Genomic DNA, 57,671 nt, shown 5'->3' with positions numbered 1-57,671 from the left:
GCTCAACCAACTCTTCCTGCAGCTGCAGGATTTCCTGCAGCACCTTTTGTACCTCACGGCGCTGCTGGGTGATTTCTGCTTCGGTGTAGGGGGATTCCTCTACCTTGGATGCGGCCTTTTGCGTGGTACTTGCCTGGGTTGAGGTGACTACGGACTTTATCGCTGGCTTTTCCACATATTGTGGCAATACCCAGATCACGCCGACCAGCGCCGCGACCATTCCGCCGCCCACTAAATAGGGGATCAAATTTGCCGAAGTGCGCGCGTTGGTGGATCTGGTGTTGCCCAGGCGGTCTGCCTTCGCATTCGCAGGCTTGTCGCTTTGTGGCTCGCCGCCGAAGGAGAAGTCGGCGGGCTTGATAAAGGATTCATCGTCCGATGATGGATCGCGGTATTGCATGATGTTCCGCACCGTTCGCTGTTATTTTCGGGCTGTCGGCAGTGGCCACTGATACATGCCCACTGCCGGCTGAGTGTGTTCAGAGACGTTCCCGGTGGATCAGATGTCGCTCATACCACCGGTTTCTACCTCATAGATTTCCTTCAGCAGTTCGCGCCACTGCTGGTACTGGTTTTCCACCGAGCCGGAAAGAGTCACGGTGCGATCTTCCAGTTCCACGATGCGCGGTTCCACTTCCGCTTCCATGGAGTCGCCCAGTTCCTGCAGGGCTTCAATGTGCATTTTGGCTTCCGCGCGACGGTCGAATCCGCTTTTTACCAGATAGCCGCCGCCCGCTACGGCCACATTGCCCGCCTGGCGCGCGGCGCCGCCCCCGGCGCCGGCAGCGGCAATACCACCGACAATCGCGGCCACGCCCATAATGGTGTTGTTGCGGGCCTTGCGTTTGAGTTCACGCATTTCCTTCACTTCTTCGTAACTCATGGCACGCCATTCCTGGTAGGGCGCTTCCATGGTTTTGACGAAAGTGCCGTAATAGCCCTGCAGGGTGTCCACGAAAAGATAGTCGCGCTCGCGGATCTGGCGCACGCGCATCAGCATCGGGTCATTGTCTGCAGGCAGTGCGGTGAGCTTGTAGATGCCCTTGTCGTCCTGCACCAGATAGCGTTCAAAGGCGGTGGGCGAAAAACTCTGTGCGAACTTGATTTCGGAAATGGTGCGCAATTCCGCGATGTACTGATCGGACAGCCCCTGGCGGTAAACCAGCATGTCGTTGGAGATGCGGTTGTAAATGCCCTGGAATGCATCGCCTTCTGTGGGATGTTTGCGGTCGTAGGCGTAGTGGGAGGCCTGCTCGGTATACTGCTTGCTAAACCATACCTGGCCGCGGGAGTCGGTAACCGTGACATCCACGGTTAAGGTCTCACCATCGGACTGCACGATTTTTCCTGTGACAGTAACGTCGATATTGGTGCGCGCACTGGGAATGACGCGCACAGCGCCCCAGCCCTGGCTGGATTGCACGGCTTCCGCGAGGGTGACGGCGATATAGCGGGATTCCGCGTGGCGCAGTTCCGGGAATACCAGATCGTCCTCTTCCAGTTCTTCCTCTTGGTCGAGGCCCGCATCGAACTGGATGATGCCTACATCCAGCAGGCGGTTTTCCGCGATGGAGGCGTCTTCTACCGTGAGCGGTGTATAGGCGGTGGTGCGCACCTCGGTGGTAGTGCAGCCGGCGAGAACCAGGAGGCCCAGCGTCAGGCTGCACAGGGTGCTGCGTGCGTGCGAGAAAAACATATCACTACTCTCCCTGATGATTCGTCATCTTCATTTCTGAGTCTTTTTATATTTCCGATACTCTTCCCAGAGTTTTTCCCGCAGCTCCGGGTCGGATTCGCGCGTGGCCGCCTCGCGAATCTGGCGTGCAACCACGTCGTCGTCATCGCCGGTGGGGATATCTGCGGGTACAACCGTTGCGGTATTGGTGTGGTCGAACTCGCCCTTGCGGCCCTTGGTGGGCAGACCGGGACCGGTTGCCTGTCCGCTGGAATTATTCTCCTCCGGACCGTCGCCGGGTTGACCGCCGCCAGGGGGCGGCGCAGGGGGTAGCGCACTTTCCGCGTCCGCTATCAGGTCTTCCAGGGATTCGCCGGGAGGCACTTCGTCCTCCGCGGATTCGTCCTCGGCGGAAGCGGGGCGGTTGCGCACGTAGTCCCGCTCGCGCAGGATCATGCCGTCGTACGTGGCCATGGTGGATTCGAAGCGTCCTTCCAGTTCCGCCACGCGCTCGGCGGAACTCATCGGCGCCTCGTTGGGTGCTCCGCCGCCGGCAGGAGGGCTGCCGGCGCTGGATGCACTGGCTGGTGCACCGCCACCGGATTGGCCGCCAGCGGCTGCGGTAGACTGGCCTCCACTCTGGCCGCCGCCCTGGGCACCCGCAGGAGAACTGCTGGATGGCGAGCTGCTGGAAGCACTGCTCGGGGCTCCGCTGGCAGAAGCGCTGCTGGCACTGCTGGACGATGAGCTGCTCGAAGAGCTTGAGGAAGAGCTCGAGGACGAGCTCGAAGAGGAACTGCTGCTTGCGGTCTGCTGCTCCTCTGAGAAATCGACCTCATCCGGCGGTTCACCCTCGCTTTTTGAAGAGGGATCCGGCGGCATGCGGGATTCCTCCGGGCGCTGGTCAGACTCGCTGTACACCGGTGTCGACGGGTTTCTGCTGGCGGTGGGCTCGCCATCACTACTGCTCTGGGAGCGGGACTGCCGTGCGGATTCCTCGCCGTTGCGGGAAGAGGACGTGCTGGACTGCTGGCTGGAACGGTCGCTGGAGTCGATGCTCGGGAACGAGCTATTCGGCTGCGCGCGGCTGCTCGCCGTGGACATGCTCGGGCTGCGACTGCTGCTCGGTGAGCTCGGCGAGGGCATGCTACTGGCCGTAGACGGGCTCGACTGCGACTGGCTGGAAGACGAGCTGGACGACTGCGACTGCGACTGTGATTGCGAAGAGCTGGACGATTGCGATTGAGACTGTTGCGGCTGCGCCGGAGGCTGCTGCTGTGTCTGCTGGTTTTTACAGCCACTGATGACCGCAGCCAGTACCACAACCGAGGCCAGGGTTTGCCAGCGCAGATGCTGCGAATGAATGGATGAATGGTTTAAGCGCTGGGCGATCTTCCGTAATGCCATGGGTCATCTCCTGATGCATTCACGGGCCGCGGCGAAATCGCAGCGGCCCGTTTCCTGTTCTTCGTTCGACAGTTTTTGTCTTTTCAGGTTTGCCCGGCAGAAATCATTTTCTGCCAGTTTTCACTGTACTCGTCAGACTCAAACCAACACCGCTACATCAGTCGAACACGATTGCTTTACTCAAAAACAAATTTCTGCACGATACCGGTGGTTTCCACTGGCTCGCCATTTTCAAACCGCGGGCGGAACTTGGCTTTCTGCAACACATTGCGCACCCGCGAGCGAATGCTGACCTTGTCTTCCGGTTTGGCACTGATGATGCGGATATTGCGCGCCTTGCCAAATGCGGTCACATCGTAGGAAACCGTAACGTAGGAGTTAGCCAACACCTCGCGATCCTCCTCCAGAAATGGCAGGGTCGGCAGCGCCGCTGGGCGCCCGAAAATTTCCTCGATTTCGCGGTTGGTGGCGCCGTTGTCCCACAGTGCCTGGTAGGCCTCGCCGTAGGTTTCGCGGGCGGAGTGCCATTTGTTGAACATCATGTACCAGTCCCCCAGTTCCACCTTGGCCTTGGCAGAGGCCGCCGGCGGTGATGCCGGGTTTTTCTGGTACACATCCATGATCTTGGTGATCGCGGTTTTACCGGAACTGAAGCTGTTCATGCGGTAGTGATCGAGCTGTGCACGCCGGTCCGGGCTGAGGTCGCCACCGCCAAAACTGGTATTGATGACCACGGCTTCCTGCGGCTCGCCATCGTAGGTGGCGAGGTAATAATTGGTGGCTTTGAGGCCGCGCAATGCATCCACAAGCCGCAGGTCATTGGCACCAAAGTTCTGTGAAATGATGTCCACCGCCAGCGCGTAAAGGTTGGTGGCGTTGATCAGGTGCTCGAACAGTGTCGTGCCCTGTTCATCAATGTATGCTTGCAGGTGCCAGCTGCTCAGCTGATTGATGATGGGCAGCATGCGCGGGTCTTTTTCCCCGTAATTTTTTGCATGCAGCCAGAACAGGTATTCCTGATTGTCGTTGGCTTCTTCCCATTGATTCAGGGCGATCTGGCTTTCGATCATGTGCTCGATCATTGGCACCTGATTCAGGGAGTAGAGTCCCTCGTTGACCCGGTTGATCAGCATGGCGCGACGGAACTGGGAAATAGCTTCCTCGTGTGCGCCACTGCGTTGCAGAGCTGTACCCAGCCCAGTCAATTGTTCATCAATACCGGCGCCGTAGGCACCGTATTCGGCTTCCATTTCCTCAATGCGATCGCGGTAATCATCGGCTGCTTTTGACGGACGCAGCTGCCGCTTGGGTTTTTCCAGTGGTTTGGAGGCGGCTTCTATATACGCCGCCGGAGGAGCCTTGGCATTGTTTACGGCAGAGTCGAGAGCGGAGATTTCCTCCGCCGCAACAGGGCCACACAGCAGAGCTGAGGCTGTAAACATCAAGCCGATAGCAATTGAGTTGCTGGTATCTGTCTGTGTCACGGTTGAACCACTTCCATTCCATGTTGTTCCAGACCCGCCGGCATCCGCTGGGCGGATGCGCGGTAAGCGCGAATTCCGTCGAATAGCCGGTGTTTATTCAGACGCAGGGCGTCTGCGGCAACCCCGGTTGCGCGGAACTTCTCTCCCTGAAGTGTGGTTCGTTCACTTTCCTGCCGGTTTCCCGGTGTGTTGTCGATATCGACACTGGGCTTTGGTGCCGAGAGACCTTTTCCGGCTGCACAATCTACAACCTGGCATCGGTTTCTCTTGCATTTGGCGAGCACCGCCCATGTATTTCTGAGTATAGCCAACGAATTTTCGCGCTTTACTTCCCCGCGTAGGGAAGGGCGCCATTGCGCGATAGGCCGGGAATACTTGTATTGCAGGTGGGGTGGCGATCGGTTCAGGGTTCATTGAGTCTGGCAGTCGCGAGGATGCGGGAAGGGCGATCTCACAAAAGCCGATGCCAATAATTTCTCCGGGGATGCAACGGGTGTCAGATGTGGGCGCGCGATTGCGCCGGTCGGGCTAGCTTGTGCGGTGGGCCTGTCTATTGTGATGCTGGGATTTTATCTATCCAGAGCGCTTCCCATCCTATTTTGCGGGTGAAATTGTTCGGGATATTGCTCACTAGCCTGCTTTGGTGGTTGGTGTGTTTGGATTGGCTAGGTTTTAAGGTCATAATTCGCGGGTTAGAGCGAAACTGTGCAATCTTCAGTGGGAGAGCTTTGTGAGCATAAAAATACAACCGGAAGCCATCGCCAGCCTGCGGGGATTTGAAATGCCGGAACGGCTGGGCTTCGGAACCGTTATGGCCCCGGTCATGTTCCGCGCCCGCTATCAGGACGGCCGCTGGAGTGACGGTGAGCTGATACCCTACGGCCCACTGGCGCTGGACCCCGCCGCCAAGGTCCTGCACTACGCGCAGTCCTGCTTTGAGGGGCTGAAGGCCTACCGTTGCGGCAGTGGTGTTGGGCTGTTCCGCCCGGAGCGCAACGCCGCGCGCATGGCGCACTCCGCACAGCGCCTGTGTATGCCACCGGTACCCGAAACGCTGTTTATGGACGCGGTGCGTGTTGTGGTGGCGCACTGTGCCGGCCTGGTGCCCGGCAACAGCGGTGAATCCCTTTATATACGCCCGTTCCTTATGGGGACCCAGCCGGATCTATCGGTCACGGCCAGCCGTGCCTACGAGTTCTACGTCATTGCCAGTCCGTCTGAAGCCTACCATCCCGGCAATATGCGTCTGTGGGTGGAGCGCGAAGACAGCCGCGCCGCGGTCGGCGGCACCGGTGATGCCAAGGTCGGGGGCAATTACGCGGCGTCCCTCCTGAGTATTTCCCAGCTCAGGGCGCGGGGGTACGACCAGTCCCTGTGGCTCAACCCGGGTAACCGCCGCACGGTCGACGAACTCTCGGGGATGAATTTCTTCGCCGTGATGGACGGCGCGTTGCACACCCCGGCGCTCAACGGCTCGATTCTGGAAGGGGTTACCCGGGAATCCCTGCTGACACTGGCTCGGGATCTGGGAATCGAAGTGCACGAACGTGAAATTGATATCGACGACCTGCTGAAGCTGGTGGCATCCGGCACCTGCAGCGAAGCCTTTGCCTGCGGTACCGCGGCCATCGTGAGCCCTATCAGTGAGCTGGGAGACAGCGAGCAGCGCTACCGCCTGGCGCAGGCGCCTGGACCGGTGGCGACACAGTTACGCCAGGCGTTACTGGATATCCAGGAAGGGCGGGCGGAAGACCGTTTCGGCTGGATGCAAATGGTGCAGGTAGCGAGGTTCTGACATTCATCCGCTCTTTTTCCTGTTGTGCGAGAAAAGTCTCGGCGGATTTTTTCCTCCCCCCGCTGATAATCGCGACGCCAAAATATGGTCGAGTGATTAGGTAGCACTCTTTGAAATGCGGTTGTTTCCATGGGAAACGGCCGCATTTTTATTTGGAGCTTTTACACCACCTTCGTTGACTTGCATGACCGAGGTGTTACAACTTTATGGAGCCCGGGAAACTCTGCTCAAAAGACTCGTAAAAGGGTCAATTGCGATGAGGTATTCGGAGCTGGTAGCCGCGCGAATCCGTGCGGAAAACAGTAAGCAGGCGTTTGAAAGCGCATACAAATAATAAACTGGAACTTTGGGAATGGCCTTTGGCGGTATTCCTCACTTTGACAAGTAGTATCCAGATCAATTTGAGACACAGGAGTCGAATCAGGACTGTGGCTCCATAAAAGGCTCTCCCCCACGGCCACAAGCCGTGAGGTTCCTCGCGAGTGAGGAGAATGGGAATGCTGAATCATCTCTACGGCCTGATGGTACAACCCCGCAGGCAATGGCAAGAAATTGCCGGTCTATCTGAAAAGGGACTCAACCGCCAGATCCCTTACGTCATTGTTCTCGCGCTGCTGCCGGCGCTCTGCTGGTATTTCGGCACCACGGAAATCGGCTGGAATATTGGCAGCGGTGGGCAAGTACGCACGCTGACCAGTAATAGCGCGCTGTCTCTGGTGGCGGTGTTCTATGTCACCATGATTCTGGCGGTGATTGCCGTCGGTTACTTTATCCACTGGATGGCAAAAACCTATGGGGCGCAAACCAACCCGATGAAGGGAATGGTCATCGCCGGGTTTACCGCAACACCGATTTTCATCGCCGGTGCCGCCGGTCTCTACCCGGTCCTGTGGCTGGATATCCTGCTGGCAACGTTAGCGGTCGCCTACGCCGTTTACCTGCTGTATGTGGGGATTCCCATCGTGATGAATGTCTCCGAGGAGCGAGGTTTCCTGTTTGCCAGTGCGGTGGTCACCGTATGCCTGGTGATGGCGGTGGTGGTGATGGTATCCACGGTGCTGTTCTGGAGCTTTGTGGCGGCGCCGGTTTTCCAGCACTGAAGCAATCATGCATTCCGCGGCGGACTGGTGAACCGCCGTCGCGATGAGCGCGTAACCCGCGCGGAGTTTGGCTCTGCGCGGGTTTTTATTTAGCCCTGTTACCGCTGAAAAGAACGCACACGAGCTTTTTTTGACTGGATTTGACCTTTGGGTCCGGCTCTCTTTGGTTAAAACGAGACAGAGTTCCGCTTTAGCTGTTGCTGCTTATATGACCATTGGATAGTATCCGGCCAGCGGCAACCGACATTTTTTGCGCCTCAAAACTGGTACATTCGTACCAAATAATACTGCAGGCACAACGATAGTCATGAATTGGCGTTCTAATCAGCGCTGGTTGGGGGCCCGGTTATGCCACGAATCCGGCCGCGGTCTGACCGGATGTGCTCGAAAAATAACTGTAAAAAAACAATCGAATAAGGAAAGCGGGAGAATCCATGAAAGCACCAGTCAAATTGGGTGTTGCGATAATTGCGGCGCTGGCGGCAGCCTGTTCCCAGGACAACGGCCGTAGCAGCGGCGCACCGGAAGCATCCGCGACGTCTGCGGACTTCCAGAAACAACTGCTCAAGCAGCTGATCCAGGCGCAGCCCGGTGACGTGATCGAAATTCCGGAAGGCCACTACCAGCTGAACCGCAGCCTGTCCCTGAATGTGGATGGCGTGACCATTCGCGGCGCCGGCATGGATAAAACCATTCTGTCCTTCAAAGACCAGATTCAGGGCGCAGAAGGCCTGCTGGTAAACGCCAGCGACTTCACCCTCGAGGATCTGGCCATTGAAGACACCATCGGCGATGCGCTGAAGGTGAACGAAGGCAAGAACATCATCATCCGCAATATCCGTGTGGAGTGGACCAACGGCCCGTCTACCGAGAACGGGGCCTACGGTATCTACCCGGTGCAGACCGAAAACACACTGCTTGAGGGCAATGTGGCCATCGGTGCATCCGACGCGGGCATCTATGTGGGCCAGTCGCGGAATGTGATCGTGCGCAACAACCGCGCCGAGTTCAACGTTGCCGGCATCGAGATTGAGAACACCATCGGCGCCGACGTGTATGACAACGTCGCCACCAACAACACTGGCGGTATCCTGGTATTCAACATGCCGAACCTGCCGCAGCCGGGCCATAGCACCCGCGTATACAACAACAAGATCTACAAGAACAACACCGAGAACTTCGGCCATGAGGGTACTCCGGTAGCCGCTGTGCCGGCGGGTTCCGGCGTGGTCATCAACTCCAACGACTACGTAGAAATTTTCAATAACGAAATTTCCGATAACGATACCGCCAACGTGATCGTCAGCAGCTACTTTGCCGCCGGTTACTACAGCGACAAGTCCACCCAGGAAAACTTCGACCCCTACCCGGAAGGTATCTACATCTACGACAACACCTTTACCGGTGGTGGTACCTCGCCCGACCACATGGAGCTGAAGGCACTGAAAATCGCCAAGTTCGGCCTGACCGGCAGCCTGCCTGACGTAATGTGGGATGGCGCAATCGACAGCAAGAAAATGGTCGACGGCAAACTGCCCGACGATCTGAAACTGTGCATCGAAAATGAAGGTGTTGGCATCATCAACGTCGATGTACTGAATAACTTCAAGAACATCACGACTGACATGACCGCACACCAGTGCAGCCTGAAAAAGCTGCCGCAGATCGTGCTCGACTTCGACAACAAACAGGAAGCACCTCAGGAAGAGCAACACGCCGGCAATGAGGTAACTGATGCGTAAGATCTATTGGGGCGCGGTGCTGGCCCTGATACTCGCGGGGTGCGGCGCACCCCGCGAGGCAGTCACCATTCACGAGCGCAACGCCATCCCGGATAACCTGAGCGACTGGCATGTGGTCGAGGCCATCGATGGCCAACTGACACTCAATGACCGGGTTACCCCTTACGACCTGAACACTGCGCTGTTTACCGACTATGCACACAAACTGCGTACTGTGTGGATGCCGGAAGGTTCCAGCGCCGCATACGGCGAGGACGATTTCGACTACCCGGTAGGGACCATCATCAGTAAAACCTTTTACTATCCGCTCGCGGCGGACGGTACTGTGCTGAAGACCGATGACTATTCGCAGGATTTCGCCGGTAGCGGACTCAACCTGAAAAAGGTCAAGCTGATTGAAACCCGCATGCTGGTGAAGCGAGCGGATGGCTGGCAGGCGCTTCCCTATGTGTGGAACGAGGCCCAGACCGATGCGGTACTGGAAATTGCCGGAGATGCAACGCGCCTGCAGTTGGTGAGCGAGGATGGCAGTAGCGAAGGTTTCACCTACGTGGTGCCGGATGCCAACCAATGTTCGGGCTGTCATGCGGATAATCACACCCAGAAGGCCACACGCCCCATTGGTCCCCGTGCCCGCCACCTGAACAAGGACTACGCCTACCAGAGCGGAACGGAAAACCAGTTGCTTTACTGGCAGCAGGTGGGTTACCTGAGCGGGCTGCCGGAGCTGGCGCAGGTTCCGCATAATGCGAACTACAGCGATACATCGGTACCCCTGCAGGAGCGCGCTCGCTCCTACCTGGATATCAACTGTGGTCACTGCCATAACCCCAAAGGGGCGGCGGATACCTCAGGTCTGATGTTGCACGTTGCCGAGCACGACGCGCGCCGCCTCGGCGTGTGCAAGCCGCCAGTGGCGGCGGGTACGGGCTCTGGCGATCGCCTGTTTGCCATTGTTCCCGGCAGTCCGGACAAATCCATCCTGAACTTCCGGGTGGAATCTACCGATCCGGGCGCGATGATGCCAGAGCTCGGTCGCAGCCTGGTACACAAAGAGGGTACCGAACTGCTCAAGGAGTGGATTGCCACTATGCCGGGCAATTGCAGCTGATCTCCTGATTTGTTTAAAGCCTTCGGCGGCGGTTCCCAACCGCCGCCAGCTTTCTCCCCCCAATCTATATTTTTCTATCCGGTTCCGGAAAGTTTCTCGCGTTTACTGCGTCACCGATACCTCGGCTCGGAACACTGCAGGATGGAATCCTGGATACAGTAAGTCGAGCAGACCACTGGTTTCATCCGCATTCCGGCGCTCGTAATCTTCCAGCAGTGCGACATAGGTGCGATAGCGCGCCTGAATCTTACGCACGTAATCGTAAGGTTCCTGCCCGCGGGCGTAGCCGAACCGGGCCTTCTGATAATATTTTTTTTCCGATAGCAGCAACATGGCATTTTCCACGTTGTCGAACCACACCCTGCGATCCCAGCCCTTTTCCTCTGCCAGATCCTGAGCATCGTACACATGCCCCAGCCCGGCGTTGTAGGCGGCGAGGGTAAACCACATCATGTTTTCGGGACTGATGTCCTTGTCTTCAAATTTCCGGTGCAGCCACTCGAGATACTTCATGCCCGCACGGACACTGGTCTCCGGATCGAACAGATTTTTTTCTCCGACCTGTTTACCGGTGTCCGGCATGACCTGCATCAATCCGCGCGCGCCCACCCAGGACTTGGCTTTGGGGTTGAAGGTGCTCTCCTGGAACATCTGCGCGACGACAAGGCGCCAGTCGAAGTCGAATTCCTCGGCGTATTTTTTGACGTGCTTGTCGAATGGAGAAATGGTGCCGTCGGCATTGAGTTCATTGATCTCCGGGCGTGTGCGTTGCGGAGAATCGAAATATTTTGTGTACAGAACCTTTTGCAGTTTCTTGGTGCTTTTGCGGTGGAAGAATTTTTCGATCTCTTTGAGTAGCTCGGGGTTGCTTTCGCGAACCATCCACGCGTAGGCGTTGTCATCCTGTTGCAGGTCTATCAACTCAACGACATTTTTTCGCCAGGCATTTTCCAGCTTGAGTGAAACATCATCGGCAATGGCAAGGTCGTATTCTTTGTCGGCAACCCGGTCAATGATCTGCTGAATGTTGAGTTCTTCTGGCGCCAGCTCTATTTTTACCCCAGGAACCTTCTTTTGGAGTTCCATTGCCACGTCGTAATGACTGCTGGACTTGCGCACGAAAATCGTGCGCCCCGCCAGATCCTCAAGACTCGCGATTTTGTCGTCGTCCCGCCCCACCACAACAACCCTTTCCTTCATATAGGGTGGGCCGAAAGCCATGCCGCTACTGATTCGTCTCTCGGTAATGGAAATAAGGCTTGCGGCAACGTCAGCCTTCCCATCTCTAAGCATGTTGAGAAGGTCCTCATGGGTGGGCGCCACTACGATTTCGAGCCGGAGTTTCAGCTCCTTGGCAAAGGCTTCAGCCAGCTCGAACTCGAAACCCATTATGCGGCCCTTCCACATGTAGTAGGTTCCGGGGTGATTTCTGGTGAGGAATCGGATATAGCCGCGTTCGCGGATTTTATCCAGGTCTCCAACCGACCTTTCGATGGAACGGCTCAATTTGCTGTGGCGGATAAAGTCGTTGACTGCATTGGCAAGCTCTGGGGAGTTCTTGCGCATTGCCCAGGCCATTTCACGCTCTTCCGGAAAGACATAGTTCTTTTGCAGATTGTCTTTGAATTGGGATACGAGATCGTAAATTTGCTGCTCAACCACGGTGAAATCCAGAAGCCCATCGGCTACCGCGATTACCAGTTCCACATAATTTCTTTCGGATACCTTGAATTCAAGGTCGGGGTACCTTTCTGCATACGCCCGTACGAGCGCTTCGTAAGCTGTGCCTTTGGTGACCTCCAGAGTCTTTCCTTTGAGGTCGGCCACGGCCGTGACGGGCTTAAAGTCTTTTCTCGAAACCAGGATGAAGTGTGTTTTTGCCGTCGGAGTCGAAAAATCAACCTGCTCTTTGCGGGATTCAGTTACCACCATGTTGTTGGCGATGATGTCTCCCTTTCCCTCTTTTAGCAGCGGTATGAGCTGGTCGAAGCTATTTGCGTAAAGCACAACGGGCTCCAGCCCCAGGTGCTCGGCCAGTCTCTTGGTCTCTTCCAGCTCTATGTCCTGCTGTGTTGCTTCACGATGCAGGGAGTCAACGTTGGCGATATCCACCAGTATTCGCAGTTTCCCCCGCTTTTTGATCGCGTCCAGGTCGCCAGTTTCTACGTAATTGTTGTAGGCATTAATCGGATATTCACCGCTGGTTTCCGGAGGCCATGCGGCTTCCGGGCGCACGTCGTCATTGTGCGCGGCATGCTGGCCTGCTTCCTCCGAAGTGCTGGTAACGTCCTCGGCGCTCGTACTGGATGAGGTGCCATTAGTGGCGTCAGTCTGCTCTGAGGCGTTTTCCGACGGGTTCACTTGTGTGGATGGTGACTGCGTATCTCGCTGGCAGGCCACGGTGACCGGAAGCAGAATGATTAGGCAACATAGCAGCCTGCGGAGTGCGAGAAAATCCATAGTACGTCTTCAAATACTTCCGATGTAAACCCTTTCAGTTTAGTTGCTCAACGCGCGGCCACAGTTCGGATCTGCGAGCGCAATCGGTGTATTTGCATGCCGTTAACGAAAAACACAGAGCAGGGAAGTTGGATTCAAGCGGATGTGGGGAGGTGAGCGGAGCTATAAAACCGCAATAATGGAGCGTCTAGGGAAGGCGGGGGCGAGAAGTGTTAACGGATATCGGCAATGCAGTCTGATCAATTGACTGCAGTTACCGATATCGCGGTTTCAGTGCACAGCGCAGCTTAGGCCGTTTGCATGTCCACCATTTGTTGTTCCTGGGGGCTTTCTTCCGCCCTGGCGGGAATCAGGCCCTTGATCATCATGGTGACGGCCCGCTCCAGCAGTGGGGACTCGATGGAAACGGCGCCGCAGAGCACCTGGAATTCCAGGTTCAGGATGGTGCCGTGCACGATCTGCGCGGCAGCGGCGGGGTCAGCCATTTGTAGCAGGTCGAAGAACTCCACGATCATGTTTTCCGTGGACTGGCTGGCCATGCGCACTGCGCGGGTCAGCTGTTCGTTGCGCAGCGCCTCATTCTTGAATGCCAGTTCCACCAGGCGATTGTCGCGGTTCGCCGCCTGGGCGCGAATGTGCGAGAGCACAAAGCGAGTCAGTTGCTGGATCAGTTGGCGGCGCCCTTCGGGGGAGGCCAGCTGCTCCGGAGTGAGCTGACGGGCCGCAGCGATACTTTCTTCCTGCAGGCCCCGGGTCTGATCAATATTCTGTTCCACAAAAAATGTGAATGCGTCACTGATCAGGTCGTTCAGATCCTTGAAGTAATAGGTGGTTGCAGCGAGAGGCACCGCGGCCTCCTTGGCAACGGCGCGGTGGCGGATTCCCCGGATGCCATCTTTTACAATGAGGCGCAGGGTGGCTTCGAGAATGGCTTTACGGCGCTGACGACTGTCGGCGCGTTGGGCTTTGCGCCCCTGATAGACCAGTTCAGACTTTCCATTGTCCAAAGTCATGGTGACGGTAGTTCCTTTGCGGCAGTGAGCGGAGTGCTATCGGCGATCAGGTAATACGAAATCCGGATAAAAATAGCGTGGTAATTAGGGTATGGGCGATATTGCCTGTACACAGTGTTCCGCTCTCGGTGGCTTGGGTCTTATATTTGTGGGAAGAGTCTAACGAATGTCGCGGACTCATTGCCATGAATAGATTCGACCGGCAAGCCATTCTGGAACGGCCGCGCTATTTTAGCGATGTGCAGGGCAGTGACCACCGCGGAATTCAGGTTTGTGAGGAAAATCCCATTACATTCCATTACAGCGAGTGATTCATTGAAGGATGCTTCGGAAAACTCTGGATTGGTAGGGCCTGGCGTGAAAATTGGTTTGGATGGCGAGAATTAATTGGTCATGAAAATGCCGGCACATTGGCCGGCATTTTGTGGGCGAAAAATTTAAAAAAATAGACGGAGGTCTAATTACTGAATTTTGCCGGTAGTCCTTACGCGCTTGCTGCCGGTCACTACCGTCGCCTGTGCCTTGCGGCGTTTTTCCGCGTTGGCGTCAATAGCATTTTTTGCCGCAATCAGCAGGCCGGCCACCAGAAACGCACCGGGTGGAAGAACCGCCACCAGAAAGCCGCTGTAATCCTGCCCCAGCACCGGCAGCGTCCAGTTGGCGGCCACCGGGCCGAGCAGCAGATCCATATCGCTGAACAGGGTGCCGCGACCGATTATTTCCCGTATCGCACCGATCACGATCAGCACTGCGCTGAAACCGGCGCCCATCATCAGGCCGTCCAGCAGCGAGGGCAGTACCGGATTTTTACTGGCAAACGCATCGGCGCGGCCGAGGATTGCACAGTTGGTCACGATCAGTGGAATGAATATTCCCAGCACCAGATACAGCTCGTAGGTGAATGCCTTCATCAACAGTTCGGCACAGGTCACGAAGGTGGCGATAATCATCACCGAGGCGGGCAGGCGCACGGTTTCCGGCATTTGATGGCGCAACAGTGATACCGCCAGGTTGGAGCAGGCGAGTACTGCGGTAGTGGCGAGACCGAGGCCGATGGCATTGACCACGGAGCCGGTGACCGCAAGCAGCGGACACAGGCCCAGCAGCTGCACCAGTGCGGGGTTGTTCTTCCACAGGCCGTTGTGGGTGATTTCGGAATAGCTCGGGGTGGCCATCAGTTATTTTCCCCCTCGGGCGCAGTTGGCTGCTCGACTTCCACCGCGCGCTTGGATACCGGCGCGCTGAAAATCACTTGTTGGTTTTCGGCGACAAAATCCAGCACCCTGCGCACCTGGTTCACCACCGCACGCGGGGTAATGGTGGCGCCGGTGAACTGATCGAAGGCGCCGCCGTCTTTCTGTACTTTCCACATATCACGGCTGGGATCCTTGAGGGACTTGCCGTTGAACTGCAGTATCCAGTCACTCTTCTTCACTTCCACCTTGTCGCCGAGGCCGGGGGTCTCGGCGTGGTTGGTGACCCGCACACCGGCGATGCTGCCGTCGCGGTTGACGCCCACCAGCATGCGGATCGGGCCGGAGTAACCATCGGGTGCCACGGTAGGAATGATCACCGCATCGATGGTGCCGTCGGCCTGGCGTGCCAGATTGATATCGCCGCCCTGTTTCAGCCCGAGCAACGCCCAGTACTGTTTGGGGATGGGGTAGGTATCCACCAGCAGGTCGTTACTGTGGCGGTCGATGGGGATGATCTCCAGCAGGGCTTTGGCGGAGGCCTCGCGCACAGCCCGCTCGATGGGCTCTTTGGTGGTGATCTGGGTGATGGCGAGGGTGCCGGCGGTGACCAGAGCGAACAGCGCCAGTACCGCGGCGTTTTTGCCGATGGAGCGTTTCAGCATCACTGCTCCTCCAGGTCGGTGGCCTTGCGTGCGGCCTTGTGGCCATAGGTGCGCGGCAGTGTGTAGTTGTCGATAAACGGCGCGGCAAAGTTCATTAGCAGTACTGCGAACGCCACCGCATCCGGGTAGGCGCCCCAGGCGCGAATCACGAATACCAGCAGGCCGACACCGGCACCAAAAATGAGCCGGCCCTTGTTGCTGGTACAGCCGCTCACCGGGTCGGTGACGATAAAGAACGCGCCGAGCATGGTGGCGCCGGAGAACAGGTGCAGCAGGGGGGAGCCCTCACTCAGGGAGCTGCCGCCGTCATAGAACATGACCGACAGTACCGCCAGGGTGGCGAGCATCGCCACCGGAGCGTGCCAGGTGATCAGGCGGCGGAACCACAGGAACAGGCCGCCGAGCAGGAAGCCGACATTGGCCATCTCCCAGCCGAGCCCCGCCAGGGTGCCTTTGTTGAACACCGGCTCCATCTCGTACAGCTGGGCGAGGATAGTGGACTGGTTGTGACGCACGATTTCCAGCGGTGTGGCACGGGTAAAGCCGTCCACGTTCATGTTGCCGAAGACCAGCGCGAAGGTCTCATCCAGGCCCGGCACACCCTGGATCAGTTCCGCCGGCCCGGCCCAGCGCGTCATTTCCACCGGGAAGCTGATCAGCAGAACCACGTAACCCACCATGGCGGGGTTGAACGGGTTGTAGCCCATGCCGCCATAGAGCTGCTTGGCGAGCACGATGGCGCTGATGCTGCCCACCACCGGAATCCACCAGGGGCAGTAGGGGGGCAGGGCGATACCCAGCAGCACCGCGGTGACCAGTGCACTGTAGTCCTTCAGGTAAAAACCTACCGGGCGATTGCGCAGCTTCATGACCGCCGCCTCGCTCGCCAGCGCGGTGACAATACACAGCGCAATGTTGATCAGTACGCCGGGCCCAAAGTAGATGACCAGCGCCAGGATGCCGGGAACGGTGGCGGCGGCCACCTGCAGCATCACCTTTGAGGTGCTCTGGCCTGAGTGGGCGTGGGGGGATGTGATTTGCATCAGGGACATGGTGTTTCTCTTTCTTCCCTCGCCTCAGTCCTGAGATCCGGCCTGTTGCTGTTTTTCCGCCAGCTTTTCCTGCAGCTTGCCGAGCGCAGTCTCAAACGCGGCGGTGTTGGGATCGTCTTCACTGCGGGCTTTTTGCAGCCGCGCCTCGGCTTTTTCCACCCGCGTTTTAAGCGCGTCGATTTCCGCGGCGAGCTTTTCCTGCGGGCTCATGCTGGCGCGGGCGGCGGCCGCGGCCTTGGCTCTTTCGATCGCGGCACCAGCGGCGGACGATGAGGCGCCGGCCACGGTAAGCTTGTCTTCAGTGATCGAAGGCGTTGGCGCACTTTCTGCCGCGGGATGCTGCTGCGCTGCGGGAGCCGTCGCTGACAGGCTTTCCGCTTCCGCAAGCTTGTCGCGGGCCTCCTTCAGTTTCAGTTCGGCGGTCTTCAGCTGGGCCTCCAGCTGCGCGCGCTGTGACTCATCCGCCTCGGCGACCTTTTGCTGCATCCGCTCCACCCGGTGCTCGGCACTGGTGAGGGTGCGCTGCGCGCGGGCCAGCTGCTGTTCCGGCGAGGCCTGCTTGGCCTTTACCCGTGCCAGCGCCGCGGCCACCACATCGGCCTCCTGTTTTGCCGCCTGCGCCTCCGGGCTACCGGCATTCTGCTCACGCAGCTTGCGGGCTTCCTCGGCGGCTTTCTTGCGCTCCAGGCGCTTGGCTTCCTTCTCCTGCTCCGCTCTTTCCATGCGCAGCTTGCGGTATTCGAAGCGCTCGCGTGCGCGGTCGGCCTTTTCCTTTTCCTGGCGCGCCTCGCGGATATCCCCCTTGGCGGCGCGGTAGTACTGCACCAGCGGAATACTGGAGGGGCACACATAGGAACAGGCGCCGCACTCGATGCAGTCGAACAGGTTGTAGGCCTGCAACTTGTCGCGGTCCTCCGCGCGTGCATACCAGTACAGCTGCTGTGGCAGCAGGCTCGCGGGGCATGCCTCCGCGCACAGGCCGCAGCGGATGCAGGCCTGGGCTGGCGGCGGTGGCGGCAGTTCTTTGTTGGTGGGGGCGAGAATGCAGTTGGTGGTCTTTACCACCGGCGCGGATTCATCCTCGATGGTGTAACCCATCATTGGCCCGCCGATCACAATGCGCTGGAGTTGTTTGCGGTCGATACCGTGGCATTCGAGGATATGGCGGATCGGGGTGCCAATTGGCACCTCGATATTGCGCTGGTGGGCCAGGGATTCCCCCACCACGGTGGTGACCCGGCTGATCAGCGGCTCGCCAAAGTGAATGGCGCGATATACCGCGCGGGCGGTGCCGACGTTCTGGCACACGATGCCCACGTTGGCCGGCAGGCCCTCGTTAGGCACTTCGCGGCCGGTGAGAATCTCGATCAGCTGTTTCTCGCCACCAGAAGGGTACTTGGTGGGAAACACCACCACGTGAAAGCGGGTGCCCTCGGCGGCCCGCTGCATCGCCTTAATTGCTTCCGGCTTGTTGTCCTCGATACCGATCAGTACCCGTTCCGGCTGGTCCAGCAGGTGAGCGAGTATTTCCACACCGGCGATGATCTCGTCGGCGTGCTCGCGCATCAGCATGTCGTCGGCGGTGATATAGGGCTCACACTCGGTGCCGTTGATGATCAGGGTGTCGATGGTCACGCCGCCGCGCGGATTCAGTTTCACCGCGGTGGGGAAGCCGGCGCCGCCCATGCCGGCGATACCGCAGTCGCGAATCTGCTCCAGCAGCTCGTCGGTGTCGCGGTTCCGGTAGTCCGCCAGCGGAGTGCGCGCACACCACTCATCGCGGCCATCGCTGCGGATCTGGATACAGTCCGCCACCATGCCGGAGGGATGCGGCACGGACATGGGCTCAATGGCGACCACCTTGCCGGACGTGGGCGCGTGCACCGGGCAGCTCACCGGGCCGTCGGCTTCGGCAATCTTCTGGCCCTTCAATACCAGGTCGCCCAGCTTCACCAGCGGGATGGCGGTGGCGCCGATGTGCTGGTTAAGGGGGACGATCAGATCTTCCGCCAGCGGAATTCTGCCGATAGGCTCACCGGTGGACTGGTGCTTGTTCTCCGGTGGGTGAACGCCACCGTGAAAGTCGTTGATTTTCAACTCGCGGGACAGGTCGCGGGCCTTTTCGCTTGCGATCAGGTGTGCTTCGCGGGCGGCACGGCGCTCGCTGGCGCTCAGTCGTTCGTCCACCTGGCTCATGCTGCACTCCGGTCATCGGCGTGCAGTTCGGGTCTGTCACTGGCGATCAATTGAATACCGTCTCTGGGTTTGTTCGGGTGCCAGCGCTGCAGGGTCATCTCCAGCGGCACCATATCGATACAGTCCACCGGGCAGGGCTCGACACACAGGTCGCAGCCGGTGCATTCGTCCACGATCACCGTGTGCATCTGCTTGGCGGCGCCAACGATGGCATCCACCGGGCAGGCCTGGATGCACTTGGTGCAGCCGATGCACTCCGCCTCACGGATAAACGCCACCTTTCTCACATCTTCCACCCCGTGCTCTGCGTCCAGCGGAATCGCTTCCACATCCAGCAGGTTGGCGAGCTCGTTGATGGTGGCCTGGCCGCCGGGAGGACACTTGTTGATGGCCTCGCCGTTGGCGATGGCCTCGGCGTAGGGACGGCAGCCCGGGTGGCCGCACTGGCCGCACTGGGTCTGGGGTAGCAGGGCGTCGATCTGGTCGACGATAGGGTCGCCCTCGACCTTGAAGCGCACTGCGGCAAAGCCCAGCAGGGCGCCGAACACCAGCGCCATACCGCCGAGAATCAGCAGCGGCGTGGAAACATCAGATAGCCAATCCATTGTTGCCGCTCCTTATACCAGTCCGCTGAAGCCCATAAACGCCAGGGACATGAGCCCCGCCGTCATCATGCCGATGGCCGCGCCCTTGAACGGCTTGGGGACATCCGCCATCGCCAGCCGCTCGCGCATCGCGGAAAACAGGATCAGTACCAGGGAAAAACCCACCGCGGCGCCGAAGCCGTACAGGGTCGACTGCACGAAATTGTTTGCCTTCAGGGTGTTCTGCAGTGCCACACCCAGCACCGCACAGTTGGTGGTGATAAGAGGCAGGAAGACCCCGAGTACCCGGTACAGCAGTGGGCTGGTCTTCTCGATAAACATGCGCGCAAACTGCACCACCACCGCGATCACCAGAATGAAGGAAATGGTGCGCAGGTATTCCATGCCGAAGGGTTCGAGCAGGTAGGTATTCACCAGATAGGAACAGATGGCCGCCAGAGTCAGCACGAAGGTGGTGGCACCGGCCATGCCGATGGCCGTCTCCAGCTTGTTGGAAACCCCCATAAACGGGCACAGGCCGAGGAACTGCACCAGCACGTAGTTGTTCACCAGGATGGTGGAGAGCAGGATGACGGTGAATTCGGTCATAGACGTTCCGTTCGGGCCACCGCATTGGCCCTGGGTACTGAATTGGCGTAGTACAAAAATTGGGCACCTGTATATGCAAGACTAGCAAGTGGCCGAATTGGGGCCCTAGTCCGTGTTTGGCGACAGGCGGCGCATTGGTTGAAATTGGGCCGGTATTATGGGGGAGCGTCAGGGGGGCTTCAACAACGGGAGGCCGCGGCGACTTTGGAATTCTGCCTGGAAGGGGATGCATCGCCGCGCAGCTGTGAATAATGCTCGGGCGTGTCGTGGCTTAATTTGCAGCAAGCGGTTGTCGCAATGCGTTGATCCACTCAACATGCCACCTGCGTATTACGAGCTACAGCCTGGTGTCCCAAATCTCGCCTCGGTGTAGATAGTGAACGGTGTGCCATTCCCCGTTCATGGGTAAGATGGCAGCACAGGCAGAACTCTTCACTAACCGACGGTAATCACCGGGGGGTAGCATGGCGTTAAACCGCTGGTTAACAAGCCACAAAAATTATCGCTTTCAATTGCGCTGGGGACTGATGGGCTGCCTTGCGCTTGTGCTGGTGGCGATCATTAGCGGCCCCTACAGTGAACAAATTGATTTCCTGCCGGATGAAACCAGAGGCTGGTATTACTGGCAGTTGCCCGAGCCTTCTACCTGGGCGTTTATCACGGCATGGGCCGGCTATGCGGCCCACCAGCTGTTTCACTGGTGGATCATCTTCCGCGCGAGACAGCTGCACCACAAAGAAAACATGGGGTACACCGGTGGCCTGCACCCCATCAACCTATTGGCGCTGGTGGGCAATGCCTTTTTCATTGGCCTGCACATACTGCAGACCAAGCTGTTCTACGACGGCTTGGCGCAGACGGTGTCGGTGTGGTCTTCGCAGTTTTCTGTGATTTTCCTGCTGGTCGTCGTGCTGATCATGGAAAACCCGCGCCGGGGATTGTTTTTTGGCAAGCGGGTTCCAATCAAGCAGACCGTGGTCACCTGTCTCAAACGCTATCACGGCTACTACTTTTCCTGGGCGATTCTCTATACCTTCTGGTATCACCCGCTAGAGATGACCCTGGGACACCTGCTCGGCTTCTTTTACCTGTTTGCGTTATTACTGCAGGGCAGCCTGATGTTCACCCGCAGTCACCGCAACCGCTACTGGACCTTTTTCCTGGAAAGTTTTGTGTTAATTCACGGCGTGGTGGTCGCTTACCTGTCACCGGCGCAGGGCTGGTCCACTGTGGCGATGTTCTTCACCGGCTTCCTGAGCATGCTGGTGGTCACCCAGATTCACGGCCTGGGGTTGTCGCAGAGGGTGGTTGGCAGCATCATCACCGGGTATGCACTGGTATTACTCGGTCTTATCGGCAGCGGCGTGGTGAGCTGGCAGCAGCCACTGCGGATTCCATTCGGGGAGTATGGTCTGGTGCTGATAGTAAGTCTGCTTATCTGGGGTGTCCTGGCACTGATTGCCCGCGGTCGGACTCAGGTGCAGACAGAAACGGGCTAAGGACAATACAGGGATAGCGGCCGCGTCGCCGATAACTGTCAAAAGCGGAACTTTAGAATGTCTGACAAAACTTACGTACCACCAAAGGTCTGGAAATGGGACAGCGCTAATGGTGGACAGTTTGCGAATATCAACCGCCCCATTGCCGGCCCGACCCACGACAAGGCGCTGCCGGTGGGCAAGCACCCGATGCAGCTCTACTCGCTGGGTACGCCGAACGGTGTGAAAGTGACCATCATGCTCGAGGAGCTGTTGGCGCTCGGGCATACCGGGGCCGAGTACGACGCCCACCTGATCCGCATCACCGAGGGCGATCAGTTCAGCAGTGGTTTTGTCGATATCAACCCCAACTCCAAAATACCGGCGCTGGTGGACCACAGCACCACGCCACCGATCCGCGTGTTCGAATCCGGTTCCATTCTGTTGTACCTGGCAGAAAAATTCGGTGCTTTTCTCCCGCACACACCGGCCCAGCGCACCGAAACCCTGAACTGGCTGTTCTGGCAAATGGGTTCCGCACCCTTCCTCGGTGGCGGCTTCGGCCACTTCTATGCCTATGCGCCGGAGAAGTACGAATACCCCATTAACCGTTACGCGATGGAAGTCAAACGCCAGCTCGATGTCCTCGACCGTCAACTTGCGCAACATCCATATATTGCCGGCAACGAGTACTCCATTGCGGACATGGCGATCTGGCCCTGGTATGGCGCGCTGGTGATGAATCAGGCTTACGATGCCGCGGAATTTCTGGAAGCCCACAGCTACAACAACGTCAATCGCTGGGTAAATGAAATTGGTGAGCGTCCGGCAGTAATCCGTGGGCGTATGGTGAACCGAACCTGGGGCGAGCCGTCGGAGCAACTGCACGAACGGCACGATGCCAGTGATTTTGAATATCGTACGGAAGAAAAACTCTCCGAACCGAGGGAATAACTGATCGGAAGGTCGCCGCAGGCAGGCGTCAGCGTTGCAATTAATCCGCGGCCGGTTTGTTTTTGTTCAGGTGGTCAATAATAAACCGGCGAATTTTCTTGAGTCGCATCAGCAAGCCACTGGATTGAAGAAATCCCATGATGGAATGTGCAACGCTGTTCAATAGCTTGGCGATTCTTGCCTTGGGTGACGACCCATAGTAATTCATCGAGGCATCTTCCCGCCGGTAGGTGCCGTAGAGTTCTTTGTAGCTGTAATCGCCCTCACCATAGTCGATCCAGCGAATACCTTCCTCCTGTAGCCGCTCAATCACTCTGCGGAGCAAATAGGTGCCCGGTGCCAATCGGCTGTGTTTCGGCAGGTAGGAGGTGGCCAGCAGTGTAAAGGTGCCGTCCACGACTGGGCCTACTATATAGGCGATGGGTTCCCCTTCGGCTTCCAGCAGGTAGCCGCGGAAATTGCCATTTGCGGCATGGATTCTGAAGATACTGTTCCAGACCGGGTCGTCTTTCACCCCTACGCCGATACTCTGCTGATAGCCGGCAGCACCGATTTTGACGGCCACCTTTAAATATTCAGTGACCTTTTCCGGATCGCGAATTTCCCGTATTTCAACTGCACCTTTAAATGCTTCAACCAGCTTGCGGTCTTTACGGCGAAATCCGCTGCGTGTTTTTGCCGAGTTTGCGGCTATCGGTTTTCCATCGCGATCAGTGAGTTCAGTGAACCAGCGCGCTATTTTTACCGGAAATCCATCGCCGGGCTTGAGGAAGCCATTTTCGAATACTCGCCCGACTTCGCTATCCGGAGACAGGCGAAAAATAGAAATACAATCAAAATTTCCACTGACCAGTAGTTCTTGCAAATATTTTTTCTGCTGCAGGGCGGTGTCGCGGGTCAGTGCTTCAAGCCCACCCTCAGTAATATTCAAGGTGCGGAGCAGTGGCATCGGAACCTGCCAATTGCCGATCCTTACCACCGGGCGCCTGAAATCGAGGCGGCCCAGCAGTATTCCCTCCGGTGCCCCGAGCCTATTCCAGAAAGCCACGTAAGGCGTTTTTTCACCGGGCATCTCTGAGATAAACGGCAGAAAAAAATCGGCCTTTGCCGTGGCCACTCTGGCGGCACCTTTGTGGTCAGTGCGTTCCCAGGCATAAAGCAACTTCTTTGCCCCATCCCATGTAAGCTCGACGCTCAGGCTGAGTTCTGTCTTTGTCGGCGCAGGCGTTGATTGTTTTAGCTTAACTGGATGGTCCGAAGTATACGCTTCCATTAAGAATCCATTCGTCGGTTTTTGATTGCCTGGAGTCGGTTTTCAGGCGATGAGTTTTCTTCTAATGTAAATATTCCGTGGCGTGTTATTTTTTTGTCTAGGCAAATTTTTAATGAATTTTGGTGGAAAATTTATTCCGCGAGTAAATATGGCTGCCAAAATTTTAGGTATCCAAGGCGCTATATTTCAGTGCCCTGGGTCCACCTGTATCGCCATGGCGCCCGATGATGCGGAGATTTGGTGTCGCTAATACACTTCACTAAGGGAGGGGCCGGCGGGTGAATGTTCTGATTGTTGGCGTCGCATTGTTAATTGCAGCCTATCTGGCGTTTTCACCTCGTGTGGCACATTCCTCTGGCTGGAAGGCCACGGTAACACCACTGGCTTCCATCATGGGCAGCGGCTTTCTGGTCAGCGCGCCATTACTGGCGGGTATTGTCGGAAATTTTGCCGTCTTGTTTATGGCCGTGCTATTGGTCATTGCCTATGCGGTGGGCAGCGCCGTTCGCTTCAATATCCGCCACTTTGAGCCGGTTGAGCACCTCAGTGGTCCGGCACAGAAAGTCGCGCTCGCCTCCCGGGTGGTACTGGCCGGGGCCTATTTCATCTCCGTCACCTATTACCTGCAGTTGCTGGCAGAATTTCTGCTGCATGCCATGGGGATGAAAAGTGAATTACTGGCCAACGGCGTCACGACCATATTGCTGCTTGTCATTGGCAGCGTCGGCACCTGGCGCGGACTCAGTGAACTGGAGGCGCTGGAGAAATATGCGGTCAGCCTTAATCTGGGCATGATCGGCGCGCTGCTGGTGGCGCTGCTGGTGCATAACCTGCAACTTTTGCAGGGCGGTGATTGGGCATTGCCGAACGTCGATTCAGGCATCGGTTCCCATGACGTGCGTGTGCTGCTGGGGCTACTGATCGTGGTGCAGGGGTTTGAAACCTCTCGATACCTCGGTAGCGAACATTCGGCAGAGCAGCGGATTGCCACCATGCGTGTCGCACAGCTGCTGTCCGCGGGTATCTACCTGGTATTCATATCCCTGGCGACCGTGCTGTTTCACAAAAAGCTCGGGGCCGATGTGACCGCCATTATCGGCATGACGGCGCCGATTGCCGCAGTGTTACCGATACTGATATCCGTTGCCGCCATTGGCAGCCAGTTCAGCGCGTCCGTCGCCGACTCGGCGGGGGCTGGAGGGCTGATCGAAGATATTTCACGTCAGCGATTGCCCGAGCGTTACGCCTATGTGCTGATCATGGCGGTTACCGTATGCCTGACATGGCTTACCAGCGTGCAGGAAATCATCGCCTATGCCTCGCGCGCGTTCGCCCTGTTCTACGCCTTCCAGTGCGCGGTGGCTTGGCTGGTTGCCCGGCAAACGCAGGGCTTGCGGTGGCGGCGCTTGTATATGCTTTGCTTTACCGTGACCGGCCTGATCTGCCTCGCGGTATTTGTGCTGGGGCTGCCGGCGGAGTAACGCAAGGGCGCGTCTGGGGGGGAGCGAAGTTACAGTTGCTTCAGCACTGCGGCCAGGGTTTCACCGATACGCGCATTCAGCTTGAGATCGAGCAGGTCATCGGCGCGGGTGCGCCCCAGGTTCAGTGAGGCCAGCGGCTTGCTCCACTCTTTCGCATAGCGGCAAAAGCGGAATCCGGAGTAGACCATCAGGGACGATCCAACGACCAGCAGTGCGTCGCTATCGCGCACGGCTTGCAGCGATTGCTCGACACGTGCCTTTGGCACATTGTCGCCGAAGAACACCACATCGGGTTTCAGAATCCCCTGGCAATCCGGGCAGTCCGCGACCTGAAAACTACTGAAATCCACCTCGAGGTCTGCGTCCCCATCCGGCGCTGTCTCCGCCGTATAGTGGCGGAACGCGGGGTTCAGATCGTAGCTGCGATCGTGCACGGTTTGCCGCATAGCCCGGTAATCACAACACATGCAGCGGATCTCATCTGCGCGCCCATGCAGGTCGATGACCTGTTCGCTGCCCGCACGTTGATGCAGGCGATCCACGTTCTGGGTAATCAACAATTGGATATGTCCGCGGCGCTCCAGTTCTGCGAGATAAAAGTGCGCGGCATTCGGCGCCGAATTGCGGATCACCGGCCAGCCGATCAAAGCCCGCCCCCAGTAGCGCTGGCGCGTGGCAGCACTCGCCATGAAATCCCGGTGATCCACTGGCGGCTTGCGCTTCCACTGGCCGTTGCGGTCGCGGTAATCGGGAATTCCGGAATCGGTACTCACACCGGCGCCGGTCAGCACCGTCAGGCGCGGGTGACGGTGAATAAATTCCGCCAGCTGCTCCGCTGCTTTCTCTGTGGATAACTCCGTTTCGACAATGACGTTTTCTTCTGGACGGGCAGAGGAGGACGGCGTGCTAAGACTCATGGTTCGGGCCGATTCAGGGCAAATATCAGGATCGGTATTGTAGCGAGTCTGGCGCAGGGGCGTTGCATCGGTGTTGCATAGGGGGTGAGCCGGCGGCACGCCGGCCGCCAGCGCGGGGGCTATCGTCAGTAGGTTTTATACGGCAGGAATTTGCCGGACATCACCATATTCACCCGATCGCCCTTGGGATCTTCCTCCCGCTGGATATCCATGGAAAAGTCGATGGCGCTCATGATGCCATCGCCGAACTCTTCGTGGATCAGCTCCTTGATTGTGGTCCCGTACACATTCACCAACTCGTACAGACGATAAATCAGCGGGTCGGTGGGTACCGCAGTGGGAAGGGAGCCCTTGTAGGGAGCAATCTGCAGCCAGGCGATGGCCTCGTCGCTGAGGTCGAACAGCTCCCCCACCACCGCGGCCTGCTGTTTGGTAAACGTCATCTGCCCCAGGCAGGCGGCGGTAGTCCACTCCTTCGACAGACCGATGGCCTCGGCCACCTGGGACCATTTCAGATCCTTCTGCACCTTGGCGACAAGAATCATATCGGTGACTTGCTGGCGGTTACTGATCATGGATTTTCTCCTTGCATGTTTTACTGGTCAGGTTTCAGGTGGTGCTGGTTATCAGGCTCAACAGATAAAAAATAACCAGCAGCAGAATGCCACTCACCGATTGCCAAAAACGCACCGGGTAGCGCTCCATCAACGGCGGGCGGGTGGCATTGCGATACTCGGGGTTTGGGTGGCGTAGCTCGTAGACAAATTCCGACAGTGCCTCGTGGCGGCGCAGCGGATTTGGTTGCAGCGCTTTTTTTAGGGTGGCGTCGATCCACGCGGGAATCGCGCGGGATTCGCTCAGCACACTGCGGTAGCGCAGTTTGTGTTGCGCGGCTACGGTAGTGCAGCGCGCTACTCGGGGGCCGTAAGGGAACTCACCAGACAGCAGGTGATAGGTGAGTACCGCGAGCGAAAAAAGGTCCGAGCGCGGCGTGCCGGAATCACCGAGAAAATATTCCGGTGCGCTGTACAGGGCGGTGCCGAGAATCAGCTGGCCATTGTCGTCGGCAGTTTCCGCGATGCCGGCAACCCTGGCCGATCCGAGGTCAATCAGGGTGACGGTACCGGCGCGGCTGATCATGATATTTTCCGGGCGCAGGTCCTGATGCAGGATTTCCGCCCGGTGCAGGGCCTGCAGGCCGCGCGCTATCTGTTCGACAATAGTGCGCACGGTTTCCAGGCTGGGATGGGGGTGGTCGTTCATCCACTGCCGCAGCGTCTGCCCCTGCACCACTTCCATCGCGGTGTAGAGAAATCGGCGCGGTCGCTGGCTGGCAGCCGCGCGTACCACATGGGCACTGTTGACGCGCCGCGCCACCCACTCCTCCATCAATAGCCGTTGCAGATAGGCGGGATCCTCGGAGAGATCGATGGAAGGGGTTTTAAGAATGGCACGGCTGCCACTGTTCTGGTCGCTGGCGAGATATACGTGGCTGCGGCTGCTCGCGTAAATCTCGCGCTCGATGATATAGCCGTCGATCACGTCGCCGCTTTTCAGGAGGGGAGGCAGCGGCAGGGTGCCCGCCTGCTCCAGCGTTTCCAGCGCCGGCTCCGGCAAACTCCTGATTTGCACCAGCTGCACCGTGAGATTGTCGTTACTGCCATTGGCCAGTGCCGCCGCTACCAGGGTTTTGGCCGCCTTTTCGAGACAGTCTTCGCGCTGTTGCAGATGTTCGATCAGCGTCTGTTGCGACAGGAATTCGTGCACCCCGTCGGTGCTAAGGATAAACAGGTCGCCAGCTTCCAGGGAAACCCGGCGGTAGTCCATGTCCAGTTGTGCCTTCGCCCCCAGTGCGCGGCTCAGGTAGCTGTTGTGTTCTCCCTGCCACTGGCGGTGGTCGTGGGTGAGCTGTTCCAGTGTGCCGCGGCGCAAACGGTGGATACGCGAATCGCCCAGGTGAAACAGGTGCGCCTCGGTGCCCTTGATGATCACCGCACTGAAGGTGCAGACGTAGCCCTTGTCCCTGTCAAAGCGGTAGGGACTCTGGCGCGTCTGGCCATAGAGCCAGGCATTGGTGGCCCTGAGGACCTGTTCCGCGGCATGCGCTACGCTCCAGCTGTCGGAGGTGCAGTAGTAGTCCTCGAGAAAACTCTTCACCGCGGTTTCACTGGCAACGGCGCTCACCGGGCTTGAACTGATGCCATCGGCAATCGCAAACGCGGCGCCCTTCATCGCGAGTTGCGGTTCGCCCGGCAGGCGTGCGCCGCAGCTGTCCTGGTTTTCCGCCTTGAGCCCGGCACTGCTGTGCTGACCGATGTCCAGCGAGAGAGTGTTATTCATAGAAAAAATCAGCCCCGCGCTGCGGGGCTTTAGCACGTTATCAGGCCAGTGCTTCTTTGCCTGCGCTATCGCGCGCGGCCGTCAGCTGGCGCTTGGGCGCCGTTTTGTAGTGGGTGCTGTAGAGGGTGAGGCCCGTGAACGCGAGACCGCCGACCAGGTTGCCGAGGGCGGTGGGAATTTCATTCCAGATCAGGTAGTCCATCACGGAGAAGTCGCCGCCCATCATGATCGCGGTGGGGAACAGGAACATGTTCACCACCGAGTGCTCGAAGGCCATAAAAAAGAACAGCATGATCGGCATCCACATGGCGATGACCTTGCCACTCACATGGGTGGAAATCATCGCGCCGACTACCCCCATGGATACCATCCAGTTACACAGCATTCCGCGCAGGAAAATGGTGAGCCAGCCTGCAGCGCCGTACTCGGCATAACCCAGGGTGCGTGCTTCGCCCACGGCAGCGAGCTTGGTACCCACCGCGCCCGGATCGGTGTTGAAGCCCATGGTAAAGACGAAAGCCATCATCACCGCCACGGTGAGTGCGCCGGCAAAGTTGCCGACAAACACCAGGCCCCAGTTGCGCAGCACACCCTGTACGGTAACGCCAGGGCGCTTGTCGAGCAGTGCCAGCGGGGCGAGTACGAATACGCCGGTCAGCAGGTCGAAGCCCATCAGGTAGAGCATGCAGAAGCCCACCGGGAACAGGATGGAACCGATCAGGTGTGAGCCGGTAGCCACCGCCACGGTAACCGCAAACACCGCGGCCAGTGCCAGGATGGCGCCGGCCATATATGCGCGCACCAGGGTGTCGCGGGTGGACATATAGATTTTGGATTCCCCGGCGTCGACCATTTTGGTCACGAATTCTGCTGGAACGAGATAAGCCATAGTGATCACCTTTGATGATGTTCGAGGATCGGGTATCCATCTGTGCTGAATCGACCCTGTGGCGTCCTGCTGCCACTGCACACGGGTAAATCCTGGGCACAAAAAAAGCGCCCACACAGACCGGTCGCTGCCGGAAAGTGATGGACGCCTTTATCCAGAGTGTTCTGATTGTGGTGGGCATATCGCCCGGTAAGATCTGCGCCTGCTCTGTAGCGACTGCGCGGTATCTGTACCTGAAAAACCAAAAGCAAGCTCGGTGCCAACTTTTTCACCCGCGGCGTTTTTTACCTCGCGGAAAGTGTGCGGCCCTGTACAAAAACCGGGTAAAACAAGCCTGTGGACTGGCCTGTGCATAATGGACCTGCCGGGGCCGCAAGCGCGTTTGCGTCGAACTGGTGCAATCTTGCCGGTCCGCGCCCGATTGGTGCGGAATGTGAGGAGGCGGGGTTTTTCCCGCGTGTGCGTTTGCGAGTGGAATATTTATTGCTGGACCAGTGGGTAACCTTGTTATGCGGAAGCGCAGCCATGCCCGGATCCAGCTCCATACACAGCGATGATGCAGAAAAATTCCTGCTGGCCGCCAAGCGCGCCGAAATCCAGGCGCTGGAGCGGCTCGTCGGCAGCTGCGAGCTGGTGACGACGGTTTCCGACCTGGTACACCAGCTGCAGCGGGAGCGGGGAATCAGCAACATTTACCTGGTCTCTGCCGGCTTCCGCTTTTCCGCACAGCGCCAGGAGCAGATCCAGCATGGCCGCGACAGCGAGGAGGTCTTCCGCCGCCTGCTGCACAACCGCTACCTGCGCTCCGGTCGGGATGAAAGCCCGCGGGATATGCGTCTGCTGAACAGTATCGCCTACTCACTGCACGGGCTGGATGAACTCGCCAACCTTCGCTGCCACGTCGACGCATTCGAAGTGAGTGCTCTCGAATCCACCGATGCCTACTGCCGACTGATTGCCGGATTGCTGTCGGTGGTGTTCGAAGCGGCGGACGTGGCGGACGATCCGGAGGTGACGCGGCTGCTGGTGGCCCTGTTCAACTTTATGCAGGCCAAGGAATTTGCCGGACAGGAGCGCGCCTGGGGCGCGATTGGCTTTGCCGGCTGCCGCTTTGACAAAAAACTGCACGGGCGCCTGGCACAGTTGCAGGATTGCCAGCGCGGCAGTTTGGAATTATTTGTGGAATTTGCCGGTGAAACGGAGCAGGCGCGCTGGCAATCGATTGAGGACAGCGAGGCATCCCGCGACTTGCAGCGCCTGCGCCAGATCATTGCCGGGCTGAAGGAGGGCGAACCGATTGCGGCAGAAATCAGTGAGGTGTGGTACGACCTCGCCACCGCGCGCATCGACGCCATGCACGGACTCGAAGATGCCATGGCGGCGCGTCTGCTGCGGGTGAGCCGCAAACGGGTGGCGGAAGCGCAGTCGGAATTGGGGCATCACTACGCGCAGTTACAGCGGATGAAATCTAGCGAGTGGACGCGCCCGCCGGCGCTGGCGGTGCTGTTTGATCCGGAAGTTCCCGGACTGTACGGCAGTGCGCCGAGTACCGCGGTGCCGCCGCTGCCGGGGAAAAACCTGGCCCACTCCCTGTACGACCTGATTCGCTCCCAGGTGGCACATATTCACCGGGTGAGTGAGGAGCTGGAGAAAACTCGCCGCGCCCTGACCGAACGCAAACTGGTGGAGCGGGCCAAGGGGATTCTAATGCGCAGCCTGCGAATGAGCGAAGAGGAAGCCTACCGCAGCATGCAGACCCGCGCGATGGAGATGAATCTGAAGCTCGTCGACGTCGCGGAAAAAATCCTGCAGATTGGCTGCCGCGACGGCAGCGAGGGTGGCGGGATTGCCGGCAGTGTACAAGCAGCGGCGCAAACGCTGCCTGAAGAAACCGGCTAGTGCCGGGCCCTACTGTCACCCCGGCGCATTGTGGCTCGCGCCCTGGCTGAAAGCCTGGTAAGTCAGATACCAGTTCATCAGGGTTCTCGGAGCGGGGGTATTAAAGAATTTCTGCAGAATAAACCCGCTCGCAAACGCCACGCCCATTGCCAGCGGCAGTGGGATTCTCTGCACCTGGGTTACCGCCTGCACTCTCTGCTGTTGCATCAGCGCCAGGGCACAGCGCCGCTGCCGTGCCATTTCAAATCCGTAACTTTCAATCTGCCTGTTTAAAGAGCGCAGTGACATCGTCGATCGCCTCTTTTGCCTGTTTACGGGTTTCCTCAAAGCCCAGCAGCCGGCGCAGCCGGTGGGCAGAAATCAGCATGGTGGCGACAATCAGCAGCTGCGCCAGCAGGAAAATGCCGAAGCCGATATACACGGATTGAAAGAAGTAATAGCCGAGCAGACCCAGCCCCGCGCACAGGCTCACCACCAGGGCAATGGCGAGGAAAAATACCAGCACCAGCAGTGCGACAATACGCTTGCCGGCAGCGAGAGTACGCTGGAATTCCAGATGTACCAAGCGGGTGAGGTTTTCCGTCCACGCTGCGGCCAGCGTCATGGTGGCTTCCGCGCGCTCCATCAGCGCGGCGACATCGGCGTGCAATCCCTCTTCAGCCGGCGCGGAAGAAAATCGAGCGTCGTCCGCAGATTTCTCGGCAAATTTCTCGGAGTGGTGTTTGCGGGCGTTGTCTGAACCGGCCATCAGTTGGACCCCAGTGAATGCCAGAGAATTCTGCAGCGATTCGGGAAATGTAAGATGCGCACGGGAAATTGGCAGGACTTATTAAAAGCCCCACCGCTACTAACCTGCGTTGCAAAACTTACTTGAGAATCTTGGCGATCAGCCATCCGGCGGCAAAGGCACAGCCGACACTGACCAGGGGGTGTGCCTTGATGGAATTTTCTGCCCGTTCGGCAACATCCTGTGCACGCTGTTTGCCCTTTTCCATGGATTCGCGAGTGCGTGTTTTCACCTGATCCGCGGTTTCGCGGGCACGGGTTTTGACATGTGCGGCGGTATCGTGGGCGGCTTCGCCGGCCAGGTTATAGGCCTGATGTAACTTTTCCCGACCGGAATGGATGCTAGATTCGCTGTTGGGAGATTTTGCGCTTGCCATGATGCCCTCCTCGGAAATTTCAAGGTGAGCTAAAAGGGTAGGGTCACAGGTCGGGAATTTGGCTTTTTTTTGCGCGTCCGGTGAAATCGTTGCCAGCGCGTTCGTGGATAGAATGTTCAGGAATTTAAATCAGGGCTGTAACCAACCCTGAATATTGTTGACCACGCCGTCTAATAGACGCTGGCGACTCTCGCGGCTGATCCAGGCGTTGTGGGGCGTAATGATCAGGTTGGGAATATCGCTTTCCAGCAGCGGGTGATTTGCAGGTGGCGGTTCAACGCTGAGGACGTCCAGGGCGGCCCCGGCAATCACGCCATTCCTCAAGGCCTCTGCCAGCGCAGTTTCATCTACCAACCCACCGCGGGCAGTGTTGATCAGGAACGCAGAGTCTTTCATGGCGGCGAGAAATTCGCGGTTTACCATTTGCTTGTTCTGCTCGGTGAGCGGGCAGTGCAGGCTGATGACGTCTGACTCGGCGACCAGCTGTTCCACTGAAACTCGTCCCGGCTTCTGCTCGCCCGTTGCGGACTGTGCGACGAGCACACGCATACCCAGCGCTTCACCGAGCTGTGCCACCTTCTGGCCGAGATCACCGTAACCGATGATCCCCAGGGTTTTCCCCGCAAGTTCCATCACCGGGTAATCCAGCCGGCAGAAAATTGGTGACTGGCTCCAGCGGCCGTTTTTCACGTCGTCAGCGTACTGATGCCAGCGGGTGGCCAGCGCCAGCAGCAGGGCGATGGTGTGCTGGGCGAGGGAGCTGCCGGTGTAACCGGTGACGTTTTTTACCGGAATGTTTTTTTCTGCCGCGGCGCCCAGGTCGATATTGTTGGTGCCAGTGGCGCAGACGCAGATGAGCTTTAGGCTGGGGGCGCTTTCGATCAGCGCGCGGTCGAGCACCACCTTGTTGGTGATGACCACATCGGCGCTGGCGATACGCGCTGCCGTTTCATCAGGCGATGTGGTGGCAAAAAAATCCCAGTGCTCCAGGGCGTTTTCCAGCGCGGAAGTATCCAGCTCTTCCGGTTTCATGGTGAGCGTATCGAGAAATACTCCGCGCATGGTTCAGGTCCTATCCGCTTACATTACCCGCATGCCCGGCTGGGCACCGGCGTGGGGTTCCAGAATCCACAGGTCCTTGCCGCCGGGGCCGGCCGCCAGCACCATGCCTTCGCTCACCCCGAAGCGCATCTTGCGTGGCGCCAGGTTGGCGACCATCACGGTGTGCTTGCCGATCAGGTCTTCCGGCTTGTACGCGCTCTTGATCCCGGAGAATACCTGGCGGGTTTCACCGCCCAGGTCCAGGGTCAGTTTCAGCAGTTTGCCGGCACCTTCCACGTGTTCCGCATTGGCGATCAGCGCGATGCGCAGGTCAATCTTGGCGAAATCGTCGAACTGGATTTCGGCGGCGATGGGATCGTCCGCCAGAGGGCCTGAGGCTGCCGGTTTGGTTTCCGCCTGCAGTTGTGCCAGGGATTCCTTCGCCGCTTCCTGCATCGCTTCTACCTGCTCTTTTTCCACCCGCTGCATCAGCGGTTTGAAGGCGTTGATGGTGTGGCCGGAGAGGGGAGCGGTAGCGCTGTTCCATTCCAGTTTCACACCGAGGAACTCCTCGGCCTTCAGTGCGGTTTCCGGCAGTACCGGCGCCAGCCAGGTAATCAGGGCGCGGAACATGTTGACGCCCTGGGAACAGATCGCCAGCACTTCCGCTTCGCTGCCCTCCTGTTTTGCCAGCGACCAGGGCGCCTTGTCGGCAATCCAGGCGTTGGCGGCGTCGGCCAGTGCCATGATTTCGCGGATGGCGCGGCTGTATTCGCGGGTTTCGAAGTACTCGGTAATGCGCGGGGCCGCTTCCACAAACTGGTTCCACAGCGCCTCGTCGGCAATTTCTGCGGCCAGGGTACCGCCGGACTTGCTCACGAACTTGGCGGTGCGCGAGGCGATGTTCACCACCTTGCCCACCAGGTCCGAATTCACCTTGGCGATGAAATCCTCGAGGTTCAGGTCGAGGTCGTCGACGCCGGCAGTAAGCTTGGCGGCGAAGTAGTAGCGCAGGTACTCCGGGTTCAGGTGGTCCAGGTAATTGCGCGCGTTGATGAAGGTGCCGCGGGACTTGGACATCTTCTTGCCGTTGACGGTCAGGAAGCCGTGTACACACACCTTGGTGGGGGTGCGGAACTGCGCGGAGTGCAACATCGCCGGCCAGAACAGGGCGTGGAAGTTGACGATGTCCTTGCCGATAAAGTGGTACACCTCGGCGCTGCTGTCTTTTTTCCAGAACTCCAGCCAGTCGAGGCCCTTGGCATCACAGTAATTTTTCAGGCTGGCCATGTAGCCGATAGGCGCGTCCAGCCATACGTAGAAGTACTTGCCCGGCGCGTCGGGAATCTCGAAACCGAAATAGGGCGCATCGCGGGAGATATCCCACTCCTGCAGGCCCTCGTCCAGCCATTCGGCCAGCTTGTTGGCCATTTCGGTCTGCAGGTGTCCCGCGCGGGTCCACTCTTTCAGGAAGTCGTTGAACGCTGGCAGGGTAAAGAAGAAGTGCTCGGACTCCTTTTCCACCGGGGTGGCGCCGGAAATGGCGGATACCGGGTTGATCAGCTCTGTCGGGCTGTAGGTGGCACCGCAGACTTCACAGTTGTCGCCGTACTGGTCCTCGGCCTTACATTTCGGGCAGGTACCCTTGATGTAGCGGTCCGCCAGGAACAGTTCTTTTTCCGGATCATAGGCCTGGGTGATGGTGCGCGAGGCGATATGGCCATTCTCCCGCAGGCGCTTGTAGATCATCGCCGACAGTTCGCGGTTCTCATCCGAGTGGGTGGAGTGGTAGTTATCCACACTGATCAGGAAGCCGCCGAAGTCGCGCTCGTGCTCCGCCTGCATGTTGGCAATGTGCTGTTCCGGGGTAAGGCCCAGTTGCTCGGCCTTCAGCATGATGGCGGTGCCGTGGGCATCGTCGGCGCACATGTACAGGCACTGGTTGCCGCGGGCGCGCTGGAAGCGGGCCCAGATATCGGTCTGGATGTACTCGAGAATGTGACCCAGGTGCAGGGAGCCGTTGGCATAGGGCAGGGCACTGGTGACGAGGATGTTTCTGGGCTGATGGTCGGTCTGAGACATCTTGGCTTCCAAAGGCTGCGAGACTATTTCGTGTAATGGTCGGTGGAATGGATTTGCGCGGCGGCTACGGGCCTTACCTGAACAAGAGGAGGGAACCGCCGGAAAAGAGCGCGGAATATAGCAGAAATGGGCCCTGCAAGGCACCCGTGCCGCGGTGAACTAGGCTAGTAGTTGTCCGGGGACTGGCCTTGTATTCACTCCGGGCCTTGCCCAAAATGCCGGCCCGAAACAGAGCGCCAGTGAGGACAGCAGCGTGACCGATCATCACCACCATTGCGATGACCATGAGCACGATCATGGACATGATCATGACCACGAGGACATCCCCGAGGACGTGCAGGCCCAGCTTGAGGGTATTGCCGAAGTCATCGGCGCGCTGGAAGACCCGGCCACCGGCCTGCCGCTGGATGCACTGGATGCAGATATCGAGGTGGGGTACGAGGATGGCACCGTCTATACCGGCGTAATTCTCGGGTACCCGTGCGCGAGCGAGCAGGAGGCCTGGGCACAGCGCGTGCGTGCCGCCTGCGCACCGCTGCTGGCGGAGGGCGCACTGGCTGGATCTGCACTGCAATTTGATCTGTTCTTCGATGTGGGGCGTACAGACGCCGGTGAGGTGCCGGAGTCACTTAAAGCGGTAAAAAACATTATCGCGGTGGCCTCGGGCAAGGGCGGTGTGGGCAAATCCACCACCGCCGTGAACCTGGCGCTGGCGCTGGCCGCCGAGGGTGCCTCCGTGGGCTTGCTGGATGCGGATATCTACGGTCCAAGCCTACCCACCATGCTCGGTACCGAAGGCGTGCGCCCGCAGGTGAAGGGGGGCAAGTTCTTCGTGCCGGTGCCGGCACTTGGGCTCAAGACCATGTCTCTCGGCTATCTGCTGACGGAAGACACCCCGGCGGTGTGGCGCGGTCCGATGGCGAGCGGTGCCCTGAACCAGATGCTGACCCAGACCCTGTGGGCGGAAGATGAGGACGAGCTGGACTATCTGATCGTAGATATGCCCCCGGGCACTGGCGATATCCAGCTCACCCTGTCGCAGAAGGTGGCGCTGGCGGGCGCGGTGATTGTCACTACCCCGCAGGATCTGGCGCTGGTGGATGCCATCAAGGGCGTGGAGATGTTCCGCAAGGTATCGGTGCCGGTACTGGGTATTGTGGAAAATATGGCGCTGCACACCTGTTCCAACTGCGGCCATCAGGAACCGGTATTTGGCGCCGGTGGCGGCGAGAAAATGGCTGCGGACTATGACACCCGCCTGCTCGGCCGACTGCCCCTGGCCATGTCCATCCGCCAGCAGGCCGACGGCGGTACGCCCACGGTGGCGGCGGAACCCGAAGGCGAAGTGGCCGCGCTCTACCGGGAAATTGCCCGCAAGGCGGCGGCGCAGGTATGGCTGGCGGCCGGAGAGGACACGCTGCCGGAAATTGAAATGGAGTAAGCCCGGATCTTGTGATCAGTGTGTTGGTTGTGTTCGCTTTTGGTGCGTACAATGTCCAGCGGATTTCACCAGAACTGATCCGATCAGGTTGAGCAACGGAGCTCTCGTCGGCAAGGCGTCGTGCGGCTCGGTTAATCGCTGCGCAGGAGGCGGAGCTTGAGTTTTCAAATTCGTTTCAACCCCGATACCCGCATTGTCAACGCGGTCTTTTTTGATCGCGTCGATTTTGCGGAAAAACTGGCTTCCGCGCGGCAGATAGCGGAGAAATTTGGCCATCTGCACCCGCTGCGCCTGCTGGTGGACGTGCGTCGGGCGGAGATTGTGCTGACGATCAGCGAGCGCCAGCAATTCGGTTCCTTTGCCGCCCATCTGCCCGGTCTTCGCCACGGCCGTGTTGCCGTGCTGCATGCCCCCAACTTCAATGCGAACATCGTCATCGATAGCACCGCCCAGTCCGAAGGCATGGATGTGCGGGAGTTTGTCACCGAACAGGCTGCCAACGCGTGGCTGGTGGCGGATACTGAAAGCGCTGGTCGCGATCCCGTTTAGTTTCCACTGCTGCTGCACTACGTATCCCTCTATCTATTTTTCTTTGAATTCTCGTTTTTTCCGGCGCGCTCTGTCGGTTCCCACGTAATACCCGCCATAGCCTCCCTGCGTATCTGCAATTGGTACTAGTGCACCACGTGGGTTGGTGGTTCGCCAGATAGCGAAAGCCGGAGTAAGGGGGGGAAGCAAAGAGAATGTATTTTTCGGCTGCAATCCAATCGGGCCTCAAAATTGCATTCTCTGGCATGCCATTGTTGCCAGGAGGCGATCCTGGATCTGGAAAAAATCCTTTTTCAAATTTAAAAAATGAGAATTTTTTTCCATATTTTGGTTTGGGTGAGTTTATTTGAGATTAATCGAGTTAGATTTTTGACCGTTGTGTCTAGACTGCAACGGTTGTCGCAGATTTGGTGGGGCGGACCTTGTGGCGCGAATCCGGATACGACAGGGACGTGGTATTAAGTGGTTTGGAGTAGTCGCAGTAATGAGTTTTAGGATCCGATACGACAGTCAGCAGCGGGTGGTCAAGGTGCTTTTATATGGAGAGGCCACTTATGAAAATCGCATGGAAGCGCTGCATCAACTGGTGGCGAAATACGGTCACCTGAAGCCTCTGCGGGTGATGGCGGATGTGCGTCGGGTGGTGAAGATGTCCATGACTCTGGAGGAGCAGCAGCGCTACGGTGTCTATCTGGGGCAACTGCCGGCGATGGCTGGGGCGCGCTTTGCCATGCTCAATCGCAAGGAGCTGAATACCACGGCGGTAATGCGCACCACGGCGCGCGAAAACGGCCTGGAACTTTTTTCATTCCTCACCGAAGCGGAAGCCATGAAGTGGTTAACGAGCTCCGCGGAGGTACCCTGTTAGGGGTACCTCATTTTCAAACGGGGGCGGTAGAAAGGGACTCTGAATAGCCGGGAGTAATCAGGCGCGGCGCGCCTGTTCGGCTTGCTGCTTGCGCAACGCCTGCTTGTGCTGGCGACGGGACTCGGTGAAGGCCTTGGCATCGTGACCCAGATGGTCTTCACCGCGGGACTTGGCCAATTGGATCTGCTTTTCCCGCTCGCGGAAACGCGCCTTGTCGGCGTCGGATACCGCCTCAAAACAGTGGGGGCAGCTGACACCCTGCTCGAACTGCGGGGACTGCACTTCCTCTTCGGTCACCGGCATACGGCAGGCATTGCACTGCTGGTAGCTGCCGCGCTCCAGATCGTGGTTGACGGTCACGCGATCGTCGAACACGAAGCACTCGCCCTTCCAAAGGGTTTCATCCTTGGGCACTTCTTCCAGATATTTCAGGATGCCACCCTGCAGGTGGTAGACCTCGTCAAAGCCCTGCTCTTTCAGGTAGGCGGTGGATTTCTCACAGCGGATGCCGCCGGTGCAGAACATGGCCACTTTTTTGTGCTTCTGCGGGTCCAGGTGATCTTTCACATACTGGGGGAACTCGCGGAAACTGGTGGTGTTCGGATTGACCGCATGCTCGAAGGTGCCGACCTGGTATTCGTAGTCGTTGCGGGTGTCGATGAGCAGGACTTCCGGGTCGGAAATCAGCGCGTTCCAGTCCTGTGGTTTCACGTAAGTGCCCACGGTACGGCGGGGGTCGATACCTTCCACGCCCATGGTGACGATTTCACGCTTCAGCTTTACCTTGCTGCGCAGGAACGGCATCTCGGCGGTGAAAGACTCTTTGTAGTCCAGCTCGGCCAGGCGCGGGTCGGATTTGAGGTAGGCGAGCAGGGCGTCGATCGCGGCGCGGCTGCCGGCTACGGTGCCGTTGATACCTTCGCGCGCCAGCAGCAGGGTGCCGCGCACTTCATTGTCGAGCATTACCTGGAGCAGGGGTTCGCGCAGGGATTCGAAATCGTCGAGGCTGACAAACTTGTACAGCGCACAGACCACGGTTGTGGAGTGGGTCATAAGTAGGTCCTTTTGCAGGCCGGAGCGTAAATCCGGGGCATTGGATTAAACACGGGTAAAAATCGCCGCGCATTTTAACAAAATTTGCCTAAGCTGGCGTACACTTTTTCCGCAGTGAAGGGCGGACCTTGACCGGAGGTTCATAAGTTGTCAGATTGGCCGCCATTTTCCTCTTTCCTCCAAATCCAGCGAGCAATTGCCAGCGAGGTTCCCCCCATGGCCGACGACTTCACTCCCCAGGACTCTCCCCTGAGCCGCGCCTACAGCGATGGCAATCACACCGTCAATATCGACATCTACGAGGATGGCGACGGCGGCTGGTTGCTGGAAATTGTGGACGAACACAACAACACCACCGTGTGGGAGGACGCTTTCGAAACCGATGAGGATGCGCTGCAGGAGGCGCTGGATGCGCTGAAAGAAGAGGGGGTAGGCGCCTTTATCGGCCCCGCGGAGTCCAGTGGCGGCTGGGAAGCGCCCTGATTCTGTCGTTGTTATTGCCTCGGCTTGATGCAAGTCAAATGATGCCCCGGTCATTGCATTAGTGTGCGTGACTGGCAGCCACAAGTGCGATTACAAATAAATACCGCCCCGCAAAGCAGGTTTTTTCTGACCTGCTAAGGTTATAAATAGAAGGGAATCGCGACAGTGTGACAGCACTACCCAATCGCGGTGCCGCCACGGGCATCAGGGAAAGTTGCCCGGGCGGTGCCAACTGTTCGCGGTCTGCAGATGTATTTAATGTGGTTGCTCTGCATGAAAAAATTCCTTCCCCTTCTGGGTGTTCCCCTGTTCCTTTTTTCCGGTGTCCTGCCGGCGCTCTCGGGCATTGAGCTCAAACTGTCCGATGACCGTGTACTCAATGTGGACTTGGCAGAGGCTCGCCTCATTTCCGAGCTCAAGGGCTACGCCATCATCGCCGGGCGTACCTGTATCGATTGCGACGAAAATACCGCCATTTTCCTGCAGAAGATCGACGCTGAGCCGATGCCCATTCGCGATTTGGATGAGCCGCCGGAACCGGAGGAATTTTCTGCACCGGATAAGGATCTGCCGGGCGAGACTACTGCCTTGCGCGGGGACCGCTCCCAGGTGGAGATGGATGGCGACGAAGATGGGGTAACGCAGGTCGACCTATCCGGTGAGAGTTTTAGTTACCCGGGGCGATACCGCGATTACCTCACCAACAAATTGGTGGAAAAAACCCGGATGTTTTATGGCAACTGCCATGAGAATTCCCCCGCGCTGTTATGGCTTACGGAGTACCGCACCGACAAGGGCTGGATGAAGGAGGAGTACTTGCTGGTATTTCGCGATGAAGGAGTGGAGCACCGCTATAACGAGGGTCGGCAGCCGAGTATTTTCTACATCGAAAACGAGGGCTGCCGCGAACTTCCCGGCGTGGATACCACAACCGAACCGTGAATGGCCGTGGCGCAAAAAACAAAACCCCGCAAGTGCGGGGTTTTGTTTTTTGAAAGCAGTGCTTGGCAAAGCCCTGTGTACTTTCTGTTGTCCGGCTGTCGCTTAGCTCCAGTCCGGGACCTGAGTTCCAGGCAAGGTTCTGGCAGGCAACGTTTTCTTAGCGACGTTTTTCCTTAACCGGTGCCTTATTTCTTTTCCGGGTGCCAGACGATTTTCAGCTTCTTCTTGCCCCAGGCGCGCGCCTTTTTCAGATCCTCTTCCATCCACACGTCGATGCGGTTGGTGTAGCGCTTGTTCATCCGGTCGCGCACGGTGTAGGTACCGGGCAGGCCCTCGATCTTTACTTTGGCGCCGTTGGTCAGGCCGTGCTTTTCCAGGTCGCGGGATACCGCGATGATCTTGTCTCCCGGGCGCAGGCGGTTGTTCCAGGCCGCGGTCCAGGGGTCGTCATCGGTCTGGCCTTCGATGGAGTTGTAGGCCGTGGCGGTGACGGTCATAGATTTCTTCTTGTCTGCAGGTTCCTTCTTGATTGCGGCGAAAGCGTCGCCACCAACCAGGGCTGCAAGGGAAGCTGCCATTACGATGATGTACTTTTTAAGGCTCTGTCGCATAAGTCTCATTACCTCTGGAAGACCTCTGGAAGCTCTCCGGTCACAGGCATCGCCTGTTCACCCCCGCCTCCAAGTTGATTTCGTAATATGTGATCAATGTTTGATCAGGGAAGGCCATATTAAACGGCACTGGATGCGAATCAATCTTTTGCGCAACCGGCGGGATTTACCCTACAGAGTAATCGGTTATTTTTTGTTCTTGGCAAAATTTACCCGTTTTACAGGATTGTACGGTTATTTATTTTCATTTGTGACGGATTTGTGACGTCAGGTAACGTAAAAAAATGATTCCAGTGGGTATCTGGTTTCCGCTCACAAAACTGCCATGACAGCGATGTCATCTCTGATTGGTGAAAAAATGCGCTATTTGGGAGGCGGTAGCGGAGTGTTCGTGGAACAAAATTTTTTTCGTTTTTTTTGCGACCAGCGGTTCAAATGTGTGAAATATTATCGATGACAGCGTTGTAAGGGGGATACAGAGGTGGCGTTTCCCCTGTTTTACGCAAGGCTGCGACTATCACGTCGATAGAAAAGCACATTTGCCAGGTGCGATATTCCGCTCTTCTGCACAAACGGAGGAGCATGGATTTCCCGCGGGAAGGTTAGAGCCCGGGAATGGGCGGCCCGGTAAAGCGCGGAGTAGGGGGGGGGCGTGGCCACTCAGATGGCGGTATCGCCCACGGGCTGCTGGGGGCTGACCATTTCGCGCAGTGCGGACAGATAGCCCATATCTTCTTGCAGATCCTCAAAGCCGTGGCGCCGGTCCAGTTCCACTGCCTGCTCCAGCCACTGAATAGCCTCTTCCAGATTACCCTGCCACTCGCACACCTGGCCGATATTGAAGGCGGTAATGGCGAGGTTTTGCCAGTCGCCCTCGCGGCGCAGGTCGCCGATGGCACTGGCGTAAAGCTGGTAGGCATTGCGCAGCATGGCGGCGCGTTTGTTGGGGTTTTCCTGCAGTGCCGAGTGCTGGTGATAGGTGTGGGCCATGGCGGAGCGCACCCGTGCAGCAGAGTGTTCGAACGGCAGCCCCGGCGAAGATTCAATATAGGAGAGGACCGCTTGGAACTGGCTGCGGGCGAGCGGGTAGAGATCCGGGCGCTCACCGCCGAGTGCGTTCAGAACAATGCCATAGCGGTAGCGCAGTAGGTTCTGGCTGTGCGGGTCAGCGGCGAGCCCGGCGATGGCCCGCTCGTACAGTGGCAGGGCCGCATCGTAGTCGCCCGCCAGGGCATTTTCTTCCGCCTCCGCGATCAGCGGAGCCATGCCCTCGGATTCATTCGGTTCCGCCTGCGCCAGCGCGGCCGCGCCAAAGTGGAGCGCCAGCAGGGTGGCGCAGAGGGCCTTGAGCAGGCGCGGGGCCGGGTTCTTCCGCGGAATCAGCATCGCCAGACATCTCCGGGGTTCGCCGGTGCTCCGGCGGCAGGTTAGTGAGTACTGACAGTAAACCCCGAATCTTCGATCTGCGCCAGTAGTGCCTGCAGGGGATGGCGCAAATTTTTGCCGGCAAAGCGTTTGCTCTGGCAGCGGCAGGAATAGCCCGTGGCCAGGGTGGCACTGGTGTCACCGCTCAGTTTGGGCTCCCACGATTGCTGGAAGATCACCCGCGACGTCTCCTTGTTGGCCACTTCGTGGCCATAGGTGCCGGCCATACCACAGCAACCTGCAGCCTGGGTGCTGAGTTCCATACCCAGCGCGGCAAACACCTCCTGCCACTGGCGACCGGAACCGGCGGCATTGGACTGCTCGGTGCAGTGGGGCAGCAGGGTGAAGCTGCCGCGCTGCAGGCGGTTGCGATTGGTGGCCAGGTGATCTGTGTGCTGCGCCAGCCATTCCTGCAGCAGCAGCACCTTCGGCGCCTTGTCGCCCATCAGCTTTTTGTATTCGCCGCGATAGGTGAGGGTCATCGAAGGATCTATGCCCACCAGCGGTACTCCGCTCTCCGCCAGGCTGTTGAGCATGGCGCTGTTGCCGGCGGCGGTCTGTGCGAACTGGCGCAGGAAACCGTGTACATGCAGCGGTTTGCCGTTGGCTCGAAACGGTGCCACCAGCGGGTTGAAGTCCAGCAGCTTGAGCAGACGCAGGGTATCTGCCACCACGTCCGCATCGAAGTAACTGGTGAACGCGTCCTGCACGATCACTACCGCTTTGGCGCGTTGGGCCGGACCCATGGTGCGCAGGCTTTCGCGGCTGGCATAGGGAACGCCCAGTTCGCGCATCGCCCTGTCCAAGTTGGTGGCGGAGAGGCTAGGTGAGTCGGCGAGGCCGAGGCCGCGCTCCAGCAGCCAGCGCACCGGTTTCAATTTAAGCGGCCAGTTGTACAGCTGTGGTACCCGCGCCAGGTGTGGCATTAAAAACTCCAGGCCGCCGACGAAGTAGTCCTTGAGCGGGCGCAGGTAGCGGCTGTAGTAGAGCTCAAGGAATTTAGCGCGGAAGGTGGGCACATCCACCTTGATCGGGCACTGGCCGGCGCAGGACTTGCACGCCAGGCAGGCCTGCATGGATTCGTTCACTTCGTGGCTGAAGTCGTATTCGCCGCGGGCCTTGGCCAGACTGTTCTTGATGCGCCCAGGCAGGCCGATGATGAAGGACTGCTCGCGGCTCTTGCGCGCCACTGCCTCCGGGTCCACCGCGCGGTCCGCCAGCAAGCGCAGCCACTCGCGGATCAGCGAGGCACGGCCTTTCGGGGAGTGGATACGGTTGCGGGTGCCCTTGTAGGACGGACACATGGCATCGTCCGGGTTCCAGTTGAAGCAGGCGCCGTTGCCGTTGCAGTAGACGCCATCGGAGTAACCATCCCACACCTGCACTGGAATCTGGCGGTCGTACTCGCCACGGGTAGGCACCTGGTCGATCTTGAGCAGGCCGGAAGCGGCGCTGGGGGTGGCGATCTTACCGGGGTTCAGCTGGTTGCGCGGGTCAAACGCGGCCTTGATCTTCTGCAGCTCCGGATAAAGCTCGCCAAAGAATGCCGGCGCAAATTCCGAGCGCACGCCCTTGCCGTGTTCCCCCCAAAGCAGGCCGTTGTACTTCTGTGCCAGCTCCACCACTTTCTCGGTGATGATCCTTACCTGTTTGGCCTGCTCCGGGTCTTTCATGTCGATGGCGGGGCGCACATGCAGTACGCCGCAGTCCACATGGCCGAACATGCCGTAGGCGAAACCTGCCTCATCCAGCGCAGCGCGGAACTCGGCGATAAAGTCGGCGAGGTTCTCCGGTGGCACCGCGCAGTCTTCCACAAACGGGATCGGGCGCTGCTCGCCCTGGACGTTGCCGAGCAGCCCCACCGCGCGCTTGCGCATGCCCCAGATTTTATTCACCTGGGCGTGACCGCGGGCGATGGTGTAGCCAAAGCTCTTACCGGGCTGGCCGATCAGGCTGTCGACATGGGCGGTGAATCTGGCCAGCGCCGCGTCCAGTTCCTCTTCGGACTCCGCGGTGTACTCCACCAGGTTGATGCCGTTTACCGGGCGTTCATTCTGGGGGAAAAATTCGCTCACGCTGTCCCACACGATATCCCCCATGGCCAGCTGCAGAACCTTGCTGTCCACGGTTTCGATGGAGGTGGGGCCGGCCTTCATCAGGTCGGGGGCGTCTTTCAGTGCGTCCTGGAAGTGGTCGTAGTTGAGATTCACCAGTGCCGCGCACTTGGGGATCTTCAGCAGGTTCAGCTTGGCCTCGGCGATAAAGCCCAGGGTGCCCTCGGAGCCACACAGTATATTGTTGAGGTTGAAGCGGCCGTCCTTTTCTCTATCCCGGATATGCGCCAGGTCGTAGCCGGTGAGACAGCGGTTCAGTTTGGGAAATTTGGTGTCGATCAGCGCGCGCTTGTCGCGTTCGATACCGTCCACCATACGGTGGATCTTGCCGGCACGGTTGCTCTGCTCATTGATTTCACCCAGTTCGGCATCGTCGATGGCATGGGACTGCCACAGAGCGCCGCCCATCAGCACGGTCTTCAGTTCGAGCACATGATCGCGGGTCTTGCCGTAGACACAGGAGCCCTGGCCGGAGGCGTCGGTATTGATCATGCCACCGATGGTGGCGCGGTTGCTGGTGGACAGCTCCGGGGCGAAGAACAGCCCGTGGGGCTTCAGTGCCGCGTTCAACTGATCTTTCACCACGCCGGTCTGCACCCGCACCCAGCACTCCTCTGGGTTGATCTCGAGGATGCGGTTCATGTGCCGGGAGATATCCACCACCAGACCGTCGGTGAGGGACTGGCCGTTGGTACCGGTGCCACCGCCGCGGGGGGACAGTACCACCTTGTAGAATTCCTCCCGGTCTGCCAGCTCCATCAGCAGCTGCAGGTCGTGCACGTCCCGCGGGTAAACCACCGCCTGGGGCAGCACCTGGTAGATGGAATTGTCCGTCGCGAGCACCGTGCGGCTGGCATAGCTGGGGCTGGTGTCGCCGCGGAACCCCGCCTGTTTGAGTGCTTTGAGGAACTGCAGGTAGAGCGCCTGTACATCGTTGATTTCGCGCAGTGCTGGAATCATTCCGGGCCCCGGGGATCTGGTGAATCTTGGTACTTATATAAAGAAGGACTGGCATTTTAGCGGTGGTGGCGGGCCGCGCAACAATTACCGGGTTCCCGCCCGCCAGGTGCGAGGAAATTGCGTAAGCGGGCGCGCCCCATCCACTGATCCGCAATTCCGGTGCGGGCGTATAACCCGGTAGAAACTCTTCGTTCAGAGTACACTTCGAGCAAAGGATATTCCCGGAGCGGCAGATCATGCGGATACAGCCTCGCCAGTCAAAAATCCCCGTGGGCATCAGCCAGTGTGCGATGGGGGAGCCCGTGCGCTACAACGGCGGTCACAAGCACAGCAAGGTCTGTACCGGGCTGCTGAGCCAGTGTTTCGAGTATGTGTCTTTGTGCCCGGAAGTGGCCATCGGCCTCGGGATACCACGCAAACCCATCCATCTGCTGGTGGACCGTGCGGGGGAGCCGGTGGACGCGGTGCGCGTCGTCGGGGTGGAGGACTCCAGCGTGGATGTGACTGCCCCCCTGCGGGAGTACGCGGACTCGGTGGTGCCGCAGCTGCAAGCGGTGCGCGGTTACATCTTTATGCAGAACTCCCCCAGCTGTGGCCTGCGCGGCGTGCGGCGTTATCTCGACAATGGCCACGGCATCGACAGCGAGGGCGTGGGGCTGTTCGCGCTGCGCCTGCAGCAGCATTTCCCGCACTTGCCGATGGAGGAAGTGGGCAGACTGAACAACAGCGAACTGCGGGAAAATTTCCTCACCCGGGTGTTTGCCTACGACGCCTGGTTTCGCTACGTGGAGCGTGAGGATATCGATGTTACTGGCGCCGAAGATGAAAAAGTGCCGTCACGCATCGCGCGCATCATCGACTTCTACACCGCGTATAAGTATCTGCTGCTGGCCCACAATCAGGATGCCACCCGGGAGCTGGGGCGGCTGCTGGCGGACGCCAAATCCATGACCGAGGACGAGCTGGCGTTTGCGGTGCGCGGTCGCATCATGCAGATTCTGTCGCGCCCCGCGAGCCGCAAGGACCGCACCAATGCGCTGATGCACAGCCAGGGGCACCTGTCGGAATTTCTGAACAAGCAGGAAAAGGCCGAGCTGCAGCAGCTGATTGAGGATTACCGTCTCGGTCACAAACCGTTGTCGGCGGTGCTGACCATGCTGCGGCACTATCTGCCCCGCAGCCCCAACAGCTTTATCCACAGCCAGGTTCTGCTCGCCGCCGAGCCGGCGGAACTGGGGCTGTGCGACTTCCACTGAAAAACGTTATGCCTGAGAAAGCCTATCCGCGCGGACTGGTCTGGTTGCGCAACGACCTGCGTATGGACGACAACACCGCGCTCTATCGCGCCGCCAGGGCCTGCACTGCTTTTGCGGTGATATTTATCGCCTGTCCACAGACCTGGCGCAGCCATGGCGATGGCGACAATGTGGTGGCCATGCGCCTGCGCACGCTGAAAAAACTGCAGGTGTCCCTGGCGAAAAAACATATCCCGCTGTATTTCCTCGAACTGCCCGGTTTTGCACAGGTGCCAGCCGCGCTGGGGCAGATCTGCCGCAAGCTAAAAATCAATGCGCTGTTCGCCAATGCAGAATATCCAGTCAACGAGCAGCGTCGGGATACGGCGGTGCGCGAAACACTGCGATCGATCCCCGTGCCGGTGGAGTACTGCACCGACCGCACCCTGATTCCACCGGGCAGCCTCACCACCGGAAGCGGTGAAGGTTTCAAGGTGTACACGCCGTTCAAACGCGCCTTTATTGCCCGCCATGACAACCGCGACCAGGGTTTCGAGCCACTGCCCGCTCCCCGCTCAATGGGGGCCGATCACGGCGAACTTTGGCCTGAGTGGATCGCCCTTGAAGGCGAACACAATCTGGTGCGCGCGATTCCCGACACGGTTGGCGATTACGGCGTGGCGCCGGGAGGCGACAGCCGGGTGCTGGGGTGGGAGGTAGGCGAGGGTGCAGCAAAGGCGCTGCTCGAGGAATTTTCCGCGATCGTTGCCGACTACCAGGAGCAGCGGGATTTTCCCGCGATCCCGGGCACCTCGCGCCTGTCCCCCTATCTGAATTGTGGCGCGCTATCTGTGCGCCGCTGTGTGCAAATGGCGCTTGCTGAAAATGGCGGCCGCTGGGCGGGGAGCAGCGAGGGTGCAAGTTGCTGGCTGAACGAACTGCTGTGGCGGGAGTTTTACCAGCACCTGGTGGTGAATTTCCCGCGGGTATGCCGCAACCTGCCATTCAAGCCGGAAACCGAACAGGTGCCCTGGTCGCGTCGCACGGCGGACTTCGAGCGCTGGTGCGAAGGGCAAACCGGAGTGCCCATTGTCGATGCCGCCATGCGCCAGCTGAATCAAACTGGCTGGATGCACAATCGCCTGCGCATGGTGGTGGCGTCCTTTCTCACTAAAAACCTGCTGACCGACTGGCGCAAGGGCGAGCATTACTTTATGCAGAGGCTGGTAGATGCCGATTTCGCCGCCAATAACGGTGGCTGGCAGTGGGCGGCATCTACCGGCACCGACGCCGCACCTTACTTCCGCGTGTTCAATCCCTACAGCCAGTCAAAACGGTTTGATCCCGAGGGGACATTCATCCGCACCTTCGTACCGGAGCTGGAGGGATATTCCGCGAAGGATATCCACTGCCCCCCCAATGATCTATTCAGCGACGGCAGTTATCCCGCCCCCATTTGCGATGTGACCGAATCGCGCAAACACGCAATAGAAGTATTTGCTAACTTGAAGTCTTAGGGTTCCTCTGATTTATTTTGTAAGTCGTTTGTTCGACATGCCCTTTGAGAAAATTTTCAGATTTCGGGGCAAGCGCTCGTGGTACAGAAATCCTTCTGATGAATGAGTCGCCAATGAATTATAAGAAGTTGATCAATTTCACCCTGTTCGTCGCCGGATGGTGGACGGCTTTGCTGTATGGCAATGCGCTGGCGTTGATTGCACTGTTTTTGGTGCTGATGGTGCATTTCATCCTGTGGCGCGACGTGCGGGATATGTTCCTGATCCTCGGTTTTATCTTCTGTGGCTTTGGGGTCGAGTGGGCCTTTATGGCCTCGGGGGTGCAGGATTACCACTCAAATTTGCCGCCGGCCTGGTCCATCTGTATCTGGGCCATGCTCGCCACCACCATGCGCTATTCCCTGTCGTGGCTGGTCAACAAACCGCAGTGGGCCGCACTGACCGGCCTGCTAGCGGCCCCTGTGTTTTATTTCAATACCGTACAGTTCGGATTGTCGTCCTGGGGGCGCCCGATGTGGGAGTGTCTTGTGGTTATCGCCCTGGTGTGGTGCGCACTGGCGGCGTTGATCAGTGCCGTGCTGGTTCCGGCGATCGAGCAGATGGAAACGACCGAAAGCAACCTGTCCTGAGTGCGCAATTTCATCGTTGAAGCTGACCTATACTTGCCACGAATTTCTGTCGTGGCAAGGAGGCTGCAGTGTTCCCGACCGAAAAACCATCCGCCAGAATCCCTTCCCTGTTTTTTCTCTGTCCTATCGCGCTGTCCATTGGACTGAGTAACACTTCAGCGCAGGCGGACGAGCCGATTTACCGCTCACTGATTGTCTTCGGCGACAGCCTTTCGGATAACGGCAATGCCGGTGTGTTCACCACCGACGACCCCCAAGGCATTTATCCACGACAGCCCGCAGTGTCTTTCCTTGCCGACATGCTGGGGGTGCCCAAGCTGAACTCCTGTTATGGGCTCGGGCCGGCATTTGGCGGTGCCATTCCCTGTGCGCCGGCGGCGGGCTCTGCGGAGCAGCAGTTTCAGCAGATTGCCGGCTCCGTACTTACCAATGGCCCAAACTGGGCCGTGGGCGGTAATCGCACCGCGGACGTGTTATTGGACCTTGTGGGGCCGCAGCGCTTTCGCCAGTTGTTCCCGAATACCACGGTGGCAGACCACAACACGCTGACCACCATCCTGCCGGACTCCAGTCGCTGCGGTGCCGATGGCATCTGCGACCCGGCGGCGGGGGAAAGCCCCTATCTGACTGCCGCTGAAGTGCAGGCGGCGATCGCAGTGTTCAATGACCCGGTGGCGCTGCAGGCGCTGGTGGATGACCCGAACAACAACATCACGCTCACCGGTGTGCCGTTTGGCACCGGGCAGGGATACCTGCAGGGCAATACCCCGTCCAGAAGCGATCTCTATTTCCTCAATGGCGGCGGCAACAATATCCTCGACGGTGTGCGCGGCGGCAGTCTTTCGCCGGCCTCCATGGAGCGTGCCGCCACCTTCCTCTCCACCGCTGGCAGCGAACTGAAAGCGGCCGGGGCGCAGTACATTGTCATGGCCAATGCCCCGCAAATTGGCCGCACGCCGGCGGTCTACAGCCAGGGGCAGGCAGCGGTTGACTACGGCAACTACGGAACCGAGCTGTTCAATGACGCCTTGCGCCAGCAGGTCAATGCTATAGGCAATATCCTGCTTTTGGATATGGAGGGTACCCTCGAGCTGGTAGTGGAAAATCCTGCCGCTTTCGGATTGGCGAATATCGACCAGAGCGCGACCTGCTATATCAACTGCGCCAACCCGAGCCCCGTCTATGGAGCAGCGGGCAGCAACCCCAATGCAGATATGCTGGTGTTCTACGATGGCATCCACCCAACCCTGGTTGCCCAGCGGATGCTCGCGGATTACTACTACGAGACAATTACCGCCGCGGTTGAGTTTGGTGTGCTGCCAGATCTGGGATACCAGAACACCCGCCAGCACCGCATCAATATTGACCACCACTTGCTCTCTCAGCGCTACCGGGATCCCTATACCACGGTATTTTTCGGCGCCAGCGTCGGCCACGCAGAGCTCGGTTTCGGCCCGGCGATCAATGACGAATTTCCGGCGTGGGACGGGTTTTTCGGTATGAGCTTCGCCGGTTTTGAAAACCTGGAATGGGGGCTCGGTATGTCCTATGGCGGCAGCGAATATGAGCCTGCAGACTTCTTTGCCAAATCCCGCAACTTCAACCTCAGCGCCTTTGCCCGCTGGGATAACGGCTTCTGGTTTGCCGATGGCGGTATCGGTTTCTCCGATATTCAGTACGACAAAATCCATCGCACCGTCCGTCTTGGTGAAACCTTTCGCCACCGGCTCGACGGTGATACCGACGGTGAGGGGTACAACGTCTTCCTGCGCGCCGGTTACGATGCCAGCGGCGATCTCGCCAGCCAGATGGGCCCGTTTGTCGCCATTGACTGGAGCGAGATCGACGTCAACGGTTTTCGCGAAAATACCGAAATCGAATACACCTACACCGGTAATTTCGGCGTGCGTGAAGATCCCCTCGGCTTGTGGGTGTTCGGCCAGGACCGCGAATACCTGCGCTACCGTGCCGGCTTCTTTTTCAACTGTCCCGACACCGCGGAACACCAGTGGTTTGGCGAGTTCTGGCTGGAGCATACCTCCGGCGATGATTTTGCCGATCTCGGTATCGGCGTTAACTCCATCCGCAGCAACTGGGCTCGGATGCCGTCTTATCGCAGCGAAAACGCCGGGTACTTCCAAAACGGTGTCGGTGCCATGGTGGGCGTGAGTATCACCGAAAAGCTCCGTCTGGCCGCGGACCTGCTGGTACGGCCGGAGGATACGGTGGGGGGGCTGAGCCTGAACTATCGTTTCTGATACGCGGTTATGAAGCAGAATTTTCTGCGGTAAATGCTGCAAAAAAATCGGTGTGCTGCGAAAACACCGGTGCTGAAGCGGCATGAATTACCTCGCTGGTTGTTACCTTAGGTTAAGTAATAACAACCGCGAAAGATGGACTCCGACGATGTATACCCCGCGATTCAGCAAACAGAGCCACGCCCTTCACTCCGCTGATGCCGACGTCTGGGCGGTCAGTGATAGGGCCCACACTCTGGCCAACAGAGGGGAAGATGTGATCTTTCTGTGTGTTGGCGACCCCAACTTTGATACCCCGGAGCCCATCCTCGACTTTGCCCGCGCCCGCCTCGGTGTCGGCAGGACTCACTACTCCCCGGCGGCAGGGGAGCTCATGCTGCGCCGTGCGATCGCCGATATCGAGAGCAGGGTCAGCCCGCACCCCTGCAGCCCCGACGATGTTGTGGTCTTTCCCGGTGGCACCAACGCAATTTATGCGGTGCTCTCCTGCCTGCTCAACCCCGGCGAGCAGATCGTCATTCCCGAACCCATGTATATCGGCTACGTGCCAATTGCCAATGCGCTGCAGCTGGATGTCAGGAAAGTCGCCTGTCCCGCAGAGCGGGGCTTCGCGTTTGATGTCGAGTCCATCAAGCGGGCCATTACCGAAGACACCCGCGCGGTCATGATCAATACCCCGGTGAACCCCACCGGCGCCATGGCCACGCCAGAGCAGCTGCGGGAACTCGCCGCTTACTGCCGCGCGCGCAATATCTGGCTCATCTCCGACGAGATGTACTCCATGATCACCTTTGCCCGCCGCCACACCTCCCTGCGCACCGCAGCGGAACAGCTGGACAATGTGATCGTGATCGACGGCCTGTCCAAATCCCACGCCATGAGCGGCTGGCGCCTCGGCTGGGCGGTAGCCCAGGGCGAGTTGGTCGCGCGCCTGATTGAATACGCCGGTGCCACCATTTTTGGTGTGCCGCAATTTATCCAGGAAGCCGCCGCCTTCGCGCTGGAATTTGATACCTATTTCGTCAAGCAGATGCGCGACGCCTATGAAAAGCGCCGCGACCTGATTGTCCAGCGCATTGACCGTATTCCGGGCCTCAGCTGTTATTCTCCGGATGCGGGTATGTTCGTGATGGTGGATGTATCCGCGGTGGCGCGCAGTGGTGAGGCCTTTGCCGAAGCGCTGCTGGATGCGGAGCTGGTTTCGGTTCTCCCGGGCAAGCCCTTTGGCCCGAGTGCGGTCAACCATGTGCGCCTGACCCTGGCAGCAGATGAGGTCGAGCTCTCGCGGGCACTGGATCGCATCGAGCGGTTTGTGACAAGCGGTTGTCAGAAAGCGGGGTAAGTTACTTCTGCTTAGGCCAGTTTCCGGCGGGGGCGTTTGCCGCTATCCTACATCGCCAATGACCCGGTTAATTCTTTCAGTCGGCGGTGTCTGCTCTGTGGGGAGCCCCCATTTCGTCGACATTCACTGTTGCTTACTAAGCGTAAAATTAGCGTGAAAATAGATCGTCACAACCTCAAGATTCTCGAAGTTCTGCAAACCAATGCCCGTATCAGCAATCTCAATCTTGCCGATGAGATAGGCCTGTCGGAGAGCGCCTGCCTGGCGCGAGTTAAGAAACTTACCAATGAAAAGTTTATTCGTGAGTTTCACGCAGAGGTAAATCTGGACAAGGTGCGCCACGCGGAGTTCTACGTGAACGTGGCGTTGAAACGCCAGGATTCCAAAACCAGCGAAAGCTTCCGCCGTGCCATCAGCAAGATCGAGCAGATCGTATCCTGTGTGAAAATGTCCGGGGAATTCGATTACATGCTGCGGTTTGTGTGCCCGGATGCGGGCGATTTCAACCGCGTTTCCGAGCAATTGTTGGCGGACGAGGACGCCGCCATTACCCGTATGACGTCCCATCTGGTTATTGAGAAAACCAAGCCGTTTACCGGTTATCCCCTAGAACTTTTGTTCCAGGATTAAACCTCATATCACCAGCGCAATCGTGCGATCGATCAGCCACCAGGCTGAGAGCCCGCCGACGATATAGGCCACGGGTAGTGCGGAAGCCACCGTGGCCGTGTGCCCGGTGCGAGTCTCCCACTCGTGTACCGACGGCGTCCGCCGCAGCAGGAGCATGAGCGCGCTTACCGCGAGAATAAACGCGAGCTGTCCAGCCTCGACTCCGAGATTGAATACCGCCAGCGACAGAGGAATCGCGTGTGTGGGAACCCCGATTTCTGACAGCGCCCCTGCGAATCCCAACCCGTGCAACAGCCCGAACCCGAACGCTACCAGCCACGGTTTGCGAATCGCCAGGGTGTGGCGCCCCTCCAGTTTGTGCAGGATTTCCACTGCCACAAACACAATACTGAGAGCGATCACCGCTTCCACCGGGCCCTGGGGTACCGACACCATCCCCAGTACCGCCAGCGCGAGGGTAATACTGTGGGCAAGCGTAAATGCGGTGATGGTGAAAACCAGTTGCCGCCGCCCTGTGACCAGTACCACCAGCGCGAGCACAAACAACAGGTGGTCGATTCCCAGCAGAATGTGTTCTACACCCAGCGCGAAGTAGGTTCCGGCAATCTCACCGAAGCCGGCGCGGTCGGTAACCGTAAGCAGTGGGCTATCTGGCATCAGGCGGCTCACCTGTTCGCGGCCATCTAGCCAGCTGATACGCACCAGTGCATCGGTCATGGTATTCGCCAGCCCTTCGATCTCGATACCGCTGCCGACAAGGTTCGCCGGATGCTGGATCTGCCAACGCTCAACGTAATAGCCACCGACAAACTGCGCCGTCGGAAGGTCGAGCCTGTTGGTGTTTTCAGCGAATTTCACATGCAGTGACAGGCGCAGATCACCGCGCGCCGGTACCCGCCAGGTGACGTCGAAGGTCTGCGCGGCACTCTGGATGATACTGAGCGACGCCGGGCGCAACTCGTGTGCCTGCGTGAGGGTGGGTAACAGCAGTGCGACAACAAGGATCAGGAACTTTTTCATTGCCTGCTGACCTCGATGGAAGGTGCGTCGATGGGTGGTGCTGTAATCTGAACCCGGTAGTTGGCTCTCAGGGTTTCGTACTGGGTTTGCAGGATCTTGTTCTGCTCATCCAGCTGCCAGTCGCGCAATACGTCGGTGCGAATTTCACTGAAATCCGGTTCCCGCTGCGGTTGCCGCGCGGAGATTTTTACCAGGTGTTCGCCGAAGGCGGAGGTGAGGGGGCCGGTCCACTCGTTTTCCGGGAGTTCCAGCAATTGCTGGGAGAAATCTGCGCCAAACTGACGGTCGATTTGCTCGGTGCTGGTTGCATCGAACTGGAACTGAAGCAGGCTGTTGTCGCCGAGCTTGCGCGGGTTGCCGCCGGCGGTCAGCTTGGTTAGGACCAGGCGAGCGTCTTCCGCCACCTGCGGGCGCTTGTCGCTGTCGAGGAAAATCTGTTCAAAACTGTACTGGGCGGGGAGGGTGTACTTCTCGATATTGCGCTGGTGGTAATCCCTCAGCACCTGCTCCGAGGGCTCTACGGCGTTCACCAGGTCCCTGGCCAGCAGCTCCATTTTCATGCGCATCCGCCGCCTGATCACCGTGTCGTTCTTATCCAGCCCCATCTTTACCGCTTCGCGATATAGGACTTCCTCGCGCACGAAGTCATCGATCAGCCCCTGTAATTCCTCCGGTTGCGGCGGGCGCTGCCAACCGCGCTCAAAGATACCGGCGAGGTGGCGAACACGGGCTTCGTTGACGACGATGTCTTCGCTAGCAGTGGATTGGCTGTCGTCTTGGAACAGGCTATTGATACCGAATAGCAATGCCCCGATCAGGGCAAAGTGGGCACTGGGATCTCTGATCCAATGCAGCGTCATGGGTGAACTCCGGCTTATGGGTGTTATAGCTGGGGCTGCGGGAAAGGTTTCTTATGCCATTGAGCATAGTCCATGAATCGGAGAATGGTGGGCGGCCTAGTGGGAAAGTTTTTGGGAAATGAGCGGCCAGAGTGGTAAAAAGTTGTGGTTATTGACGCGTAAAGCCATCTAAACTCTGCTCTGGATTCATCTGAACGGCAGATAACCACGATTACAAGCAGTGAAATCAAGGGAGAAATGTGATGAAAGCTTCGATGCTCTCAGCAGTATGTTTTCTTGTTGGCGGTATGGCCATGAGTGGCCTGGTGGTAGCGGATGCGGTGGAAGACAAGTACAAGTCTAGCTGCTATATCTGCCACGACACCGGAGTGGCCAACGCGCCGAAGCTACATGATGTGGAAGCCTGGAAGCCCCGCCTGGACAAGGGGACGGATGCACTGCTGAGTTCCATTAAGAATGGCCTTAATGCCATGCCCGCCGGTGGCATGTGCGCCGATTGCAGTGACGACGATTACAAGGCGTTGATCGAGTTTATGTCCTCGCCCAAGTCATAATCGGTTTGCAGGAGCCTGTTCTGCAGACTGTTTGGTGACTGGGCTAAATGTCTTTAGAGCAGGTCCTGCAATTCCAAGTGTGGACTACGAGGCGTATTTTGGCTCGTGGCCGCGGATCAATTTATGACGTGCGATTAGTCCTGAATTTCCGCCTTGGGATTTTACAAATCGGAAATTTGTGTAATTCCGCGTGCAAATAATTACGCGGGCAGCTGTTCCCGGCGAAACTCTGTCGGGGTCTTTTCATGTCGGCGCTTGAATGCGGCATTGAACGGGCTGAGGGATCGATAGCCAATATCCAGCGCGATGGTGAGCACCGGCAGGTGCGCTTCCTCAGGGGCGGCCAGGCGCCGGCTGGCTTCGTCAATCCTGTACTGGTTCAGGTATTCGTTGAAATTGCGAAACCCCAGATGCTTATTGATCAGCGCCCGTAAAACATGTTCCCTGGCATCGAGCGTTTCCGACAGCTCGCGGATGGTCAGCCCCGTTTTGCGGTAACCGCCGCTATCCATATGCCGTTGAAGGCGCAGCAACAGTTCGCGCTGATGTTCATCCAGCGGCTCCGGCGTGGTCGGGGCGGTATCTTGTAAGTTTCCCGTTTCCCCCTGATCTGTGGCCGACCGTGGCGGCAGGGATTCATCCAGTGCATTGGGGGACAGCGCCAGCAGCCAGAGGCACGCGCTGAACGCGAGAACACTGGCCATCAGTGCGTGCAGGGCGGCGATGCCACTGGGGACCGGGAAGTAGGAAAATAAAAACTCCGCGCATACCACAATCACCATATAACTTCCGATGGCGATCAGCAGGGCAATACGCAACAGTCGCCGCTCGGCCACCAGGTCGTACTGCAGTTGTCGCAGCAGTGTTACCAACCCGGCGCCGATCAGCCCCAATTTGAAGGGCTGTGCCAGCAGGTAAAAAACAGTGTGAATATGTAGCTGGCTGAAGAAGTCTATGAACAGCTCCGCAGCGATTACCCCCCATCCCCAGGACGGAAACTGATCGCGCTCACTACACAGCTGATGTGTGAACAGCCAGAAAGCGCCGGGAATCAGCAGGGTGGGGAAATCAATTAGCAGGTCGAGATGCGGGTCCTGATCTTTTAGCAGGGGGCGCAGTAGGTACACAAAAGCCCCGAAAATCACGATCAGCAGCCAGCGGTTGTCGCTGCGTCGCTGGCCTATGGCAAGTCTCGCTGCCGCCAACAGCAGCAGCCCGCAGGCGACGCCGGTAAAAAAACTGTGGGTCATCGAATACCTCGTAACATCAGCTTTTTCTGCTGCGGTCTACCGCCAGCGCTCTGCCCAGGCGTCGAGTACCTTGCGGCTGTATGTGTGCCGGCCGTAGCTGCCGTTGTAGTAGGCCAGCGCGTTGGGCATGTTGCCTTTGGCTTTCTGGATGTAGTGTTTGAGGATGGTGCAACCGTAGCGGAGGTTGGTGTCCATATTGATCAGGTTGTCATCCGGGCGACCCAGCTCGTTTTTCCAGAAGGGCATCACCTGCATCATGCCCTGGGCGCCGACACGGGAAACGGCATAGGGGTCGAAGGCACTCTCGATCTGGATCACGGCAAGCAC

51 protein-coding genes (1 of these 51 running past the window's edge) are annotated in these 57,671 nt (G+C 58.5%); 21 read left to right on the top strand and 30 right to left on the bottom strand.

The genetic code is table 11. The features are described from left to right. From VIL80_RS09090 to VIL80_RS09080, 3 genes are all read right to left on the bottom strand, one after another. Positions 1-400: the 5' portion of a tetratricopeptide repeat protein gene (locus VIL80_RS09090; RefSeq protein WP_332035795.1), read on the bottom strand. It extends 1,175 nt beyond the left edge of the window; only the first 400 of its 1,575 coding nucleotides appear in the window; the start codon lies at positions 398-400; the stop codon falls past the left edge of the window. Between the two features lie 99 nt (positions 401-499). Further along, the gene (locus VIL80_RS09085; RefSeq protein ID WP_332035794.1) at positions 500-1,696 is read right to left on the bottom strand and encodes a hypothetical protein; all 1,197 of its coding nucleotides are present in this window, start codon (positions 1,694-1,696) and stop codon (positions 500-502) included. Positions 1,697-1,726: 30 nt separating this feature from the next. Further along, positions 1,727-2,200: a hypothetical protein gene (locus VIL80_RS09080; RefSeq protein ID WP_332035793.1), complete on the bottom strand. Its 474-nt coding sequence runs from the start codon at positions 2,198-2,200 to the stop codon at positions 1,727-1,729. A 10-nt stretch (positions 2,201-2,210) separates the two neighbouring features. Here VIL80_RS09080 and VIL80_RS09075 point away from each other — a divergent pair, with 10 nt between their 5' ends. Beyond that, positions 2,211-2,921 (top strand): hypothetical protein, encoded by a 711-nt coding sequence (locus tag VIL80_RS09075; RefSeq protein WP_332035792.1) that lies wholly within the window; start codon positions 2,211-2,213, stop codon positions 2,919-2,921. Between the two features lie 337 nt (positions 2,922-3,258). On the opposite strand, the gene VIL80_RS09070 is transcribed toward VIL80_RS09075, so the two are convergent. After that, positions 3,259-4,566: a hypothetical protein gene (locus VIL80_RS09070; protein ID WP_332035791.1), complete on the bottom strand. Its 1,308-nt coding sequence runs from the start codon at positions 4,564-4,566 to the stop codon at positions 3,259-3,261. 730 nt (positions 4,567-5,296) lie between these two features. On the opposite strand from VIL80_RS09070, the gene VIL80_RS09065 reads away from it, so the two are divergent. From VIL80_RS09065 to VIL80_RS09050, 4 genes are all read left to right on the top strand, one after another. Next, positions 5,297-6,361 (top strand): branched-chain amino acid aminotransferase, encoded by a 1,065-nt coding sequence (locus tag VIL80_RS09065; RefSeq protein ID WP_332035790.1) that lies wholly within the window; start codon positions 5,297-5,299, stop codon positions 6,359-6,361. Between the two features lie 497 nt (positions 6,362-6,858). Beyond that, positions 6,859-7,461 (top strand): Yip1 family protein, encoded by a 603-nt coding sequence (locus tag VIL80_RS09060; protein WP_332035789.1) that lies wholly within the window; start codon positions 6,859-6,861, stop codon positions 7,459-7,461. A 434-nt stretch (positions 7,462-7,895) separates the two neighbouring features. Next, positions 7,896-9,203 carry a parallel beta-helix domain-containing protein gene (locus tag VIL80_RS09055; RefSeq protein ID WP_332035788.1) on the top strand — a complete coding sequence of 436 codons (1,308 nt, stop codon included), beginning with the start codon at positions 7,896-7,898 and terminating at the stop codon, positions 9,201-9,203. Further along, a complete protein-coding gene (locus VIL80_RS09050) occupies positions 9,196-10,314 on the top strand; it encodes an SO2930 family diheme c-type cytochrome (protein ID WP_332035787.1) in 1,119 nt (372 codons plus the stop codon). The genes VIL80_RS09055 and VIL80_RS09050 overlap by 8 nt, the downstream gene beginning before the upstream one ends. A gap of 102 nt (positions 10,315-10,416) precedes the next feature. On the opposite strand, the gene VIL80_RS09045 is transcribed toward VIL80_RS09050, so the two are convergent. The 8 genes from VIL80_RS09045 to rsxA all read right to left on the bottom strand — a co-directional run bounded on the left by VIL80_RS09045 (position 10,417) and on the right by rsxA (position 20,086). Beyond that, positions 10,417-12,774 carry an MltF family protein gene (locus tag VIL80_RS09045; RefSeq protein ID WP_332035786.1) on the bottom strand — a complete coding sequence of 786 codons (2,358 nt, stop codon included), beginning with the start codon at positions 12,772-12,774 and terminating at the stop codon, positions 10,417-10,419. A gap of 287 nt (positions 12,775-13,061) precedes the next feature. After that, a complete protein-coding gene (locus tag VIL80_RS09040) occupies positions 13,062-13,787 on the bottom strand; it encodes a TetR/AcrR family transcriptional regulator (protein WP_332035785.1) in 726 nt (241 codons plus the stop codon). A gap of 461 nt (positions 13,788-14,248) precedes the next feature. After that, positions 14,249-14,962, bottom strand: a complete 714-nt coding sequence (rsxE, locus tag VIL80_RS09035) for an electron transport complex subunit E (RefSeq protein WP_332035784.1) — start codon at positions 14,960-14,962, stop codon at positions 14,249-14,251. Beyond that, entirely contained in the window at positions 14,962-15,645 is a 684-nt protein-coding gene (rsxG, locus tag VIL80_RS09030) for an electron transport complex subunit RsxG (RefSeq protein ID WP_332035783.1), read from the bottom strand. Before rsxG ends, rsxE begins: the two co-directional genes overlap by 1 nt. Continuing rightward, positions 15,645-16,697, bottom strand: coding sequence for an electron transport complex subunit RsxD (gene rsxD / locus VIL80_RS09025; protein ID WP_332035782.1), 1,053 nt, complete (start codon positions 16,695-16,697; stop codon positions 15,645-15,647). Before rsxD ends, rsxG begins: the two co-directional genes overlap by 1 nt. Before the next feature lie 24 nt (positions 16,698-16,721). Further along, positions 16,722-18,893, bottom strand: coding sequence for an electron transport complex subunit RsxC (rsxC, locus tag VIL80_RS09020; protein WP_332035781.1), 2,172 nt, complete (start codon positions 18,891-18,893; stop codon positions 16,722-16,724). Then, positions 18,890-19,498, bottom strand: a complete 609-nt coding sequence (gene rsxB / locus VIL80_RS09015; RefSeq protein ID WP_332035780.1) for an electron transport complex subunit RsxB — start codon at positions 19,496-19,498, stop codon at positions 18,890-18,892. Before rsxB ends, rsxC begins: the two co-directional genes overlap by 4 nt. Positions 19,499-19,510: 12 nt before the next feature. After that, positions 19,511-20,086, bottom strand: a complete 576-nt coding sequence (gene rsxA, locus VIL80_RS09010) for an electron transport complex subunit RsxA (protein WP_280322074.1) — start codon at positions 20,084-20,086, stop codon at positions 19,511-19,513. A gap of 464 nt (positions 20,087-20,550) precedes the next feature. On the opposite strand from rsxA, the gene VIL80_RS09005 reads away from it, so the two are divergent. Together VIL80_RS09005 and yghU are read left to right on the top strand one after the other, a co-directional pair. Further along, positions 20,551-21,585: a hypothetical protein gene (locus VIL80_RS09005; protein ID WP_332035779.1), complete on the top strand. Its 1,035-nt coding sequence runs from the start codon at positions 20,551-20,553 to the stop codon at positions 21,583-21,585. 57 nt (positions 21,586-21,642) lie between these two features. Next, a complete protein-coding gene (yghU, locus tag VIL80_RS09000) occupies positions 21,643-22,518 on the top strand; it encodes a glutathione-dependent disulfide-bond oxidoreductase (RefSeq protein ID WP_332035778.1) in 876 nt (291 codons plus the stop codon). Positions 22,519-22,558: 40 nt separating this feature from the next. Here the strand turns inward: yghU and VIL80_RS08995 are convergent, their stop codons facing one another. Continuing rightward, a complete protein-coding gene (locus tag VIL80_RS08995) occupies positions 22,559-23,791 on the bottom strand; it encodes a GNAT family N-acetyltransferase (RefSeq protein ID WP_332035777.1) in 1,233 nt (410 codons plus the stop codon). A gap of 278 nt (positions 23,792-24,069) precedes the next feature. Here VIL80_RS08995 and VIL80_RS08990 point away from each other — a divergent pair, with 278 nt between their 5' ends. Further along, entirely contained in the window at positions 24,070-25,272 is a 1,203-nt protein-coding gene (locus tag VIL80_RS08990; protein WP_332035776.1) for an Aq_097 family APC-type transporter, read from the top strand. Between the two features lie 29 nt (positions 25,273-25,301). Here VIL80_RS08990 and VIL80_RS08985 read toward each other — a convergent pair whose 3' ends face one another. From VIL80_RS08985 to VIL80_RS08970, 4 genes are all read right to left on the bottom strand, one after another. Then, on the bottom strand, positions 25,302-26,189 hold the full coding sequence (locus tag VIL80_RS08985) for an NAD-dependent protein deacetylase (protein WP_332035775.1): 888 nt from the start codon (positions 26,187-26,189) through the stop codon (positions 25,302-25,304). A 125-nt stretch (positions 26,190-26,314) separates the two neighbouring features. Continuing rightward, positions 26,315-26,764 (bottom strand): cyanase, encoded by a 450-nt coding sequence (gene cynS / locus VIL80_RS08980; RefSeq protein ID WP_332035774.1) that lies wholly within the window; start codon positions 26,762-26,764, stop codon positions 26,315-26,317. Positions 26,765-26,798: 34 nt separating this feature from the next. After that, the gene (locus tag VIL80_RS08975) at positions 26,799-28,529 is read right to left on the bottom strand and encodes a bifunctional protein-serine/threonine kinase/phosphatase (protein ID WP_332035773.1); all 1,731 of its coding nucleotides are present in this window, start codon (positions 28,527-28,529) and stop codon (positions 26,799-26,801) included. A gap of 40 nt (positions 28,530-28,569) precedes the next feature. Next, positions 28,570-29,418, bottom strand: a complete 849-nt coding sequence (locus VIL80_RS08970) for a formate/nitrite transporter family protein (protein ID WP_332035772.1) — start codon at positions 29,416-29,418, stop codon at positions 28,570-28,572. A 525-nt stretch (positions 29,419-29,943) separates the two neighbouring features. On the opposite strand from VIL80_RS08970, the gene VIL80_RS08965 reads away from it, so the two are divergent. After that, the gene (locus tag VIL80_RS08965; protein WP_332035771.1) at positions 29,944-31,317 is read left to right on the top strand and encodes a nitrate- and nitrite sensing domain-containing protein; all 1,374 of its coding nucleotides are present in this window, start codon (positions 29,944-29,946) and stop codon (positions 31,315-31,317) included. Positions 31,318-31,332: 15 nt separating this feature from the next. On the opposite strand, the gene VIL80_RS08960 is transcribed toward VIL80_RS08965, so the two are convergent. The 5 genes from VIL80_RS08960 to metG form a co-directional block, all read right to left on the bottom strand. Further along, positions 31,333-31,557, bottom strand: a complete 225-nt coding sequence (locus VIL80_RS08960; protein ID WP_332035770.1) for a hypothetical protein — start codon at positions 31,555-31,557, stop codon at positions 31,333-31,335. A gap of 16 nt (positions 31,558-31,573) precedes the next feature. Continuing rightward, the gene (locus VIL80_RS08955) at positions 31,574-32,065 is read right to left on the bottom strand and encodes a hypothetical protein (protein WP_332035769.1); all 492 of its coding nucleotides are present in this window, start codon (positions 32,063-32,065) and stop codon (positions 31,574-31,576) included. A gap of 118 nt (positions 32,066-32,183) precedes the next feature. Continuing rightward, a complete protein-coding gene (locus tag VIL80_RS08950) occupies positions 32,184-32,480 on the bottom strand; it encodes an ElaB/YgaM/YqjD family protein (protein WP_332035768.1) in 297 nt (98 codons plus the stop codon). Between the two features lie 129 nt (positions 32,481-32,609). Further along, a complete protein-coding gene (locus tag VIL80_RS08945) occupies positions 32,610-33,542 on the bottom strand; it encodes a D-2-hydroxyacid dehydrogenase (protein ID WP_332035767.1) in 933 nt (310 codons plus the stop codon). Positions 33,543-33,560: 18 nt separating this feature from the next. Then, positions 33,561-35,603: a methionine--tRNA ligase gene (metG, locus tag VIL80_RS08940; RefSeq protein ID WP_332035766.1), complete on the bottom strand. Its 2,043-nt coding sequence runs from the start codon at positions 35,601-35,603 to the stop codon at positions 33,561-33,563. Between the two features lie 253 nt (positions 35,604-35,856). Between metG and apbC the strand changes: the two genes are divergently transcribed. The 3 genes from apbC (at position 35,857) to VIL80_RS08925 (ending at position 38,461) form a co-directional block, all read left to right on the top strand. Further along, on the top strand, positions 35,857-37,044 hold the full coding sequence (gene apbC / locus VIL80_RS08935; RefSeq protein ID WP_332035765.1) for an iron-sulfur cluster carrier protein ApbC: 1,188 nt from the start codon (positions 35,857-35,859) through the stop codon (positions 37,042-37,044). 156 nt (positions 37,045-37,200) lie between these two features. After that, positions 37,201-37,593, top strand: coding sequence for a hypothetical protein (locus VIL80_RS08930; protein ID WP_332035764.1), 393 nt, complete (start codon positions 37,201-37,203; stop codon positions 37,591-37,593). A 484-nt stretch (positions 37,594-38,077) separates the two neighbouring features. Further along, on the top strand, positions 38,078-38,461 hold the full coding sequence (locus VIL80_RS08925; protein WP_332035763.1) for a hypothetical protein: 384 nt from the start codon (positions 38,078-38,080) through the stop codon (positions 38,459-38,461). A gap of 57 nt (positions 38,462-38,518) precedes the next feature. On the opposite strand, the gene trhO is transcribed toward VIL80_RS08925, so the two are convergent. Beyond that, the gene (gene trhO / locus VIL80_RS08920) at positions 38,519-39,514 is read right to left on the bottom strand and encodes an oxygen-dependent tRNA uridine(34) hydroxylase TrhO (protein WP_332035762.1); all 996 of its coding nucleotides are present in this window, start codon (positions 39,512-39,514) and stop codon (positions 38,519-38,521) included. Between the two features lie 216 nt (positions 39,515-39,730). On the opposite strand from trhO, the gene VIL80_RS08915 reads away from it, so the two are divergent. Together VIL80_RS08915 and VIL80_RS08910 are read left to right on the top strand one after the other, a co-directional pair. Continuing rightward, complete coding sequence (locus VIL80_RS08915) at positions 39,731-39,997, top strand: RNA-binding protein (RefSeq protein ID WP_332035761.1); 267 nt, start codon at positions 39,731-39,733, stop codon at positions 39,995-39,997. Positions 39,998-40,270: 273 nt separating this feature from the next. Then, complete coding sequence (locus tag VIL80_RS08910) at positions 40,271-40,939, top strand: hypothetical protein (protein WP_332035760.1); 669 nt, start codon at positions 40,271-40,273, stop codon at positions 40,937-40,939. A 185-nt stretch (positions 40,940-41,124) separates the two neighbouring features. On the opposite strand, the gene VIL80_RS08905 is transcribed toward VIL80_RS08910, so the two are convergent. The 3 genes from VIL80_RS08905 to ydiJ all read right to left on the bottom strand — a co-directional run bounded on the left by VIL80_RS08905 (position 41,125) and on the right by ydiJ (position 46,049). Next, complete coding sequence (locus VIL80_RS08905; RefSeq protein WP_332035759.1) at positions 41,125-41,550, bottom strand: 3D domain-containing protein; 426 nt, start codon at positions 41,548-41,550, stop codon at positions 41,125-41,127. A gap of 660 nt (positions 41,551-42,210) precedes the next feature. Continuing rightward, entirely contained in the window at positions 42,211-42,936 is a 726-nt protein-coding gene (locus VIL80_RS08900; RefSeq protein ID WP_332035758.1) for a tetratricopeptide repeat protein, read from the bottom strand. A gap of 41 nt (positions 42,937-42,977) precedes the next feature. Further along, positions 42,978-46,049 (bottom strand): D-2-hydroxyglutarate dehydrogenase YdiJ, encoded by a 3,072-nt coding sequence (gene ydiJ, locus VIL80_RS08895; RefSeq protein ID WP_332035757.1) that lies wholly within the window; start codon positions 46,047-46,049, stop codon positions 42,978-42,980. Between the two features lie 236 nt (positions 46,050-46,285). On the opposite strand from ydiJ, the gene VIL80_RS08890 reads away from it, so the two are divergent. The 6 genes from VIL80_RS08890 to VIL80_RS08865 all read left to right on the top strand — a co-directional run bounded on the left by VIL80_RS08890 (position 46,286) and on the right by VIL80_RS08865 (position 53,660). Next, complete coding sequence (locus VIL80_RS08890; RefSeq protein ID WP_332035756.1) at positions 46,286-47,305, top strand: YbgA family protein; 1,020 nt, start codon at positions 46,286-46,288, stop codon at positions 47,303-47,305. A gap of 8 nt (positions 47,306-47,313) precedes the next feature. Beyond that, positions 47,314-48,801, top strand: a complete 1,488-nt coding sequence (locus VIL80_RS08885; RefSeq protein WP_332035755.1) for a cryptochrome/photolyase family protein — start codon at positions 47,314-47,316, stop codon at positions 48,799-48,801. A 113-nt stretch (positions 48,802-48,914) separates the two neighbouring features. Beyond that, on the top strand, positions 48,915-49,430 hold the full coding sequence (locus tag VIL80_RS08880; protein ID WP_332035754.1) for a DUF2878 domain-containing protein: 516 nt from the start codon (positions 48,915-48,917) through the stop codon (positions 49,428-49,430). Between the two features lie 68 nt (positions 49,431-49,498). After that, positions 49,499-51,688 (top strand): autotransporter outer membrane beta-barrel domain-containing protein, encoded by a 2,190-nt coding sequence (locus VIL80_RS08875; RefSeq protein ID WP_332035753.1) that lies wholly within the window; start codon positions 49,499-49,501, stop codon positions 51,686-51,688. Positions 51,689-51,836: 148 nt separating this feature from the next. Then, positions 51,837-53,030: a pyridoxal phosphate-dependent aminotransferase gene (locus tag VIL80_RS08870; RefSeq protein WP_332035752.1), complete on the top strand. Its 1,194-nt coding sequence runs from the start codon at positions 51,837-51,839 to the stop codon at positions 53,028-53,030. A gap of 153 nt (positions 53,031-53,183) precedes the next feature. Then, positions 53,184-53,660: an Lrp/AsnC family transcriptional regulator gene (locus VIL80_RS08865; RefSeq protein WP_332035751.1), complete on the top strand. Its 477-nt coding sequence runs from the start codon at positions 53,184-53,186 to the stop codon at positions 53,658-53,660. Positions 53,661-53,663: 3 nt separating this feature from the next. On the opposite strand, the gene VIL80_RS08860 is transcribed toward VIL80_RS08865, so the two are convergent. After that, positions 53,664-54,680 (bottom strand): HupE/UreJ family protein, encoded by a 1,017-nt coding sequence (locus VIL80_RS08860; protein WP_332035750.1) that lies wholly within the window; start codon positions 54,678-54,680, stop codon positions 53,664-53,666. Further along, positions 54,677-55,540: a peptidylprolyl isomerase gene (locus tag VIL80_RS08855; protein ID WP_332035749.1), complete on the bottom strand. Its 864-nt coding sequence runs from the start codon at positions 55,538-55,540 to the stop codon at positions 54,677-54,679. The genes VIL80_RS08860 and VIL80_RS08855 overlap by 4 nt, the downstream gene beginning before the upstream one ends. Positions 55,541-55,782: 242 nt before the next feature. Here VIL80_RS08855 and VIL80_RS08850 point away from each other — a divergent pair, with 242 nt between their 5' ends. After that, positions 55,783-56,094, top strand: coding sequence for a c-type cytochrome (locus tag VIL80_RS08850; protein ID WP_332035748.1), 312 nt, complete (start codon positions 55,783-55,785; stop codon positions 56,092-56,094). A 200-nt stretch (positions 56,095-56,294) separates the two neighbouring features. Here VIL80_RS08850 and VIL80_RS08845 read toward each other — a convergent pair whose 3' ends face one another. Both VIL80_RS08845 and VIL80_RS08840 read right to left on the bottom strand, forming a co-directional pair. Continuing rightward, a complete protein-coding gene (locus tag VIL80_RS08845) occupies positions 56,295-57,344 on the bottom strand; it encodes an AraC family transcriptional regulator (protein WP_332035747.1) in 1,050 nt (349 codons plus the stop codon). A gap of 36 nt (positions 57,345-57,380) precedes the next feature. Next, on the bottom strand, positions 57,381-57,671 hold a 291-nt coding region (locus VIL80_RS08840; protein WP_332035746.1), incomplete at its 5' end, for a lytic transglycosylase domain-containing protein.

The organism is Microbulbifer sp. (assembly GCF_036563125.1).
Classification (GTDB): Bacteria; Pseudomonadota; Gammaproteobacteria; order Pseudomonadales; family Cellvibrionaceae; genus Microbulbifer.
This window is presented reverse-complemented; position numbering and strand designations above follow the sequence as displayed.

Excerpts from the sequence above, each read along its gene's own strand:
- VIL80_RS09085 (WP_332035794.1), bottom strand. The coding sequence starts at position 1,696 with ATGTTTTTCTCGCACGCACGCAGCACCCTGTGCAGCCTGACGCTGGGC.
- VIL80_RS09080 (WP_332035793.1), bottom strand. The coding sequence starts at position 2,200 with ATGAGTTCCGCCGAGCGCGTGGCGGAACTGGAAGGACGCTTCGAATCC.
- VIL80_RS09060 (WP_332035789.1), top strand. The coding sequence starts at position 6,859 with ATGCTGAATCATCTCTACGGCCTGATGGTACAACCCCGCAGGCAATGG.
- VIL80_RS09055 (WP_332035788.1), top strand. The coding sequence starts at position 7,896 with ATGAAAGCACCAGTCAAATTGGGTGTTGCGATAATTGCGGCGCTGGCG.
- VIL80_RS09050 (WP_332035787.1), top strand. The coding sequence starts at position 9,196 with ATGCGTAAGATCTATTGGGGCGCGGTGCTGGCCCTGATACTCGCGGGG.
- VIL80_RS09045 (WP_332035786.1), bottom strand. The coding sequence starts at position 12,774 with ATGGATTTTCTCGCACTCCGCAGGCTGCTATGTTGCCTAATCATTCTG.
- VIL80_RS09040 (WP_332035785.1), bottom strand. The coding sequence starts at position 13,787 with ATGACTTTGGACAATGGAAAGTCTGAACTGGTCTATCAGGGGCGCAAA.
- rsxE (WP_332035784.1), bottom strand. The coding sequence starts at position 14,962 with ATGGCCACCCCGAGCTATTCCGAAATCACCCACAACGGCCTGTGGAAG.
- rsxG (WP_332035783.1), bottom strand. The coding sequence starts at position 15,645 with ATGCTGAAACGCTCCATCGGCAAAAACGCCGCGGTACTGGCGCTGTTC.
- rsxD (WP_332035782.1), bottom strand. The coding sequence starts at position 16,697 with ATGTCCCTGATGCAAATCACATCCCCCCACGCCCACTCAGGCCAGAGC.
- rsxC (WP_332035781.1), bottom strand. The coding sequence starts at position 18,893 with ATGAGCCAGGTGGACGAACGACTGAGCGCCAGCGAGCGCCGTGCCGCC.
- rsxB (WP_332035780.1), bottom strand. The coding sequence starts at position 19,498 with ATGGATTGGCTATCTGATGTTTCCACGCCGCTGCTGATTCTCGGCGGT.
- rsxA (WP_280322074.1), bottom strand. The coding sequence starts at position 20,086 with ATGACCGAATTCACCGTCATCCTGCTCTCCACCATCCTGGTGAACAAC.
- VIL80_RS09005 (WP_332035779.1), top strand. The coding sequence starts at position 20,551 with ATGGCGTTAAACCGCTGGTTAACAAGCCACAAAAATTATCGCTTTCAA.
- yghU (WP_332035778.1), top strand. The coding sequence starts at position 21,643 with ATGTCTGACAAAACTTACGTACCACCAAAGGTCTGGAAATGGGACAGC.
- VIL80_RS08995 (WP_332035777.1), bottom strand. The coding sequence starts at position 23,791 with ATGGAAGCGTATACTTCGGACCATCCAGTTAAGCTAAAACAATCAACG.
- VIL80_RS08985 (WP_332035775.1), bottom strand. The coding sequence starts at position 26,189 with ATGAGTCTTAGCACGCCGTCCTCCTCTGCCCGTCCAGAAGAAAACGTC.
- cynS (WP_332035774.1), bottom strand. The coding sequence starts at position 26,764 with ATGATCAGTAACCGCCAGCAAGTCACCGATATGATTCTTGTCGCCAAG.
- VIL80_RS08975 (WP_332035773.1), bottom strand. The coding sequence starts at position 28,529 with ATGAATAACACTCTCTCGCTGGACATCGGTCAGCACAGCAGTGCCGGG.
- VIL80_RS08970 (WP_332035772.1), bottom strand. The coding sequence starts at position 29,418 with ATGGCTTATCTCGTTCCAGCAGAATTCGTGACCAAAATGGTCGACGCC.
- VIL80_RS08965 (WP_332035771.1), top strand. The coding sequence starts at position 29,944 with ATGCCCGGATCCAGCTCCATACACAGCGATGATGCAGAAAAATTCCTG.
- VIL80_RS08960 (WP_332035770.1), bottom strand. The coding sequence starts at position 31,557 with ATGGCACGGCAGCGGCGCTGTGCCCTGGCGCTGATGCAACAGCAGAGA.
- VIL80_RS08955 (WP_332035769.1), bottom strand. The coding sequence starts at position 32,065 with ATGGCCGGTTCAGACAACGCCCGCAAACACCACTCCGAGAAATTTGCC.
- VIL80_RS08950 (WP_332035768.1), bottom strand. The coding sequence starts at position 32,480 with ATGGCAAGCGCAAAATCTCCCAACAGCGAATCTAGCATCCATTCCGGT.
- VIL80_RS08945 (WP_332035767.1), bottom strand. The coding sequence starts at position 33,542 with ATGCGCGGAGTATTTCTCGATACGCTCACCATGAAACCGGAAGAGCTG.
- metG (WP_332035766.1), bottom strand. The coding sequence starts at position 35,603 with ATGTCTCAGACCGACCATCAGCCCAGAAACATCCTCGTCACCAGTGCC.
- VIL80_RS08925 (WP_332035763.1), top strand. The coding sequence starts at position 38,078 with ATGAGTTTTAGGATCCGATACGACAGTCAGCAGCGGGTGGTCAAGGTG.
- trhO (WP_332035762.1), bottom strand. The coding sequence starts at position 39,514 with ATGACCCACTCCACAACCGTGGTCTGTGCGCTGTACAAGTTTGTCAGC.
- VIL80_RS08915 (WP_332035761.1), top strand. The coding sequence starts at position 39,731 with ATGGCCGACGACTTCACTCCCCAGGACTCTCCCCTGAGCCGCGCCTAC.
- VIL80_RS08910 (WP_332035760.1), top strand. The coding sequence starts at position 40,271 with ATGAAAAAATTCCTTCCCCTTCTGGGTGTTCCCCTGTTCCTTTTTTCC.
- VIL80_RS08905 (WP_332035759.1), bottom strand. The coding sequence starts at position 41,550 with ATGCGACAGAGCCTTAAAAAGTACATCATCGTAATGGCAGCTTCCCTT.
- VIL80_RS08900 (WP_332035758.1), bottom strand. The coding sequence starts at position 42,936 with ATGCTGATTCCGCGGAAGAACCCGGCCCCGCGCCTGCTCAAGGCCCTC.
- ydiJ (WP_332035757.1), bottom strand. The coding sequence starts at position 46,049 with ATGATTCCAGCACTGCGCGAAATCAACGATGTACAGGCGCTCTACCTG.
- VIL80_RS08890 (WP_332035756.1), top strand. The coding sequence starts at position 46,286 with ATGCGGATACAGCCTCGCCAGTCAAAAATCCCCGTGGGCATCAGCCAG.
- VIL80_RS08885 (WP_332035755.1), top strand. The coding sequence starts at position 47,314 with ATGCCTGAGAAAGCCTATCCGCGCGGACTGGTCTGGTTGCGCAACGAC.
- VIL80_RS08880 (WP_332035754.1), top strand. The coding sequence starts at position 48,915 with ATGAATTATAAGAAGTTGATCAATTTCACCCTGTTCGTCGCCGGATGG.
- VIL80_RS08870 (WP_332035752.1), top strand. The coding sequence starts at position 51,837 with ATGTATACCCCGCGATTCAGCAAACAGAGCCACGCCCTTCACTCCGCT.
- VIL80_RS08860 (WP_332035750.1), bottom strand. The coding sequence starts at position 54,680 with ATGAAAAAGTTCCTGATCCTTGTTGTCGCACTGCTGTTACCCACCCTC.
- VIL80_RS08855 (WP_332035749.1), bottom strand. The coding sequence starts at position 55,540 with ATGACGCTGCATTGGATCAGAGATCCCAGTGCCCACTTTGCCCTGATC.
- VIL80_RS08850 (WP_332035748.1), top strand. The coding sequence starts at position 55,783 with ATGAAAGCTTCGATGCTCTCAGCAGTATGTTTTCTTGTTGGCGGTATG.
- VIL80_RS08845 (WP_332035747.1), bottom strand. The coding sequence starts at position 57,344 with ATGACCCACAGTTTTTTTACCGGCGTCGCCTGCGGGCTGCTGCTGTTG.